The sequence below is a fragment of the Streptomyces sp. NPDC054932 genome, assembly GCF_053610205.1.
In genome coordinates this window covers 1-54,405 of sequence record NZ_JBSGXU010000023.1, presented here as the reverse complement: position 1 = coordinate 54,405, position 54,405 = coordinate 1, and the positions used below count along the sequence as shown (strand labels likewise).

Genomic DNA, 54,405 nt, shown 5'->3' with positions numbered 1-54,405 from the left:
GGGGGGGGGCGGGGCGTTGGGGGGGGGGTTTGTTCTTGGGGTTCCCGGGGGGGGGGGCGGGGGCGCCCGGGGGGGGGTGGGGGGGGGGGCCCGGGGCGGCTCGGGGTGGGTCAGGGGGCCGGGGGCGGGTCAGGCGGACGGTTCGGAGTCGGGGATCCAGTGGCCGTGGATGCCGGCGGGAACCCTGCGGGGCAGCTCGACGGCGGCCACGGTGCTCAGGTCGCTCGCGTCCAGGACGAGCAGCTCCGAGGCGTCGGCCCTGAGGTCGCTGACGATGGTGAGCAGGTAGCCGTCGTCCTCGGCGGTCCCGCCCTCGGCGGGTGCGAAGACGGCTTCACCGGGCATCCGGCCCTCGCCGTGGGCGAGCAGCGTCTCCCGGCCGGTCCTCGTGTCGAACTTGACGGTGTGGTAGCCCGACAGGCCCGCGCCGGGGAAGCCGATGGCATAGCTGTAGCGGTAGTCCGAACCGGTGTGGGCGTCGTTGATCGACGGGAACTCGGTGGCCAGGTCGTTCAGGGACTCGGTGGTGACCTTGCCCGTGGCCGGGTCGATGATCCACCGGTGGAGGGTCGAGCCGGCGTCGGGGCTGGTGCCGTAACCGGGAGCGCCGACCCACCACTTCCACGAGGTCTCCCACGCGGAACGGTCGAAGCGCGGTGCTTCGAGGACGATCCGGCCCTGCGCGTCCGTGTAGGCGTTGGCCACGTGCAGCAGCGCCGCCTGGTCGGCCACCTCGAACCAGGTGGCCCGGCCCCCGGCCCGCGGCATCACACCGATGCGCAGTGGCACGTCGTCGTGCCAGCGGTAGGGGATGCCGGAGTGCTCGGCGTGGTCGAAGACCACCGGCGAGTTGATGAAGACGACGTGTTCGCGGGTGATGGCGAAGTCGTGCATGAGGGAGGGGCCGGAACCCTCGACGATCTGCGACCTGACGATGGCGCCCGAGGCGTCGGCCACGTAGTAGGTCAGGTACGGCGGGAAGGGGCCGTAGCCGAAGAAGTGCAGCTCGCCGGTAACAGGGTCCTCCTTGGGGTGGGCGGTCATCGCACCGGTCAGCCTGCCGCCGAAGTCGTGGACGCCGATCGTCTCGAGGTCGGCGCTGACCTCCCAGGGCAGGTTGGCCTCCTGCAGGGCCAGGTAGCGGCCCCCGTGGAAGATGATGTTGGTGGCGGCGGCGCTGACCTCGAGCTCGGTCCCGGTGAACGGCACGCCGTCCAGGAAGGGGGTGCGCACCCAGCGGTTGCGGTACCACTCGGCCCGCCCGCCCGAGAGACGGACGCCGTGGATCATGCCCTCGCCGCGGAACCAGTGGGTGGGGGTGATGCCCGGCTTGGGGTTGTGGCCGTTGCGGAAGTAGCGGCCGTTCAGCTCCGGCGGGAGGGTGCCGCGCACCTTCAGCTCGCGGCCGGTGATCTCGTCGGTGACGGGGGCGAAGTGTCCGCTGATGTAGGGCTTTTCGAGGGTCATGGTCATGCCTTTCGCGTCGGCAGGGTCGAGAGGGCCGAGATGAGGAGGGTCAGGGCGGCGCAGGCCAGGAAGGACGCGCCGAAGGAGGGGAGCAGGGTCAGGAAGGACAGGCCGATGGCGCCGCCGATCTGCCGGGTGGCGTTGACCAGCCCGCCGGCCAGGCCGTTGTCGGCGGCCGGGACGCCCGTGGAGGACATCGCGGTGAGCCGGACGAACGCCACCCCCAGCCCGGTGCCGATGAGGAGCGTCGGGCCGAGCAGGTCCACGGCGAAGGTGCCGTCGGCCGGTGTCCGGGACAGCCAGGCCAGTCCCGCCGCGAGGACCAGCAGACCCGCCGGGAGCACGTGGCGGCCGGAGAGCCTGCCGGTGGCCCACGACGAGAGGGTGATCATGAGGGCGAGCGGGAGCTGGGTCAGCCCGGCCTCCAGCGGCGTGTAGCCGAGGGTGCGCTGCTGATAGAGGGGCAGGAAGTAGAACAGGCCGAGCCAGACCGCGCCCAGCAGGGCCATCAGCAGGCCGGGCACCGCCACCACGCTCATCCGCGCCGGCAGCAGGGGGTCGGCGGCGCGGCGCTGGAGCACCGCGAACAGGGCGAGCAGCGCCAGCCCGATCACGGCGAGCACCCAGGGCCCCGACAGGCCGTAGGTGAGCGCGACCAGCCCCGCCGTCACCGTCACCGCGCCCGGCGCGTCCAGGCTTCCGCCGCGCGGCCGGTCGGCCCCGACCAGCAGCCGGGTGGCCACCAGGACGGCCACGGCGAGGGGCACCATCACGACGAACACCGCACGCCAGCCGTACTGGTCGGTGAGCAGACCGCTCAGCAGCACACCGGCCGCCCCGCCGGCACCGGAGACGGCGCCCCACACGCCGAGCGCGGTGCCGCGCCGCCGGCCGTCGGGATACAGCGTCAGTACGAGGGCCAGCGCCGTGGGCGCCAGCAGTGCGGCGCCGATTCCCTGCACCGCCCTGCAGGCGATCAGCACGGCCGCCGTGGGAGCCAGTGCCGCTCCCAGGGAGGCGAGGGCGAACAGGCCGGTGCCGAGCAGGAACACGCGGCGAAGACCGTGGACGTCACCGGCGCGCCCGCCCGGCAGCAGCAGCGCGCCGAAGACCAGTACGTAGGCGTTGACCGTCCATGCCTGGCCGGTGTCCGACAGATCGAGCCCGGCCCGGATCCCGGGCAGGGCGACGTTCACGATCGAGGCGCTCAGTACGACCAGGAACTGGGCCGTGGCCAGGACCGCCAGCGGTATCCAGCCGGTGGTGGTCCGTTGCGGTGCGGTGCGGTTCATGGCTCGACCCTCGCAGCGGGCGCCCGCCGCTCGCGTCGGTGGTCATCACCTAGTCGGTGGTCATCGCCTAGGTTGATCGGGCAGCCGGGGGTCTTCACGGATTCCCCTCAGGCGTACGAGCGCATAGGTTGTCGATCATGCCCGGGACGAACACGGATGTGCTGATCGGCCGTCAGGACGACATACGCAGGCTCGACGCCCTGCTCGGAGCGGCACGCGAGGGCCGGGGCGGCGCCCTGGTCCTGCGCGGTGAGCCCGGCATGGGCAAGAGCGCGCTGCTGCGGCATCTGGACGGGGCCGCGACCGGATTCCTCGTCATGCGGGCGTCCGGCGCGGAGTTCGAGATGGAGCTGCCGTTCGCCGCGCTGCACCAGTTGCTCGCGCCCGTCACCGGCCGGCTGACGACGCTGCCCGCGCCGCACCGCAAGGCGCTGGAGATCGCCTTCGGCCTCGACACCGGCACACCCGATCCGTTCCTGGTCGGCGTCGCCTCGCTGGGCCTCCTTGCGGAGAACGTGGGCGAACGCCCGCTCCTGTGCGTCGTCGACGACGCACAGTGGCTGGACCGGGCGTCGGCCAAGGCGCTGGCCTTCCTGGCCCGCCGGATCTCGGCCGAGCCGATCGCCCTCGTGTTCGCGGCGCGCGAGCCGGGCCACCTGCCCGAGCTGGACGAGCTGCCCTCCCATCTCCTGCAGGGGCTCGGCGAGTCGGATGCCCGCGCGCTGCTGGCCGCGGCGGTCCGCGCCCCCTTGGACGAGCGGGTGCGCGACCGCATCCTGGCCGAGGCGCGCGGCAACCCCCTCGCACTGGTGGAGCTTCCCAGGACCGCCGGACTCGCCGGGATGGCGGGCGGATTCGCCCAGCCCGACTCGGTACCCGGCGTGATCGAGCAGAGCTTCCGCTCCCGGCTCGATCTCCTGGCGCCGGCGGCCCGGCTGTTGGTGACCGTCGCCGCCGCCGACCCGATCGGCGACCCCGGGCTGCTGTGGAGTGCGGCCGAACTCCTCGGCATCGACGCCGCTGCCGCCGCGGAGTCCGTCCCGCTGGTCGACTTCGGCAATCGGATCCGATTCAGTCACCCCCTCGCCCGCTCGGCCGCCTACCGGGCCGCGTCGCCCGAGGAGCGGCGCAGGGCGCACGAGGCCCTCGCCGCGGCGACCGACCCGGTCACCGACCCCGACCGGCGGGCCTGGCACCGCGCCCAGGCCAGTGCCGGCCCGGACGAGGAGGTGGCCGCCGCACTCGAGGACTCCGCCACCCGCGCCCAGGAACGGGGCGGTGTCGCGGCGGCGGCCGCCTTCCTCGAACGCTCGGCCGCGCTCACCACCAGCCCGGTCCGCCGCGCCGAGCGGGTCCTCGCCGCGGTCCAGGCCAAGCTCTCGGTCGGCGACTTCGACACGGCGGCCGAGCTTCTCACCACCGTCCCGACCGACGATCCGGGCCAGGCCGCCCGGGCCGATCTGCTCCGCGGCAGGCTGTCGTTCGTCCGCCGCCGGGGGGACGAGGGCCCCACGGCGCACCTCCTGCGCGCCGCGGCCCGGCTGGCCGCCACCGACCCGGCCTGGTCACGGGAGTGCTGTCTGGACGCCGTCGAGATGGGCCTGCTGCTCGGCGGCCTCGACCAGGTGGTGGAGGCCATCAGGAAGAACCCGCCGTCGGGCGGGCCGGATTCCGGCGCGGCGGTCGTCCTGAGAGGCCTGATCAGCCTGGTCGGCGAAGGGCACCGGGCAGCGGGGGAGATTCTCGGCCCGGTCGTCGCAGACGCCGACGCCGAGGTGTGGACCCGGCGGCCGTCACTGGGCTTCATGGTGGCCACCGAGCTGTGGAACTTCGACGCCATGTACGCCATCGCCACCCGTGCCGTCGCGGCCGGCCGCGAGTCGGGCTCCTTCCACGCGCTGCCCATCGGACTGGCCATGCAGGCCACCGCGTCCGTGCACCGGGGCGACTTCGGAGCCGCGATGGAGCTGATCTCCGAGGAGGAGGCGATCGCCGACGCCACGGGCGCGGCACCGCTGGTCTACCCGCGCCTCCACCTGGCCGCGATGCGCGGACGGCGCCGGGGCGCCGTCGAACTGTTCGCGTCGCTGGACCACCGGATGAGCCTCAGCGTGGCGTGGGCGACGGCCGTGCTCAGCAACGGCCTGGCCGACTACCCGGCCGCGCTGAGGGCGGCGAAGCAGGCGGTCGAGTACGGCGCCGTCGGTACTGCGGGCCTCGCCCTGCCCGAGCTGGTCGAGGCGGCCGTGCGGTGCGGCGAGACCGAGGTCGCCGCCGCGGCCCTCGCGACCCTCAAGGAGCGCACGCAGGCGGGCGGACAGGCATGGGGTCTCGGCGTCGAGGCCTGCGCGCGGGCCCTGGTGACCGCGGACGAGGCCGCCTACCGGGAGGCCGTCGACCTGCTCGACGACAGCGCACTGGTGGTCTACCGCGCCCGGGCGCACCTGCTGTACGGCGAGTGGCTGCGCCGCCAGGGCCGGCGGCGCGACGCCCGGTCCGCGCTGCGGTCGGCGCACGAGGCGCTGTCCGACCTCGGTCTGGAGGCGTTCGCCGAGCGCGCCGCCGACGAGTTGCGCGCCACGGGCGAACAGGCCCGCAGCCGCACGTCGACGGCGTCGGACCAGCTGACGATGCAGGAGGTGCACATCGCACGCCTGGTCGCCGACGGCGCCACCTCCAAGGAGGTGGCGGCGAAGCTGTTCCTCAGCCCGCGGACGGTCGACGCGCACCTGCGCAACATCTTCCGCAAGCTCGGGCTCACTTCACGCCGGCAACTGCGTGACCTGCCCGGCATCCGTTAGCCGCATGGTGGTGGCCGCGGCCTCGTGTCCGTTCATCGACTCGACGGGGCCGGGCCAGTTCAGCCCGTACTTGGCCCGGTAGGCGCCGGAGACGCGCCGGACGAGCCCGAGGTCCTCCACCGGCCGCAGGGTGACGGCCACCCTGACCCCGGCCGCCTCCACCTGTGTGTCCGCGTGCCGCAGGACCCGCCGGTACCAGGCACTGCGCCGCCCGAAGGCCGAGCGGAGGTACGCCTCCCCGTCGAGCACCACCACCCAGACGGTCCTGGCCGACCACCGGCCGTCTCCGTGCCGTACCCACAAAACGATCTCCGTATGGTCCATGGCCGTGTTCATGGACCCACCTTCACCGTGCCGGCACTGCGTACGCGTCGGTGGTCATCACCTAGATAGGCGGGCTTCACCGACGCGAGGGCGGCGCTCCCGCGACGAGGCTGAGTGCCATGACGAACACCGACATGAACCGCACGACGGCCACCGCGACCACGACCACGACCACGATCGACACCGGCGTCCTTGAAGCGCCCCGGGCAGCGGCAGAGCACGACAGCGGCCCGCAGAAGACCAAGGGCACGAAGAAGAGGAGCAGGGCCCGGCGACGCGTCGCCAAGGCACTGGCGTACTCCGCCCTCGTCCTCACCGGGCTCCTGGTCCTGGCCGAGCCGTGGCTGCTGATCCCGATCATCGCCCTGGTCCTCGCGATCTCCCTGTGGGACTGACCCGGGAGTGGACCGGTGCGGACAGGACTGGACAGTCATCGCCCGCGCCCCGCATGGAATGTGGACACCGACCGGCAAGAGGCTGTGCGCCATGAACCCTGGACGTACGAACCGCCAGGTCGGCGGCGCGACCGACCGAGCCTGCGCCACCTGATCCGGGAACCCGACGCCCCCGACCCGCCCCCAGAACCGACAGGACACCGCATGCAGACCATCGACAAGACCACCACCACCCGCACGCCGGCCGACGCGGGCACCGCCCCGGCCCGTCCGACGGGCGAGGTCGACAACCGTGCGGCCTACGCCGGCTTCGGCCTCGCCTACGTACTGGGCCACGGCGCGGCCGCGGCCTCCCACGGCGACACCCCCCTGCTCGGCCTGCCCGGCTGGCTCCCCATGACGCTCCTCGGGACCGGGCTCGTCACCGGCATCGTCCTGGCCACCACGGCCGCACTGCGGGCCCAGCGCGGAGCCGGTGCGTCCGTGGTCCTCTCCGGCAAAATGCTCGGCGTCGCCTGGATCACCGCCTTCACCGCGCTGGGCCTCGCCATCACCGGCCTGACATCCGTCCTCGGCACACCGGAACTCCAGTCCGTCCTGTGGCCCGCCGGATCCGGGATCATCGTCGGTCTGCTCTACCTCGCCGAAGGGGCCGTGCGCCGCAACGCGCTGCACTACGGCCTCGGAGTCTGGCTCGCCCTGACCTCCGCCGCGTCGCTCTGGCTCGACGCCCCGGGCCTCTACTGGGTCCTCGCCGTGGCAGGAGGCGGCGCGTACGCCCTCGCCACCGTCCTCGAACGCCCCCGCCTGCACTCCCTCGCTCAGGCGCCCACGTGCAAGTGAGCGGCCCAGATCGACGGTCGGTCCGGGAACGCGGCCCGCAGGCGCAGCGCCGCCTCGTGCGCCCCGAACGGGACCCTGCGCAGATCCGGTCCCGATGCGGCCCCGGCCGACGGATGGTAGGCACAGGCGGTGACGACGGGGGCCGCGGCGTCGCCGAGGGGCCAGAGGCTTCCGACGACCTGCGGGTATCCGGCCAGGAGGAAGGCCGACGCCAGATGGATCGACTCGTCGGCCAGGTCGTTGCCGCCGCGAGCGGTGTTGCAGGCCGCCAGGAAGGCCAGTCCTGCCCCTTCGATGCTGAGGGCCACGATGTCCGTCACGGCCAGCGGCTGAGCCCTGTGCAGGAGGAGCGCCCCGGAGGAGGGGGCATCGGGGTCGCTGACCCCGTGGCACGCGAAGTGCATCCAGCCGTGGCTCTTGAGCGCCTCGACCACGTTGTCCGGTGTCGCGTCCGCACCTCGTAACACGTCCACCCCGGTGAAGCCGTGGGTGAGGATCTCGACTTCCCTGTCCACTCCCGGGAGGGTTCCGACCCACGGCACGCCCGTGTCGGGGAGTGCGACGACCGCGCCCTTCATCGAGGTGCCGGCGCGGGAGAGACGGTGCTGTGCCTCCCGCAGCCCTCTCATGGTCGGTGTGTAGGACGACACCACACGGTCCAGGACCGTGCGGGCACCGGGTGTGCCCCGCTCCTCGTGGTACCCGGCGGCGTGCAGCGGAAGGAAGCTCAGCAATCCCGTGGGCGACCACCACAGGCGTCGGGGTTCTGTGGGAGCACCCGGTTGGAGTTCGGCCACCGCGTCCAGCACCGGTCCGGCGATACCGTCCCACAGTCGGCGCAGCACTCCGTCGATCAGCCGCTCCCCGCGCTGCGCGTCCTCGCCGGACGCGTCCTGTGTCGCGAGAGCGAGCGCCGCCTCGAACTCGGCGTAGAGCCGTTCGACTTCACCGCCTGTCGCATGCGGTAGCGGGACGACCCTCTCGAGTCCCGACGCGGTGCAGAGGAAGGCGTCCGAACGGTAGGGGCTGATGTTCACGGTCACCACCGGCCCCCGGGCGGCCGTGGCGCGGAGATCCGCGGCCGAGAGCCGGGGGAAGTCGGCCAGGCCGTCAAGGGTCCGGATCTCCGCGGTGACGTCCTCCAGCCGGGCCGTGAGCCGGACGGTGTGTGCCTCGTTGTCCGGCTCGGAGGACTCGTCCAGTGCTCTGCGGACGGCTTCGAGCCGGTCTGCGAGGCGCGGTGACCTGCGGCGGACCTCGGCGATGTCACCCCGGGTGTCGAGGACTTGGGCTGCGAGGACGGATCTTCCCTGCTCCAGGAGGTTGAAGGCGCGCTCGGGCGCTCCGGCGTTCAACGCGCAGGCGGCGGCGTCGGAGCAGACACCGGGAAGACCGGCCAGGAGCCGCTCCTGGTCCTTGCGCCGAAGCCGCCGGGGGACCGTGTGCGACAGCGTGTTGACGGCCTCGCCGAAGGCCGCGTCGGCGGCCGTCCAGTCGGCGGCATCGGCGTAGTGGGTGCCCAGAACCGTCGCGACGCTGTAGCGCAGCGCGGGTGGAGCGCTGGGGGTCGCCCGCACTTCTTCCAGCACCCGCTCGCTCTCCCGCATGAGCGCGGGATCCCCGGCCTCCCGGGACGCCCGCCACAGCCGGCCGCCGAGCTGGGCCAGGAAGTGCGGGCGGAAGCCGGCTCGTGCGCGCCACGCCGCGCGCAGGTGCTCCAGCGCCTCGGTGCGTGCCGCCTCGTCCGCTTCGGGGTCGGTCTTCGGCCGCGCCTCGTACTTCGTCCACAGGGCGAGGCCGACGGTGTACTCGTAGCCCGGACGGTCCGGATGATCGGGGTGGGACGCGGCCAGGGCCGCCCGGCTGAGGTCGAGGACTTCGTCGACGTCGCCCCCGACGCTGCCGAGGACCCTCGCCGCGAGCTGCAACCCCTGGGCGAGTCCCGGGTGGTCCGCGGGGCTGCGCCCCAGGGTCTCGCGCATGCGCACGAGGACGTCGTGGAGCGCGGCGGACACCGAGGGGTCCTCCCGCCCTTCCTCGGTGTCCGCGTACTGGTCGAGTGCCGCGAGCAGCCCTCCCAGGCGTTCCGTGAAGTCCGGGTGGGTCGTCGGGATCAGTGCCACCGCGCGCCGGTGGGCCTCCACGGCCCTGCCCGCGTCGCCGGCGTCGCGGAGGAACATCGATCGGTAGATGAGAGTGGCCCCGAGGTTGTTCAGGTACAGGGAGAGGTCCAGGTGGTTCGGATCCGTCCGGGATATCGCCTCGCGGTGCAGGGCGATCGCCTCGTCCAGGACGGCCAGATCCGGGGTCGCGCCGAACCGGTGGGTGAGCGCACTGCCGAGGTTCGAGTACACCATGCCCGGGTTCGGGGCATCGGCGGGCAGGGCTTCGATCGCCTCGCGCCACTGACGGATCGCCTCGTCCAGCAGGTCCTGGTCCCCGTCCTGTTTGTGAGCGGCGAGCAGCGAACTTCCCAGATTGGACTTCCTGATCACCAGGTTGGGGTCGTCCGCCGGGGTGACGCGCACCGCCGCGCGCCCGTGGCCGATCGCCTTGGCGGCGTCCGGCGCCGCCCCCGAGAGCATGAAGCGCGACCGGTAGGCGTTTCCCAGAACGGACCGGTAGCGCCCGAGGAACTCGTCGTCGGCGGCCACGCAGGCCATGCAGCGCTCGCCGGCGGCGATGGCCTCCTCCAGGGCACCGACGTCGCCCAGGCGCAGGTAGAGCGCTCCGGCCGCCTGGCAGAAGGTGCCGAGCACGGCCGCACGCACGTCGTCGGGATATCCGCCGGTGTCAAAGGATTCCTGGCCCAGTGCCTGCCGGAAGCGCTGCACGGACTTGGTCAGGGCGTCCACGTCGTTCGTCAGGAGGTGGAGCTGCCAGAGAGCTTCGGCGAGTTCGGCCACCTCCATCGCGTGGCCCGGCTCCGCCGGGTCGCCTTCGTCGGTGAACCGGGTGAGCAGCTCCACGCTCCTGACCAGCAACTCGTCGTCCCGGCTTTCCGCCGCACGCCGGAGTACCTGGTGGACCATGCGCCGGCGCGACGTCCGGGGATCTTCCGACGAGGCTTCGTCCCACGCGCGCCGCAGGGCCGGGGGCACCTTCGCCGGCGAGCTCCGGTAGACCGGGGTCAGGACCGTCACTGCTGCCTGGAGGGTCGCGTGCTCGCCGGTCAGCTCGCCGAGGCAGTAGAGCGCCCAGCCGAGCACCTGCAGCTCTTCGAGCACTTCGTCCGGCTGCCCGCCCCCGGCGAAGTGACGCTGCAGAGCGTCATGGAGGTCCGACCGCGCCATGACCGTCGGGTCTGAGAGCAGGAACTCCGGCTCGCGGGTGTCCAGATATGCCTGCACCTGCCGGTGCAGGAAGTCCTTCGCCGCGTGGCCCGTCACTCGCTGCCGGCCAGGGTGATGCCGTCCTCCGGCGGTGTGTCGGTGTGCGAGATGCGCCACCCGGTTCCGTCGTGGGTCACGACGAGCCAGCCGGTCCACGGCCAGCGCAGCTTCAGATTCCCGATCTCCTGAAGGTCCCCCAGTTCCATGGAAGTGGGCAGGTGCACGATCACCCGGCTCTCGGGGTCGATGATCGTGACGACGCCTTCGTCGCGTCGGCCGTCCTCGGCCTGCGCGCGCTGTGCGGGGGAGAGCAATGCCCGGATCTTCGCGTAGGTCTCCTCACCCGCCTTGGTCACTATGGCCTGGAAGAAGGGGATGAGCGCCGAGGCGGCCAGCAGTCCACCGAGGAGCTCCGGGAGGTTGCGGCGACCGCTCTGCTGTACGGGGGCAGGTCCGTCCCACCACTGACGCCGAGCCTGGTCTTCAACTGAGGTCATGAGCAGCATTATTGACGACTCATCATTCATATCAAGCCGTTTCGGGGTGAAAGCCGCAGGGCGTACGAAGCTCGGCAGGTACCGGGGTGCCGCGCGCGTCCGCGCCCCCCCCCGCACTCCCGGCGACGGCCACGCGTGCAGCGGCGAGGACGGGCGTGGTGCGCCGGCCCGGATCTGCGCGCAGGAGCAGACCTGCCCACCGCCGCCCGACGGCGGGGCGGAGGCGGGGGCGGGAGCGGCCACGCGGCAGCCCCCGGGGGGCGCCCCCGGCCCGCCGCGCCCCTGCGGGTGGGACTCGCCGGGCCCGGGGGAGTGGGCGACGTACAACTGCGCAGGGATACTGAACGTAGGCCGACCGCTCAACCATCGGTTCTCCGATCACCCTGGGTAGTCGGTGCGGGGATACCCGCTGGGCGTTCCGTTCGGCAGGTCGAAGGGTGGCAGCGATGCACGCACCGGCGCCGGGGTTGGGTGAGGGGCCCGAGGACCCGTTCGCGCTGAACAACTCGGCCTCGGCGGTACTGGACCACCACGGCAGGGTCGTGGGCTGGAGCGAGCGCGCACAGGAGCACCTCGGCTACCCGCCCGAGGAGGTGCTGGGCCGGACGGCGACCGAATTCCTCGTCGACGACCGCGACCGTGAGACGGTCCTGGACGCGGTGGCCGCGTGCGAGCGCGACCGGGGCTGGTCCGGCGTCCTGCCCGTCCTGCACCGCAGCGGGCGACGGGTGGAGCTGGGCTTCCGCGCCCGCGCCGTCATCCGCGCAGGCTCGGCCCGCGAGTGGTTCCTCGTCGTCGCCCCGGCGGAGGAAGTGCTCCAGTGGGAGACGGACCGGTCGGTCCTGGACGGTCTCTTCCGGCGCTCCCCGATCGGTCTGTCCGTCCACGCCCCCGACCTGAGCATCCTGCGGATCAACCGGGCGCTGGCCCGGTTCACGCAGCTCCCCGCGGTGGAGGTCCGGGGCCGGGGCATCGGAGAGTTCCTCATCGGCCCGGACGTGGAGACCATCGAGACCCGCCTGCGACGGGTGCTGGAGACGGGCGCCCCGCTGATCTTCACCGAGCAGCCCTGCCGCCTGAGGAGCGACCCCGGCCACGAGCGGGTGGTGTCGGTCTCGGCGTTCCGGATGGAGGACCCCTCCGCCGGGATCCTCGGAGTCACCCAACTGGTGGAGGACGTCACCGACCGCTACCGGGCCCGGCGGCGGCTCGCCCTGCTCAACCGGGCGAGCACCCGCATCGGGACCACGCTGGACCTCGGCCGGACCACCCGGGAACTGGCCGACGTCGCCGTCCCCGACCTCGCCGACGCCGTCTCGGTGGATCTGCTGGAGCCGGTGGCCCGCGGTGAGGAGACCGCCGAGGGGGTGAGCGGACCGGTCCGCAGGATGGCCGTCCACTCGGTCGTGGACGAGGCACTGCAGGTGATGTACTCCGCCGGAGAGGTCTTCCACTTCGACCCCCGTACCCCGCAGGCCAGATGCCTCGCGGAGCAGCAGCCCATCCTCGAAGCCGTGCTCACGAGCAGCCCCACCTGGTACTTCCAGGACCCGGAGCGCACGCGGCGCGCCCTCGGCCTGGGCGCCCACTCACTGATCGTCGTACCGCTGACGGCCCGCGGTCTGCTCCTCGGCCTGCTCAGCCTGTGGCGGGCCGAGCGGCCCGAACCGTTCGAGGAGGACGACCTCACGCTCGCCGAGGAATTCGCCGCGCGCGCCGCCCTCTGCATCGACAACGCCCGCCGCTACACCCAGCAGCACCAGGCTGCGGTGACCCTGCAGCGCAGTCTGCTGCCGCGGGAGGTGCCCGAGTACAGCGCGGTCGAGGTCGCGCACCGTTACCGGCCGGCCGAACCCGCCACCGGCGTCGGCGGCGACTGGTTCGACGTCATCCCCCTCTCCGGAGCCCGCGTCGCCCTCGTCGTCGGCGACGTCGTCGGCCACGGCCTGCACGCCGCGGCCACCATGGGCCGACTGCGCACGGCCGTACACACCCTGGCCAGCCTCGACTACGCCCCGGACGACGTCCTCTCCCACCTGGACGACCTGGTCGACCGCCTGGCACATGAGCAGGAGCCTGCCGACGGACGCTCGCAGGGCCCGCAGATCGTCGGCGCGACGTGCCTCTACGCGGTCTACGACCCGACCTCCCGGCGCTGCACCCTGGCCCGGGCGGGCCACCTGCCCCCCGCCGTGGTGACCTGCGACGGCACGGTGAGCCTGCCCGACCTTCCGGAGGGGCCGCCGCTGGGACTGGGCGGACTCCCGTTCGAGTCCGTCGAACTGGAACTCGCCGAGGGAAGCCTGCTGGCGCTGTACACGGACGGCCTGGTCGTCGCCCGCGGCCACGACCTCGACGAGGGACTCGACCGGCTGCGCGAAGCCCTGTCCCTGCCCGGCCGCTCGCTGGAGGAGACCTGCAAGGCGGTACAGGACGCCCTGCTGCCCGACCACCCGCGCGACGACGTCGCACTGCTCCTCGCCCGCACCCGTGTGCTGGCGCCGGAACAGGTCGCCTCCTGGGAACTGCCCGCAGAGCCGGCCTCCGCCGCCCGGGCACGGGAGCTGACGGAGACCACCCTGACCGGGTGGGGCCTGGAGGAGATGGCCTTCACCGCCGAACTGGTCGTCAGCGAACTGGTCACCAACGCCTACCGGTACGGCGGCGGCACGCCGCTGACCCTGCGGCTCATCCGTGACCGCAGCCTGATCTGCGAGGTCTCCGACAGCAGCAGCACGGCCCCGCACCTGCGGCGGGCGCGCACCACCGATGAGGGCGGGCGCGGTCTCTTCCTGGTGGCCCAGCTCACCGAACGGTGGGGCACCCGCTACACCCGGGACGGCAAGACCGTCTGGACGGAGTTCCCCCTGGCCACAGCGGCCGAGGGATCACCAGGGGACCTGCCGGTAGTCCTTGAGGAGGATGCCGTGGACGGGTGAGCCGGCCTGTCCCTCCACGATGGGGTGGTAGACGCGGGCGGCGCCGTCGACGATGTCCAGCGGCGGGCGCCAGCCCGTGGCGGCGTGCCGCTCCCGGGCGGGCAGGGGCTTCTCGTCGGTCACCCAGCCGGTGTCGACACTGCAGGTGTGGATGCCGCGGGTGGCCAGATCGGCGGCACTGGTGCGGGTGAGCATGTTCAGGGCGGCCTTCGCCATGTTGGTGTGCGGGTGGTCGCTGGTCTTCCTGCGCACGGTGAACCGGCCCTCGACCGCCGACACGTTGATGAGGTAGCGGTGGGGGTGCGGGGAGGCATCGAGCAGGGGCAGCAGGCGGTCGGCGAGCAGGAAGGGCGCGACGGCGTTGACCAGCTGGACCTCCAGCAGCTCCGTCGGGTCGATCTGCCCCAGACGCAGCGTCCAGGAGTTGTCCGCGGCGGTCTCTGGCAGCAGGCCCGCCTCGTCGACGGCCTCCTGCGGCAGCGGAACGGCCGCCGCGACGTCGGCCGTGTGCGCGGCGCCGGTGAGGGCGAGGGGCGCCCCGAGCCCCGGGACGAGTTCCGCCGTCCACGGCGGGGGCGTGGTGCGCGGGCCGGGTACGGAGAACCCCGGAGCGGTCCAGACCGGTGGCGCGCCGAGCGACGCGGGGGCCGGGGCGGCTTCCGCGGCGGACAGCGCCGTGTACGCCAGAGGAGAGCGGCGCAGGGTTTGCGCCGCGTTGTTGATCAGCACGTCCAGGGGCAGCCCCCGGGAGAGCATGTGGTCGGTGAAGGCGAGGACCTGCCGGGGATCGCGCAGGTCCAGGGCGGCGATCCGCAGCCGGTGCCACCAGTCGGCGGCGCCGGGGGCGGCCGCGAACCGGCGCACCGTGTCCGCGGGGAAGCGGCTGGTCACGGTGAGCTCGGCGCCGTCCCGAAGGAGCATCAGCGCGACCTGGTGGCCGATCTTGACGCGTCCACCGGTCAGCAGCGCACGCCGGCCGGTGAGATCGGTGCGGGCCGTGCGGCGGGCCAGGTTCTCGTCGGCGCAACCGGGGCACAGCCGGTGGTAGAAGGCATGGACCTGCCGGTAGTGGTTCTTGCAGACGTAGCAGCGCTGGGGGCGGTTCAGCAGGCGTGACCCCCCGTCACCGTCCGGCGTACGGTCCGGCAGCTGTCGCGCCGCGGACGAACCGGGCCGGAGGGACACGTACTCGCGGACCGTCAGTCCTCGTACGGGCGGGGTGCGGGCGGACAGAGGGGCGTCCATCACGCGGTCGCCGGCGCCCATCGTGGTGGCGGCGAGCAGCTTCGCATCGGCGGCGGCCCGCTCCGCGCGTCCCGCGGAACGGCGTCGCAGCCGGCCGTCACGGACGAGTCCGCCGGCAGCCTGTTCCAGCAGGCGGCGCTGAGCATCGTCCACGGGCAGCTGCCGTGCACGGTCCAGCAGGTCCAGGCAGATCCGTATGTGCTCACTGTCCATGGGGTGCCTCACGTGTGATGGGTCGTTCGCGGCGCTCTCCCTCCGCCCGGTCGCGTGCATCGCACGTGGAGGACCGGACCATGCGGAATGGAGGGCGGCCGGGCACCGGTGGGGCGAGGAGGGCGCGCTCACGCCGGACGCGCCGCACGTCGATCCGTCCGCCGGCGGTGATCAGAATAGGCCGTCGGCGAGAAAGTGAGGGTGTCCTTTTTCCGGCCCGGCAGGGCCCGGTGTCCACCCGGCTACGCACGGACCTCCAGGACCTCGGCGACGGGGCGGCGGGGTGTGGCGGGTGCCGGTCGCCCGTAACCGAGGCGCAGGACCATCTGGACGTGGCCCATGGCCTCGGCCGGATCGCGGACCGTCCACCGCAACTCCCGCCACTCCAGGGGCTGGGAGGTCATCGAGGTCGCGAGGCCGTCGGCCGTGGCCTGGAGAAGGACACGCTCCAGCGCCTGGCCGGCCCGGAGCCAGTCGACCCGCGTGTCCGCCGGGCTGCCGAGCAGCGCGAGCTGCGGTCGCTTCTCGAACACGGCCCAGCCGCGGCCCGCCACGGGCCGGCCCCGGCCGAAGTCCCGTACGGGAGAAGGGCCTGCGGCACTGCGCGGGCCGAACGCGGCGGCGGGGATCCCGTCGGGACGGGGACCGGCCGCGGCCCGGGCGGGGGAGGTCCAGGCGGACGTCTCGGCCCGGACCAGCGGATCGTCGTCCTCCCGGTGCTCTGCGTCCCGTACCAGGTCGAGCACGGTCTCCATGTGCCAGTCGCCCGGAACGGTCAGCCGGCAGCCCTCCAGCCGGGCGGCGCTCCGCAGGCCGTCCAGGAGGGCGTCCGGCACGGGCTCGTCATCGAACGGGAAACGGTTGGTGTGCCGGCGCCGGAGCGCGGAGTGCAGGGCTGCCAACTCGTGGTCCTCGCCGGAGGGTCCGCCGACGGCAGCCGTTGCCAGCAGCCACGGCTGCAGGTCGTCGGGCAGCAAGTGCACGCGGGCCCGCAGTCCGTGCCGAACCGCGGACACCCGCAGGTTGAACAGGGCCGCCGCGCAACCGAGGTGGAGGGCCCGGTGGTCCGGATCGGTGCGTGTCATGGCGCGTTCCGGATCGCCGTGCAGCTCGATGACGTCGTCACCCGGGCGGTACACGAACCTCCAGGGCTGGGCGTTGTGCATGGACGGGGCGGTGACGGCGTCGCCCACCAGCCGGGCGACGATCTCGGGGGTGAGGTGTGGTGCGGTCATGGAACTGGTCCTGTCTGGGGCCTCAGCCGTGTGCCACGGCTTGAGGGGACGGGGGTGTCCTCGGTCCGGGCCGTGCCCCCACCATCCGCCGGTACCCGGGGTCGGTCGAGGGCCGAACGGTCCCGTCCGGGGGCCGGACGGGCCATGACGACCGGACGCAACGGGCCACGCGCGGGCGATGGGGACCTTTGGCCCCGGTCGCGGTCCCGGGCGGCCCTCTCCCCGGGGCTGTCTCCGGTGCCAGCCTGAGGGGTGTCCCTCATCGGAATCTCGGTCGGGAGGAATCGTGGAAGGTACATTCCGCACCCCGGACACAAGCTCCGTCGTCGTGGGCGTGGACGGCTCGGAATCGGCCCGCGCTGCCGCCCTGTGGGCAGCGGGGGAGGCCGTACGCCGCGACCGCCCGCTGCACATCGTCCACGGCAGCGACACCGACGGCAGGACCCTCTACCTGTCGGCGGAGACCATCGAACGGGTCCGTGCCGACGGGCGCCGACTCCTGGAGGACACCGCGAAGGCCGTGACGGACGAGTACCCCGGTCTGCGCGTGAGCACGGAGTTCAGCCGGGCGGACGCCGTCCGCAGCCTCCACCGGGCCGGCGCCCTGCACGGCACGATCGTGGTGGGCAACCGTGGCCTGGGCGGATTCGGCTCCCTCCTGCTCGGCTCGGTCGGCCTGGACGTCGCGGCGGCCGCCACGACCCCCGTCATCGTCGTCCGCGGCATCGAAGGGGCGCAGGAGACCGGCGCCGTCCTCGCGGCCGTCCGTGACGAGCACGACCTCGGACACGCCCGGTACGCCGCGCGCGAGGCCGAACTGCGCAAGGGATCCCTCCGGCTCCTGCACGTGTGGAACGTGATGGAGTCCGTCGGCGAGGTGGTCAGCATGCTCGACGGCGTCGACGAGATCGCAAGTGCGCACGCCGACGCCCTGCAGGCCGTCACGGACGCGGTGTGCGAGGAGTTCCCCGATCTCGAAGTGCGGGCCGACGCCGAGAAGAGCATCTCCGTCGCCGGCATCCTGGTCGAGGCCTCCCGGGACGCCGACCTGCTCGTCATGGGCGGCCGCCGTCCCACCAGTCCCTTCGGACTCGCCCGCAACCTGGGCCGGGCCACGCACAGCGTGCTGCACCACGCACACTGCCCCGTCCTCCTCCTCCCCCGGACCGGTACCGGCGACGCCGCCGCCTCGTGACCGGCCACCGCGACCGCAGCGTCGTCGTCCGCCCCTGACGGGACTGCCTTGCAGGCAGATGGCCCTCCCGGCCCCTACTCCGCGGCCGGGAGCGGGCGGCGGCCGGGCGGGGTCAGCGCGTGACTTGCGATCACCGCGGCCTGGACGCGCCGCTCCACCCCGAGCTTGATGAACAGCCGCGAGATGATGTTTTTGACGGTCTTCTCCGCGAGGTACAGCCGCGCGCCGATCTCCCGGTTGGTGAGACCCTCACTGACCATGAGGAGGATCTCCTTCTCCCGGTCCGTGAAGCCGGGAAGTCCCGGGACCCGCTCCTCCTTCGGCACGTCGCCGCGCATGCGGGCCATCAACCGCGTGGTGGCCCCGGGGTCGAGCATCGACTGGCCGGCGGCCACCGTCCGTACCGCGGTCACCAGATCGGTGCCGCTGATCTGCTTCAGCACGTACCCGGAGGCACCCGCCATCACGGCGTCCAGCAGCGCCTCCTCGTCGTCGAACGACGTGAGCATCAGGCAGGCCAGCCCGGGCATCCGCGAGCGCAACTCCCGGCACACGCTCACCCCGTCGCCGTCCTGCAGCCGTACGTCCAGGACCGCGACCCGGGGGCGCAGCGCGGGGATGCGGATCAGTGCCTGTTCCGCCGTGCCCGCCTCACCGACCACGGTGAGGTCGGGCTCGGCGTCCAGCAGGTCGTGCACCCCCCGGCGGACGACTTCGTGGTCGTCGAGCAGGAAGACGCTGATGGGCTCCGTCGCGGGGGAGGGGGCACCGCTGCCGGCCATGACGCAACTCCTTCTCCTCGGTCCGTCCCGGACGCACGAACACCGGCATCCTGCCTGCCGTACGGCCCGGCGGACAGGGCCGATCGGCCCCCTCTGCGCGGCGGCGCCACCCGCCAGGTACCGGCCGGGCTCCGGGAAAGGGACCTTCGGCCCTTTCCGGAGGGCCTGCCGGGCCTTCCCGGGTGCACGCGGCCCCCGATGAACTGGCGGGTGCACGGGGAACGGCGCGACTCCACGGAGCCGCACGCAGCGCGGAGGACGCCATGACGACCACCTTGATCGACCTGAAGACCGTGGCCCGGGACGACCGCTGTCTGAGAATCGCCCTGGCCGGTGAGCTCGACTTCTACACGGCCGGGCAAGTGGGGCCGCGCCTGAGCGAACTCGCCGGATCCGGCCACCGGAACATCGTCCTGGACCTGTGCGGCCTCTCCTTCTGCGACAGCACGGGCATCGACCTCCTCACCCGTCTCAACCGGAACTGTCATGCGGCGGGCACGCGCCTCCTCCTGTGCGACGTGCCGCCCCTGGTGGTGAAGTCCATGCGGGTGCTCGCTGCCGACCGCGACCTGAGCTTCGTCGTCTCGTGATCGCGGAGCCGTCGGGATCCGGAGCCCGGAAGGGGACCGTTCGGCCCTGGCCCCACCGGTGGACCGAGAGGGAGGGTGGGAGATCGGAAGCGGCAAGGACCGAGCGGGGCAGGACGAAGGTACGCATCATGGATCAGGCAGGCATACGGCGACCGGCCGGTCGGGCGGGTGGCACGACGGCGGCCCGGCACATGCGGGAACTGGACAGGGCCGAGGCCCTGGAACTCCTCGCCACGGTGTCCCTGGGACGCATCGTCTTCACCCAGCACGCGCTGCCCGCCGTCCGGCCGGTGAACCATTTCGTCGACGGCGAGGACATCATCATCCGGACCGACGAAGGCGGGGCCCTGGGCGCTCTGGCGGCACCCGCCGACGTCCCCGGGGTGGTGGTGGCCTACGAAGCGGATGCCATCGATCCGAACACGCACCTCGGCTGGAGCGTCGTCGTCACCGGCTACGCGCGACGGGTGGCCGATGCCGACGACGCCGAGCGGTACGCGGACCTGTTGCGCCCCTGGGTGGCCCAGCCGATGACCGGCACCCTGCGGATCCGCCCGGACCTCGTCACCGGATTCCGGCTGGAGGCGGTACCGCCGAGGTCCGCGCCGGCGGCCTGAAGCCGACCGCGGCCCGCTCCTCAGCCGGCGCTGCGGAGCGGCGCCCGCCACACGAGCCGGCTGCCCCCCTCCTCGGGGGCCTCGACGGTGAACGACCCGCCGACACCTCGGGCCCGCTCGTCGAGATTGCGCAGACCGCTCCTGCGCCCCTGGGCCGCGATGCCCGTGCCGTTGTCCGAGACGGTCAGCACGATCTCGCCGCTCCCCGCCCTGAGGCTCACACCCACACGGGTGGCTCGTGCGTGCCGAGCGGCGTTGCTGAGGAGCTCGCCCAGTGCGGCCATCACGTGGTCGGCGATCTGCGCGGGTACGTCCGTGTCGAGCAGTCCCTCCATGCTCAGGCGCGGCGGATGGCCGAGGGTGGTGGCCGCGTCGCCGACGGCGCGGGCTGCGCGGGCGCGCAGACCGGGTTCGCTCTCGCGGTCCCTGGTGCGGAGCCCGAAGATCGTCGATCGGATGATCTTGATGGTTTCGTCCAGGTCGTCGACCGCCCGGCCCACCCGTTCGGCGGCTCCTTCGTGCTCCACCAGCCGGGCGGCGCTCTGCAGGGTCATTCCGGTGGCGAAGAGCCGCTGGATCGCCAGGTCGTGCAGGTCGCGGGCGATCCGGTCGCGCTCCTCCAGCAGGGCTATCTGCTCGGCGTCCCGGCGCCGCTCCGCCAGCTCCAGGGCGAGCGCCGCCTGCCCCGCGAAGGCGACGAGCGGCTCCAGCTCGCCCTCGCCGAACACCGGATCTCCCGCCGGGCGTGCGAGCAGCAGGACGCCCCGGCTCTCCCCGCCCGCCGTGCCCAACGGGACGGCCACGGCAGGCCCCAGCCCGCCGCGCCCCGGCATCCTGGCCTCGGCCGGGTAACGCTCTTCCTTCGCGGTCAGCACGGCCGTGACGGGTCTGCCGGCCCGGTGCGCGGCTCCGGAGAGCGTGCCGGCGAAGGGGACGACGAGGCCCTGCCGGGCGGCCCGGTCCGCGCCCGCCGCGAACTCCACGACCAGGCCGTCGACGCCGGCCACCGGCATGGAGATGTCCGCGAGCCGGGCGGCGGTGATCTCCTGGGCCCGGCGGGCGATGAGCTCCAGCACCGCCGGGCGCGAACTGCCGGACAGCAGGCTCTCGGTGATCTCGGCATTGGCCTTGAGCCATCGCTGCTGGCGCTGCGAGTCCTCGTAGAGCCGCGCATTGTCGATCGCCACGCCCGCCGCCACCGAGAGGGTGGAGATCACGGCCTCGTCCTCGGTGTCGAAGTCGACCCCGCCCCGCTTGTCGGTCAGGTAGAGGTTGCCGAACACCTCGTCGCGGACCCGGATCGGCACGCCCAGGAACGTGCGCATGGGCGGGTGATGGGCCGGAAAGCCGTAGGACGAGGAGTGCGCGCCGAGATCGGTCAGGCGCAGGGGCTCCGGGTGGTGGATGACCTCCCCGAGCAGGCCGTGGCCCGCCGGCAGCGGACCGATGCCGGAGATCTCCTCATCGGTGAGCCCGACGGTCAGGAACTGGGCGAGCGTACGGCCGTCGGGGCCGATCACCCCCAGCGCCCCGTACTCGGCGTCCACGAGCAGCGCGGCCGCCTCCACGATCCTCCGCAGAACCTGCGCGAGATCCAGCTCCCGCCCCACCGACACCACGGCCTCCAGGAGGCTGTGCACCCGGTCGCGGGTGCCGCGCACGGCGTCGATGCGTACCTGGAGTTCGTCCAGCAGCTCGTCCAGCCGCATCCTCGGCACCTGCGTCAACGGATCCCCCACACCCACGCGTTTCCCCTCCGTACACCGACCGACGGTCCGATCCGCGGCCAGCGTATCGACACGCCCGTGCCCGCAGGACGTCGTTGCGCGCGGAAGCCGGCCGTGACTGACTTGATCGAAGCGACCGGACACGACGGGACGGCGAGGAGACGGTCATGGGACTCGGCAGGGCGGCCTACGAGAAGGAACTGCTGCGGCTCCAGACGGAGCTGATCAAGCTCCAGGAATGGGTGCGGGCGGAGGGCGCGCGACTGGTCGTCGTCTTCGAGGGCCGCGACGCCGCGGGCAAGGGAGGGACGATCAAACGCGTCGCCGAACACCTCAACCCCCGCGTGGCACGCATCGCGGCCCTGCCGAAGCCGACGGAACGGGAGCGCACCCAGTGGTACTTCCAGCGCTACGTGGAGCACCTGCCCGCCGCCGGAGAGATCGTCCTCCTCGACCGCAGCTGGTACAACCGCGCCGGAGTGGAGCACGTCATGGGCTTCTGCACGCCCGCCGAGCACCAGCGCTTCCTGCGCCAGTGTCCGGTCTTCGAGCGCATGCTGGTGGAGGACGGGATCCTGCTCCGCAAGTACTGGTTCTCCGTCAGCGACGCAGTGCAGGAGGAACGCTTCCGCCGCCGCACACAGGACCCGTTGCGGAGGTGGAAGCTCTCCCCGATGGACCTGGAATCCCTCACGCGCTGGGAGGCGTACTCCCGGGCCAAGGACGAGATGCTCGTCCACACGGACACGGCGGACTCCCCGTGGTATGTGGTCGAGAGCGACGACAAGCGCAGCGCGAGACTCAACATGATCGCCCACCTGCTGTCCTCGGTGCCCTACGAGGACGTGGTCCTGCCCCCGCTCGCCCTGCCGCACCGGCCCCCGTCGACCGGTTACGTGCGCCCGCCCAAGGACCTCCAGAACGCCGTACCCGACCACGCGGCCACGTTCCGGAAGGCCTGATGCGGCCGGTCGCTCCGCATGCGCGCCGACGTGCCACCCGGTAGCGTCGGAAACGAGCGTTCCGCCCCCAACCGCTGCGGCCCGGCCAGGCCCGGCAGGCTCGCCGCCGATGTCGGCAGAGGAACGAAGTCCATGCCAAAGCACAGCATCCGCGCGGTGACCGCCGTGGCCGCTCCGGCCTGTCCGACGGCATTCGGTCCCGCGCCCGGCGGCTTCGCGGCAGTGGCCTCCCGGTCCGCCGGGCCCGGCCCGGCAGCCGCGTCCCGGTTCGTCCCCGGCCCCTGTCCGAAATCCGACGTGCTGAACGCGGGGCGCAAGACCTTCCCCGGCTGGCCGGACACGGTCCTGGGCCAAGTGCCGCAACTGCCCTTCCAGTACCCGGTGTGCCGGACCTGGAACGTCCCGGACCGCGCGGCCGTCCAGCGGGTGGCCACGGTCGGCCCGGTACCGGCGCTCGTCGTCTCCGGCACGTTCGACGCGAAGACCGGGGCCGGCCGGGCGCGGGACGTGGTCCGCGACCTGTCCGGCTCGACCGCCGTGCAGATCCCCGGAATCGGCCACTGGGTGGTCCCGCAGTCGCCGTGCGCGCAACGCGTGCCGACCTCGTTCCTCGCCCTTCCGACCGCACCCGACACCGCTTGCGTGGACGGCCTGGAGCCCAAACCGTTCACGATCATCCCCCGATGACCGGGAGGGCAGATGACTTTCGCCCGCGTGCCCCGTCGCCCCCGTACCGCACGACGACTCCCGGCCACGGCGGCCGGCCTCGCGACCGGCCTCCTCGTCGCCGGCCTGCTCGCAGCGCCCGCCCAGTCGCAGTCCCGCACCGGTACCGGCACCGACCCCACCCCCGCAGCGCCGATCGGCACGGTCGCCCGGACGGTGGGCGACGCCACCTACGAACCGGGCCCCTGCCCGAAGACACCGGAACCGATCGAGGCGCTCGAAGGGGCCCGCTGCGGAACGCTCACCGTGCCCGAGAACCGCGCCGAACCGAGCGGTCGAACGATCGAACTCGGGGTCGCGATCGTGCCCGCCGCGTCCGACAAGCCGAAACCCGACCCCATCGTGTGGCTCGCGGGCGGCCCCGGGGACGACGCCGTCGGCGAGGCGAAGATGGCGATCGACGGCGGCCTGAACCGCGACCGTGACGTGATCTTCATGTCCCAGCGCGGTACCTACTCGGCCGACCCGAACGTCCTCTGCCCCAACATCGACGAGTTCAACGCACGCTCCGTCGGTCTCGTCTACGACGCTCCGTCCACCGAGCGCCTGCACGTCGAGGCCACGAAGGCATGCCGCGACAAGCTGGCGGACAGCGGGGTCGACCTCAGCGCCTACAACGACACCGAGAGCGCCGCCGACTACGAGGACCTGCGCACCGCGCTGGGCATCGAGAAGTGGAACCTGTACGGCATCTCCTACGGCACCCACCTGGCGCTGGCCTACATGCGCCTGCACCCCGAGGGACTCCGCTCGGTGGGCATCGACGGCATACTGCCGCCGTCCAGGTCCGGGTCGGCCGCGACCTGGAGCAGCGCCCGGCAGGGCTTCGACGGCCTGTTCAAGGCCTGCGCGGAGCAGCCGGCCTGCAACAAGCGCTATCCGAACCTGTCGGCCACCTTCGAGCGGCTCGTCCGTGAGCTCGAAGCCAATCCGGTCACCACCACCGTCACCCTGCCGGGCAGCGACAAGCCGGTGAAGGTCGTGCTGGACGGCGGCGCCCTGGTGAACTGGATGACCTCCGCCACCCATGTGGCGCCCCAGGTGCCCGCCGCCCTCGACGAGCTGGCGCACGGCAAGCCGCAGCGGATCGCCCAGCAGTGGGCGAGCGGCAAGCTCAGCCCCCAGGCGATCGGAAGGGTCGCGCACGGGCTCGTCTACGGCGTCTTCTGCAGCGAGTGGACGCCGTACGAGAGCCAGGAGGAGGCACTCCGGGCCGGACAGGAGACGTTCCCGTCCTTCCCCCGCTCGGTGCAGGCCCAGGCGCCGCAGCTCACCTTCCTCCGTCCGGACTGCGACGTCTGGAACGTCCCCGCGGCGCCGCGCTCGATCCGGGACGTCACGCGCAGTGACATTCCCACCCTCGCCCTGTCGGGCGGCTTCGACTCCCAGACCGGGGCGGACAACGGGCCGTACGTCGCCCGCACGCTGAGCCGGGCCAAGGTCGTCACGGTCCCCTACGAGCCGCACGTGGTGTTCGCGACGTCGAAGTGCGCCCAGGAGATCACCGTCTCGTTCTTCGACGACCCGGCCGCGCCGAAGACCGAATGCCTGAAGTCCCTTCAGCCGCCCGAGTTCGAGATCGCGCCCTGAAACCCCTCACCGCCGGCTCTCGCACCGCGTGCACCGCCGCCTACGCGGGCTGCTCCCCGACCCGGGTGCTCGAGCACCGCACGGCAAGGATGGCGATGTCGTCGTCGAGGTTTCCGCCGCTGTAGTGGAGCAGGGCCTGGTGAAGCCGGTCGAGCAGTTCGCGCGGCGGGGTCGGGCTCTGCTCCCGCATCCACTCCGGCAGCGGGAAGAAGTCGCCGTCGCGGTCCCTGGTCTCCGTGACACCGTCCGTGTAGAGCAGCAGCTGGTCGCCCGGAGCGAAGACGAGGGTGTCGACGCAGTAGTGGTCGCCGATGAGCGAGGCGAGGTTGAGGGGCGGAGAGGGGGCGGTGGGCTCCACGACGAGCATCTTGCCGTGGCGCACGAGCAGGGGAGGGGGATGCCCGCAGTTGAGAATCCGGACGAGGCCACCGCCGTGCGGGACCTCGGCGAGAATGGCCGTCGCGAAGCGTTCCGGCAGGTCCAGACCGGGGAACGCGGCGCTGTGGCGGGAGATGCTGGCCTCCAGGCGCTGGACGACGCCCCTCAGGTCGGGCTCGTCGTACACGGCCTCCCTGAAGCTGTTGATCACCGCTGACGCCGCCCCCACCGCGGACAGGCCCTTGCCCCGCACGTCGCCGATGAGCAGCCGGACCCCGAACGGCGTGGCGACCGCCTCGTAGAAGTCCCCGCCGATCCGGGCCTGCTCCTGGGCAGCCAGATACAGCGACTCGATCTCGACGTCGTCGATGCGGCGCGGCAGCGGGCGCAGGAGCACCTTCTGGGCCGCGTCGGCGACGAGCCGGACGTGCAGGAGCGTCTTCTCGCGCTGGAGCCGTACATGGCTCGCGTAGGCGGCCGCCAGGGTGACCGCGGTGATCGCGGCCGCCGTGTAGGGCGTGCCCAGGTCGGTGTAGGCGAAGCTCAGACCGATCATCACCATCAGGCAGAAGGTGCCCAGCAGGATCGTGGGGATGACGGGCCACATCGCGGCCGCGAGGGCGGGTGCGGCGGGCAGGAGGCGGCTGAAGGCGATCTCCCTCGGCGTGGAGAACGCCAGGGCGGTGATCAGGACGGTGACGATCACCGGCGACAGCAGGGCTGCGTCCCACCGGCGTCCGTGGAGAGGGCGACGGCGCCCCGACCGTCTTGGCCTGATCACAGAAAGCATCATATCGGGGCAAAAAGATCTGAGGGTTGTGGCGGGCCCCGCCGCTCACTCTCAGTAGTCGCGGCCGGAGCCGCAGGTGCCCTGCCGGAACGTCGTTCCGGCAGGGCACCGCCGTGCGCGCGGGCTACCGCTTCTGGTAGTCCCGGCGGAGGGCGTCGAGGATGTGGGCGGCCTCCTCGAGGTCGGCTTTGCGGCAGCGCGCAGCGGCTGTCCTCAGGCGCGCGATCGCCTCCTGGAAGCGGGCGAGGCCGTTGCCCTCGATCAGGGCCGCGATCCGGACCGCTTCGGCCCGCGGGACCTCACCGTGCTCACCGCCCTCCCCGTGGGCGGCGATGGACGCCTCGGCCTCGGCGAGGGCCTGCTCGAACCGTTCGGCCTCCGCCAGGACGCGGGCGCGGCGGTAGTGCACGGTGCCGCGGCCGTACCAGGGGGCGAAGTCCTCGGCGTCCTCGGGCACGGCGGCGCAGACCGCGTCGGCCCGGGTGAGGTGCTCCAGGGCCGCGTCCAAGCCGTCGGCCTCCCGGGCGAGCATGATGAGACGGGCGAACTCGCACATCATGTGGATGATCAGAGACGGGTTCGGGGCGTCGGCGTGGGCGGCGACGGCGCGCTCGTACGCCGTCGCGGCCGCGTCCCAGCGGTCGGCCATCGCCAGCGCGGTGGCCGCTTCCGCCGCCACCAGGGTGAGGACCTGTCCGTCGTCCTCCCACGCGGCGACGATGTCCGCGAGCTGCAGGAACTCCTCGGCCGCCGGCAGGTACTCCCCGAGCTCCCGCAGGCCGCGCGCCAGGGTCAGGCGCGCTTGCGCGAGGGCTCGTTCGTCGCCCGCGGCCGCGTTCTCACCGGACAGCACGGATTCCAGGACGGCCACCGCGTCGGCCTGCCGACCGCTGCGCGCCAGGACGTCGGCGAGCTGCATCCGTACGTCGGTGGCCTCGTCGTGGGAGCCGTCCTGATCGAAGCGCGCGGCCGCCTCCGAGAAGTGGCGGACGGCGCCGTTCACGTCGTCCAGGTGGGAGGCCGCGTGGCCGAGCAGGGCGTACGTGGGAGCCACCGCGAAGTCCGTGTCGTCGTACCGGGCCGCATCGGCGAGGGCCTGGTGCAGGAGTTCCACCGCCCGGGCCGGCTCGCCCCTGCCGAGCATCAGCTGGGCGAGGAGAGCGCGCGGGCGAGACCCGCGCCAGGGCCGTCCGGAGGCGTCCACGGCCGCCAGAGCCGCCAGCAGGCCGTCCTCGGCGCGCGCGGTGTCACCGCTGCGGGCCGCCAGGTCGGCGGTGAACTGCAGCGCGTTGGCCACATGGTGGGGTACGGACAGGCGCTCCGCCTCCGTCCGCAGCGTCCCGGCACGTTCCGCGAACCGCTCCGCGGCGGGCCCGACGGCCTCCGGCAGCTCCCGTACCGCCTCCTGGTAGGCGGCGAACGCCGCGGAGTACAGCACGGTCAGGTACTCCAACTCGCGCTCCGCATGCCCCTCGGCGTCCCGTCCCTGCGTCCACGGGGCCTGCGTCGTCAGGAGCGCCGCCTCGGCCAGGGTCCCGTCGAGGGCGGAGCGGATCGCGTCCCGGTCGGCTTCGTCGGAGGTGCTCCGCCACGCCAGGCTCCGGCTGCGTGCGGAGAGGGCGTGCCAGGGCATGCCCAGGCCCTCGTACAGCTCGCCGGCCCGCTCCAGCTCGGCGGCGCTCTCCGCCTCGAGGTCCTTCCTCGCGAGGCGGTACGCGCGCTGGTCGGCGATCTCCGCCCGGAGGAGTTCCTCGGGGCCGAGTGCGTCGTCGTGCGCGGCGCTGCCGTCGGCCAGGCGCTCCTCGACGCGGCTCCAGAGCCGGTGCTCCCCGGGGTGCCCGGCGGCGGCCAGGCGGCGTGCCTCGCGCACCAGGGTCACGAAGTCCTGGGGGATCTCCGTCCCGGCGGGGGCCGCGCCGGCGGGGGCCTCACCGGGGGCCTCACCGGGGGCGGCCTGCGCCGCGGAGGGCCGGGTGAGGGAGGTGCGCAGTCCGAGCGGCAGCGGCTCGGTGAGCAGCGGGCGCTGCGCGAGGCGTGCTTGGCGCCGGTCCCCCACGGCGGTGGTGGCGTTGCGCGTGTCGAACGCGGCGGTGAGCCGGTCCGCCTCGGCGCGGACGTGGGCGAGGAGGTCGCCGGCGGTCCAGTTGCGTCCGGGCGGGCCGGCGACGGCCGTGTCGGCGTGCCCGTCCTCGGTCAGGCGGGCGAGCAGCACCTCGGCGCCGGTGAGGAAGCCGAGCCGGGCCAGAGGGGCACCGGTCGCCTCGAACAACGAGCGGTTCTCGGCGAGGATCTCCAGCCCCCGTCCCTCGTTGCGGGAGAGACCGCAGAATTCCAGGTGGAAGCCGACCTCGTCCTGCATGCCGGTGTTGCCCCGCACCCGGCGGTAGCCGGTCAGGTGGTGGGAACGGGCCTCGTCGGCGCGGCCGGCACGCAGCAGGGGAAGGAGGGCGCGCGCCTGGCTCATCTGCGGTTCCTCGCTGCAGCCCATGGACCCGCCGAGGACCGGCTGCCAGGTCTCCAGCGCCCCGGCGTCGTCACCCGCGGCCACCGCGTGCTCGGCGAAGTGCCGGATCTCGCAGGCCTCGCAGTCGCTCAGCTCGGTGCGGGGGCGAGTGGCCCAGAGGTCGTAGGCACCGGCAAGCTCCTCGCCCGTGTGGCGCGCGAGGTGGTAGCCCATCGCCGCGACGGGCTGCATGCCGTGGTCGGCAGCGGTGTAGCGGGTGCGCATCTGGTCGATCCACCCCCGGACGGCGGCCAGCGGCACTTCGGGCACCTGCAGCAGGGAGGTCGTCACCCACTTGAAGCGCCAGAAGACCTGGTGGGCCTCCCACTGGCTGAAGGATGCGGGGGAGGTGTCCCAGAGCTTGAGGACACGGGCGAAGACCACGGGCGACTTGCGGTGCTCGCCGGTGAACTCGTACGCCGCCATCAGCTCCAGCAGAGCGGTGACGAGGACATCGGGCTCGTCGAAGACCTCGGCGGCCAGGACGAGTTCCTCGGCGGTGACGGTGCGCTGCAGGCCGTGGGGGCGCTCGTTGTTCTCGCGGAGGGCTTCGACCACGGCCTCGGGGGTGTCCAGCATCTACAGTTCCTTCCGGGGCTCGGAGCCGGGTGCCGCCGTGCCGGTGTGGTGCATGGCGTGGGTGAGCAGGCCGATGAAGGCCCGGTTGAGCAGGGCGCTCTCGCTCGCCCGCAGGGGACGGCGGCTCAGGAGCAGGGCCTGGCCGTAGAGCGCTTCCGCGGTCGTGACGGCGAGTCCGCGCTCGTCGATCGTGATCGCCTGGCGGACCAGCGGGTTGAGGTGGTTCAGCACCAGCTGGGCACGCGGGGTCTCGTGGCGCAGCGAGCCGAGGATGTCGGCCCACAGGCCGTCGCTGTCGGCGGCGAGGTTCGACCTGGTCCGCTCGTGGCGCGCCTCCCGGTTGTCGAGCAACAGCGCGGGGGCGGAGACGGGCTGGAAGTCGCGCAGGACGACGTCGCAGTCGTGGACGCCGATCGTCTCGCGGGCGACGGCGAGGAAGGCGGCCGCACGCAGTTCGGCGGACGGGTCGACGGCGTCGAGGTGGGCGGTGACGGTGGCCGGGTCGAGGTCGGTGACGGTCGTGCCGGGCCGGATCTCCGGCAGGCGGTGCACGAGGTCGCGGTCGTAGGTGTAGCCGCCGTTGATGACGCCCAGCCCGGCGGCCGAGGCGATGGGGGCGACCTGGCGGAACTCCTCGACGCTGCGGGTGACCAGCAGGGTCGGGTGCGTCCGCGCGAACTCCTCCAGCGTGACGTTGCCGTCGGTGGTCTCGAACGGAAGCCACGGCAGGACGATGCGCAGCAGCTCGTCGTCGTAGCGGGCGAGGGCCTTGACGGCGAGGTGATGGGTGTCGATGAACCGGTGCAGCAGGGAGGGGTCGCTGGCGGCGAGCCCGGTGAGCCAGTCGCGGATCCGGTCGCCGAGGGCGTCCCGTACGGCGGACAGGGTTCCGTCCTCGTACAGGGCCTCCCGGGAGGCGGTCGGCCGCAGGCTGGTCGTGTCGACGACACAGCGTACGAAGAACGCCCACTCCGGGAGCAGTTCGGGAGCCTGGTCCGTCAGGAGCATGCCCTTGAGGTGCACGCGATGGCCGGCGCGCTGAGCCGGGCTCACGGCCGTGGGCAGGACGTAGGCGACGCCGCGCAGCCCGGCGGCCGGCAGGTCGAGCTCGATGGAGTCGAGTGGAGTGAAGTCGAACAGGCTCCGGCAGTAGGCGGTCATCGCCTCGCGCCGCGCCAGCGGGGAGCGATGGGTCTGCTCCCACGGGGGCGCTTCGTTGACCTGGTGGGTCTCCCCGCGGGGTCCGACGACGGTGACCTCGTGGCGCAGCAGTCCGCCGTAGTGGCGGGCCAGGGAGACGACCTGCTGCGGGGCGGTCCACTCGGCGGTCTCGGCGCGCGGGGTCAGGCGGACGGTGGTGCCCGGCTCGGGCACGGCCGAAGCGGGCAGGGTCCGGATGGTGTAGCGGCCGTCGGAGTGGCCCCGCCATTCGACGGCGGGCGCCGCCGGGTCGGCCGCGGAGCGGCTGAGCACGGTGATCTCGTCGGCGACAACGAAGCAGGCGAGCAGTCCGATGCCGAACTGGCCGATGAAGTCGCCGCGGGCGGCGTCGAGGCCGGAGCCGTCCAGGGATCCGTCGGAGGTCCGCTTGGAGCTGCGGCCGATGGTGGCGAGGAACCGGTGGACGTCGGCCTCGGTGAGACCGATGCCGGTGTCCGTGACGGTGAGGGTGTCGCCGGTGCGCACCGTGATGGTGGCGGGCGAGCCGGGAGCGACGGCCTGCCGGGCGGTGATCGCGTCGACGGCGTTCTGCAGCAGCTCACGCAGGTAGACGCGGGGGCTGGAGTAGAGATGGTGGGACAGCAGGTCGACCAAGCCGCGCAGGTCGACCTGGAAGGTATGTGCAGCCTCTGAGTTGGGCACCTGGCGGAGCCTTTCGGTGGGCGCGCGGGCGTCGGGGGGCGGCGCAGGCGGGCGGGTGTGAGCGGAAGGAGGGCGGGTGCGGGCGCGGCGGGCCGGGGGCGGCGCGCCCGATCGGTGGCCCGGGTGCGCGGAGCGTGCGGAAGCGGCCCGTCGGACGGCGGGTTCTCCGGCTCCGCGCTCCGGCCGGGCCAGGTAGCCGGACTCGCGGGCGGGGTCAGCGCCCGGCCGCGGAGCGCTGCCGTCGGTAGGCGGCGGCGGGGTTGGAGCCGTTCAGGTAGTACCAGGGGAACTTCGTGACGCGGCCCTCGGTGGCACGGAAGCACTCCCGTGCGCCGTCACGGTCCCCGGCCAGCGAGAACGCCATGGCGAAGGCGTTGAGGACCTGGATCCAGTCCCGTCGGCGGGCGAAGTCCGGGTGCCGGAACGAGTGCTCGGCGGCTTCCCGCAAGGAGGCCGTGACCTCGGGGCGGCGCATGTAGGCGTCGTCCGGACCGGAGTCGAGGGAGAGCCAGTGTTCGAGGTGCGCGATGGCCACCAGCTGGCCGAGCTGCGTGCCGGCGGGAGCACCGAGCGCGGACGACCGGGCGAAGGCGTGCATCTCCTCGTGCGACCCGCCCCATTTTTCGCACACCTGCTGCAACTGCTGCTGGTGCGCCCCCAGATGCTGCGGGTCACGGCGCACCGTGGCCTCGAAGCGGCGTCGCGCGACATCCTGCCCGACCTCCAGGCCGCGGCCGGTGACCTGGAGTCCGTACCAGGGCGAGGTCCACTGCGGCTCGCGCTCCGCCGCCTCGTACAGCCGCTGCTCGGCAGTGCGCAGGCGCGCGTGGAAGACCTCGAACTGCTTGCGCGAGACGTCCTTCGCCCGGGCGCCGGTCCGGGCGTCCCAGCCCCAGCTGATGTGGCGGATGCCCGCCACGAGGCGGGGCAGGGCGCTCTCCGGCTCCGCTTCGAGGACTCCGTCGATCCAGCGCTCCACCCCCGAGGTGTCGCCGACGGCCCACAGCAGCTTGGTCCGGTCGTCACTCTCCGGACGTGCTTCGAGCACGTCACGCACGGCGTTCCAGTCCGCGGCGGCGGCAGCCTCACGCACGCGCCGGACGTCGGGATCGCCCGAGTCCTCCTCCACGCGAGCAACGGGCCTGCCGGCCCATTTCCCCAGCGTGTCTCCCCATTGACGGAGCAATGTCATGCCCCCCACCCCTTGATGCGTTCGAACGGGGAGAGCGTTGATCACCTCCCGTGAAGGTAGTGACTATCACGCCCGACCGACAATCGCACACCCGTTTCCCGGTGCGGGCCCGCGAAGGGGGAAAGCCCAGGTCACCGAGGGGGGCGGCGCGGGGGATCGCGGACGGGGACTCCGCAGCGGGTCTGTCTTCTCCACTGTTCTACTGCGCGCGGCGGAAGTCGTAGTAGCTCTCGCCCGCGACGAGGACCGAGGTGAAGGAGACCGGCAGGCCCTGTCCGTCGCGCGGTACTTCCTGGGAGGTCCGGCGGGTGAGGCCCAGCGAGACGCCCGGCACGACGACGTCCTCCGGGTCCTCGGCGTCCACGGTCCACCCGCGCCCGCGCAGCTCCGCGAGGACGGCGCTGGCGGGGGTCGTGAAGACGTCGTGCCCGCCCAGGAGGACACGCGTGGCGCTCTGCCGACCCTCACCGGGCCACCACATCTCCACGGCCGTCGCGTGGTCCTGTGCGTCGAAGAAGACCGTGTAGCCGACCCCGTCGAAGTCGCCCATGAGCCGACGGGCCCGCCTGGCGGTGGGGCCGATCACCCGCGGCTCGCCCCAGGGCCGGACGGCGGTCAGGGCCTCCTCGTACGGACTTCCCAGGTGTACGGGCCCGGCAGCGGTCGGCGGTGCCAGGAGCAGATCCATGTCGTTTCTCCGATTGTCCATGTGAGCACTTCGTGGTCCTGCCGGATTCGGTGCGCCGCGTACCGTCGGCGGTGCGCGATCCCCGAAGCCGGGCTGCGGCACGGTTCAGGCGATGAGCAGGCGGAGGCCGAGATCTGCCGCGTCGAGGTCGGCGAGGTCGCCGTTGCGCTCGGCCCACCGGCCGGATTCGAGGTCGTCGCCAAGGCTTCGTACCGCCCGCTCCTCGGCCTCCGGCCCGACCCTCGTCCACACCGACATCGCACGTCGCACCCGATTCTCCAGATACGCCCCCGGCCGGCGCCAGTACGCCTCGAACAGGCCGTCGGCGCAGTCCCACGGGACGGGCACCGGCTCGGCGCGGGCGCCGATCGCATCGGCCATGCCGGCGAGCGAGGGAAAGCCCGCGAGGACGTCGGCGAACTCGGGCAGGTAGTCGCGGGTCAGCCAGAACCGGTCCTGCCAGCCGGGCTCGTCGGTGTCGAACGTGAGCACCACCACGCGGCGGGCCACGCGCCGCATCTCGCGCAGTCCCGCCATCGGGTCACCCCAGTGGTGAACGGTGGAGACGGCCATCGCGACGTCGAAGGAGCGGTCCTCGAACGGCAGGCGCTCCGCGGCGGCCGCCACGCACGGCGCCGAGCCGGCAGGCCGCTGTGCCCGCATGACCGCCGATGGCTCCACCGCGGTCACGTCGCGGTCGGTGGGCTCGTAGGAGCCGGTGCCGGCCCCGACGTTCAGCACCGTCTGCGCGTCCCCGAGCGCCTCCCGGATCTGCGCGGCGATCCGCGGTTCGGTGCTCCGTGTCGCCGTGTAGGCGCCGCCGATCGCGTCGTACAACCGTGCGCCGAGCATTTCCATTTGCTCCTCCGGTGTCACCTTCAGTCCCTTCGCCCGCGTCTCCAGCTCCCTGTCGATGGCCGCCATCATGGCGTCGGCGCGATCACGCCGCTCCAGCAGCAGACCGCGCAGTCGGCGCAGGTGCGCGACCGCGTCGGTGGAGGGGTCGCCGACCAGCTCCGCGACCTCCCGCAGCCCGAAACCCAGTCGCCGATAGGCCAGCACCTCCCGCAATCGCTCAACGTCGCCCGCCGAATAGGCCCGGTACCCGGCCGGGGTCCGTGCCGATGGCCGAACGAGTCCGATCCCGTCGTAGTGATGCAGCGTGCGGACGCTCACGCCGGCCAGCTCGGCCACGCGTCCCACGGTCCAGTGATTCTCCACGGCACCGACTGTGCAGCCTGACGCCACGTGAGGGTCAAGACGGTTCCCCAGGGTGAGCGCACGGCAGACCCTTCGCGGCCCTCCCGCCCGAAGGGAGCATGCACGAGAGCGGGTTGATCCCGGCGGATAGAGTCGATTGCGTTTGTGCGATCACTGAAGCCCCGGTCCGGGGCGCTGAGGAGCCGTCGGTGCGCCACCTCGATTCCATGCATTCCGCGCGGCTCGCCGCCTACGGGAGCGTGGCGATCCGCCTGTCCCTGCTGAGCGACAGGCGGCTCGGTGATGTCGTGGCGTCCGCCTCCGCGGCCGGGTCCGGCATCGGCGGCAGGTCCGCGGAACTGGACTTCGACGGGACGCGGATCTTCGTCAAGAGAGTGCCGTTGACGGACGTCGAGACCCGGCCGGAGAACGTCCGGTCGACGGCGAACCTCTTCGGCCTGCCGATGTTCTACCAGTACGGAGTGGGCTCGGCCGGATTCGGCGCCTGGCGGGAACTGGCTGTCCACACCATGACCACCCACTGGGTCCTGGGGAGGGAATACGAAGGCTTTCCGCTGATGTACCACTGGCGCGTCCTGCCGGACTCCCCTCCCGAGGACTTCATGGACGAGTTCGGGGGCATCGACGGAGCGGTGGCGCACTGGGAGGACTCGCCGGCCGTACGCGAGCGGCTCGAGGCCATCGGCCGGTCCTCCTGGAGCCTGGTGCTCTTCCTGGAGCACGTGCCGCAGACACTCGGTACGTGGCTGTACGAGCATCGGGAGAGCACAGCGCCGCCCGGCGGCGGCTTTCCCCACTCGTGGGTGGAGGATGCCCTGGCGCAGGGTACGGCGTTCATGAGCTCGCGCGGGCTCGTGCACTTCGATGCCCACTTCCGCAACCTCCTGACCGACGGCCGGCTGATCTACTTCGCGGACTTCGGGCTGGCCCTCAGCTCGGGTTTCGAGCTCTCGGCGGCCGAGGAGCGGTTCCTCTCGGAGCATCTCGCCTACGACCGCCACTACACCGCGAGCCATCTGATCCGCCATCACCTCGTCGACCGCTTCCGGGGCGGGACGGACCCGGACGCGTTCCTTCGGGAGTGGATCGCAGGCCGAAGGCCCGACGGCGTTCCGCCCGAGATCGCGGCGATCTTCGAACGACATGCACGGGCCGCTGTCGTTCTGGACGGGTTCCACCATCGGCTGCTCTCCGGGAGCAAGCGGACGCCGTTTCCCGCCGCCGAGCTCGACCGGGCCACCGGAGCCTGAGGATCGGTTTCACGTGCTCGGCACTCAGAACCCGTCGCCCCGTCCGAAGGTGGCGTTGTACGCGCGCGGGACTGCGTGCCGGCCGTGGTCCCCGTCGGCGCAGGTGTTCTCCTGCCGCGGAGGTTCCGCGGCAGGAGAACCGGAAGGGCACCCGTCAGGTGCGGTACGCGTAGTAGTTCGCGTTCGGGTAGGACGCGATGATGCTCGCGAGCGACTTACGGTACGTGTTGGTGGAGTGGTACGTCAGGTACGGCATCCCGGCACTGCTGCGGTAGGTCACCATCATGGAGTGGTCCTTGGACCCGTCCCGGTTGAAGTCCACCTGGAGGATGTCTCCCACGTCCGCCTGGTAGACGTTGGCCAGGTTGGCGGCCCGCTGGTTGGACAGCGTGAACCAGGCCCACTCGTTCACGCCGATCCAGGAGTCGGACTGGCGCTTGCCGTCGTACCACCAGTTCCGGTAGTCCGACGTGGAGCCCGGAACGGGCTTCCAGCCGCCCGCCTTCAACGCCTGGCTGATGAAGTTGGTGCAGTCACCCCCCGCCCCGTTGTACTTCCGGTACGCCGGGTTGTAGTTGCTCCAGTACTTCTCCGCGTACTTCGCCATCGCGGCGTAGTTGTAGGCTCCACCCGTCTTCGCCTTGGGCTTCGGAGTCGCGGGGTACTTCGTGGATGCGGGAGTGCCGTCCGGGTACTGGTTCCCGTCGTCCTTGACGACGTTCGTCTTAGCCGCCACGGGCTCGTTGACCGCGACGGGGCCGTTGTCCTGGGACGTGATCGAGGTCAGCTCCCAGGTACCTCCCCGCTTGCTGGTGAAGGTCAGTTGGTAGCGCGTCCCGATGTCGGTCGTCGCCGGCTCGTCCCCGCGGAGCTTCTTGTACGTGAGCGTGGTCTGCTCCGTGACCTGGACGACGGCCTTGCCGCCGGTGACCGTGGCCCGGTCCACGACGACGCGGGTGTCGGCGTTCGTGTAGGCCTCACCGAGCTCCGCCAGTCGCGTCTTGCGGGAGCGCAGCGACTCGAGGGCGGCGTCCTCGTCCTTCTTCAGCTGGGCCGACATGCGGGCCTTCTGGCCGCCCTGGCCGGAGCCGTGACGCCCCGTCTGATCCTCGACCAGGGCCTGCGTGCGCTGGGAGAGCACGTCGTCGGCCAGGCGGGCGAAGGTGTCGGCGGTGGCGCGGTCGGCGTCGCGGGGTCCGGAAGCCGCGGTCGCGGAGTACGCGAGCATGCTTCCGGACACCAGGGCCACGGTCAGGGCCGCGATGGCGGCGGGCCTGAACCTCTTAGGTATCACTCTGTTTCCCCTTATCGCCCGGTTCACACGAACCGGGGACGGAATCTTCGCACAACTACACGACTGTTTCGTCACGTTCCGCTTCGGCGACGGCTGCCTGACCGGAGTAGCCCCATGCGTCGCCGACTTGCCTCCGTTTGATCACCGGTGGTCGTCCCCGGGATGCAGTGAGTGATCCCGCCCACCACCGGTCCCTGCCTCACAGCAAGTGCATTTAGGGTGTGCGGGAAAGCACAGCAGAGGGGGGCATTCGGAGTGGGCGGGAAGGATATGGCTGGTAGGGGGCTATCTCAGGATGCGCGGGCGGCCTCGGAGGGCAGCGGCGGAGCCGTCCCGGGCCGCCGGGGAAGGTCGGGGTCGCGAGCCAAGCCCCGGGCGCGTTCCACCCGGCTCGACGCACTCGCGTCGGCCTTCGCCGCGGCGCGAACGCAACTACGGCGCCTGCGCCCCGAGTTCCCGCGGCCGGGCCGCACCGGCTGGCGCCGGTGGATGCCCTCGTGGCGCCATTGGCTGGGCATCTGCGTGTGCGCGTTCCTGGGTCTGGTGGGCTTCGTCTCGATCGCGTACGCAACAACCGAAATACCCGACGACCTCAACTCGTTCGCCAAGCAGCAGGACAACGTCTACTACTGGGCCGACGGCTCCACGATGGCCCGGACCGGCTGGGTCAGCCGCCAGGAGATGCCGCTGGACAAGGTGCCCGCCAAGGTTCAGGGAGCCGTGCTCGCGGCCGAGAACTCGAGCTTCTACTCGGACCCCGGAGTCTCGCCGTCCGGAGTTCTGCGCGCGGTGGGCGCCGCAGCGACGGGGGGAGAGACCCAGGGCGGGTCCACCATCACGCAGCAGTACGTGAAGAACGCCTACCTGAACCAGGACCGCACCCTCTCCCGGAAATTCACCGAGCTCATGCTCGCCCTGAAGATGGACAATCAGAAGAGCAAGGACCAGATCCTTGAGGACTACCTCAACACCAGCTGGTTCGGGCGCGGTACCTACGGCATCCAGCGTGCGTCGCAGGCCTACTACGGCAAGGACGTCTCGCAGCTCAATCCCAGCGAGGGCGCCTTCCTGGCCTCCCTCCTCAAGGGTGCGGCCCTCTACGACCCCACTCTCGGCAAGGAGAACCACGAGCGGGCCGTCGAACGCTGGAAGTGGATCCTGGACCGCATGGTCGAGACCGGCCGGCTCTCGCGCGCCGAGCGCGCCACCTACACGACGTTCCCCGAGCCCTCGGCCTCGTCGCTCGTCGGCATACCCGGCGCGCAGACCGGCTACCTGGTCGAGATGGCCAAGGCCTACGCGGTCAAGTCCGGCCACATCGAGGAGTCCGAGTTCGACCTCGGCGGCTACCAGATCTACACGACCTTCGACCGGGAACGGATGACCGCGCTGACCGCCGCCGTCCAGGAGGCCAAGAAGGGCTTCGACGCCGAACGGCGTCCCGACACCGACAAGCACGCCAAGATCGGCGCGGCGAGCATCGCCCCCGACGGGCGGCTGCTCGCCGTGTACGGAGGCCCCGACTACCTGAAGCAGGGCTTCAACGAGTCGAACGCGACGACGATCCCGGTCGGTACGGCCTTCACGCCCATCGCCTACGCCGCCGCGCTCGACGAAGGGGTGCTGCGCACGCGCGGCAAGGACCGTACGCCGGTTTCCCCCTCCAGCACCTACGACGGCAACGACCAGGTCACCGTGCAGACACCCGAGGGACCGTACTGGGACCGCAGCGGCAAGGTGGTGAAGGGGCGCAACGACGGAGGCCGCAACTGGGGCCCGGTGACCCTGCGCCAGGCCGTGGCCAACTCCGTCAACACCCCCATGCTCCAGCTCGGCCTCGACGTCGGCCTCGACCGGGTGGAGGCCTTCGCCCAGCGCTCGGGGCTGCTCCAATCGAGCCTCGGCCCACGGATCCCCACATTCGCCCTCGGGGAGAACTCGACGCCCAGCGCGATCCGGATGGCCGGCGCCTACCAGACCTTCGCCGCCGGCGGCATGCACACCGACCCGTATTCGGTGCGCTCGGTCACCCGCAACGGCACCGCCGTGCCGATCGACGCACCGAAGCCGACCCGGGCCATGACGGACAAGACCGCTCGCGCGGTGACGGACGCCCTGCAGGACGCCGTCACGGAGGGGTCGGCGAAGACGGTGGGCAAGGCACACCCCGGTACGGCGGGCAAGACCGGGACGACCGCCGCGAACACGGCGGGCTGGTTCGTGGCCAGCACCGAGGCCGAGTCCACGGCGGTCGTCGTCTACCGGATGTCGCTCACCGACCTGGTTCCGCTGCCGCTCACGGGGCTGGGGGGCGACGCCCCGGCCACGCTCGGCAGCGAGCGGGCGGTGCGCCTGTGGGGTGACTACATCAAGGCGGTGAAGTAGGCCGGGCTGCCGGGCGGCACGCCGCCCGGCACGGCTACTTGACCAGTTGGGTCCAGTCCGGTGCCTGCGCGGGATCGAGCGAGCGCAGTCGGGCCAGGACCTGGGGGTCCTGGGCGTCGAGCCAGTCGGCCAGTTCCCGGAACGACACGCAGCGGACGTCCTGGCGCGGGCAGACGTCCTTCATCACGTCCTCGACGGCCTTCATGTAGATGCCGCCGTTCCAGTCCTCGAAGTGGTTGCCGATGAACATGGGCGCCCGGCTGCCGTTGTAGACCCGGTTGAAGCCGTTCATGTACGAGCCCCGGGTCTGCGCCTGCCAAGCGGGGAACTTCGCCGGGTCGCCCTGAGTGCTGTCACCCGACTGGTTGAAGAGGAAGTTGAAGTCCATGGAGAGGACCTGCACCTCCTTCCCCTGCAGCGGCATGAGCTGCAGGGGGAAGTTCCATATGTCGTCCTGCTTGGTCGGCCACAGTTGGAAGTCTCCCGAGGAACTCGCGTCGTAGCGCCAGCCGTACGGCTTGATCGCGGTCAGGAGGTTCTTCTGGCCCTCCAGACAGGGCGCACGGCCGCCGACCACCTCCCGGTCCGGGTCGAAGGGCAGGGGTGCTTCCTTGGTGAAACCGGTGTTCGTCTTCCAGTTCTTGATGAACGAGTACGTCTGGTCTATCTCGCTCTTCCATTCGGCGGGGCTCCACTCCCCGCCGCCCTTGGGCCCGCAGAAGTGCCCGTTGAAGTGCGAGCCGATCTCGTTGCCGTCGGTCCAGGCACCGCGCAGCTGCCCCAGCGTGCTCTTCACGTGCGGGACGGTCGGGTACGAGATCGCGGCCGAGCCCGGGCTGTGCTGCGGCGGGCGGTAGAGCGTCTTCTTGCTCTCCGGCAGCAGGTAGATGCCCGTGAGGAAGAAGGTCATGTGGGCCTTGTTCTGCTTGGCCACCTGACGGAAGTGGGAGAAGAGGTGGTCGTCGCCCTCCAGCGCGCCGTCCCAGGAGAACACCACGAACTGCGGTGGCTTCTCACCGGGCTTCAGCCGCTCGGGCTTGAGCTGTCCCGGCTGCGGTCCGGTGTAGGAGGTGGAGCCGTCTCCGAGCACCTTGACCTTGCCGTCCCAGGCCTCTTCCGGGACCTTGGCGGCGGCGGCCTCGTCCGCCACGGCATCCGGGGCCGTGGGCTTCGCGTCGCGCTGGGCGGTGTCCGAGGAGTCGCCCAGCGTGAAGGCGTACGCGGTTGCGGCGGCCCCGCCCAGGGCGATCACGGCCATGCCGATGCCCAGGCGTCTGCGGTTCTGTGCCTTCCTGTGCATCTTGCGGGTCTTCCGGGACTCCGTCCGGACGTCCGGAGCGGTGTCGGTGTCGGCCATCTCAGTTGTTCCCCCTGATCACCGCAGACGGGCCGCGTGCTGATGGTTCGTATGAATATAGAACTTGTCGGCACTCCTCCCGCACTCCGGATCCCTGTGCGTCAATTCACAGCCACTTTTGGCCCGGCACCGGGAACCGGCGTGTCGGCACCTCCGTCAAGGGCGTGGGGAGGCATCGCCTCCGGTGGAGAGCGGTGGCTGTCCATGACGTCCCGCCACATGTGCGGCCGACCTGCGGACTTCGACGGTGTGGCGCCAGGAATGGGGTCAAGACGTGCAGCAGGCTGGTCGGCTCAGGCGAGGAGTTCGGTGAGCACGGCCATCTCGGTGGGCGGATCGACAACCGGCTGAATGAGGAGTTCGTCGACGCCGGCCTGTTCCAGGGTGGTGATACGGGCGAGGAGGTCTTCGCGGGTGCCGACCAGGGCCAGGGTGTTCATCAGCGAGGGCAGGACCAGGTCCCGGTCCTGCGGTGCGATGCGTCCGAGGTAGTCGGGGTAGAGCTTGATGTGCCGGTCCGGCGCCGTGGCGGTGGTGCCCCGCCGGTCGAGGAGCCGCCGCACCGCCTCGCGTTCCTCGGGGCGGAGCTGCTCGGCGAGGGCGGGTGTGTCGGCGGCCGTGTCGGCGGCGAAGGCCAGCAGCGACAGGACGAGATGGCCCGTCGCGTCCCGGGCCGCGTCGCCGTGGGGGTCCTCGTTCTCGTCGAGCAGGTGGAGCGAGGTGACCACGTAGGAGTCCGCCCGGGCGCCCGTGTGGGAATCGGGGCCCTGGGCTGCGTGGCGGCGGGTGTCGTGCAGCGCGTGCCAGGCGGTGGGGTCCAGCAGGCCGAAGGAGATGAGGCCGGTGCCGCGGCGGCCGGCGACGGCGGCGGCTTTCGGTCCGAGCAGCGCGGCCACGACGAACTCGATCGGGTCGGCGGTGTTCACGTGCGCCCCGGCGTGCAGGAACCGGATGTCGCGGACCCGGTCACCTTCGCGGTACTCCGTCGAACGTCCGGCGCACAGGTCCTGCAGTACACGGGTGAAGTTCTCCAGCCCGGCCGCCGTGGTCGGACGCATGCCCAGGGTGCGCCGGGAGGTGTTTCCGGTGCCGACTCCGCAGATGATCCGGCCCGGTGCCAGGGCGTTGAGGCTGGCGAGCCCGCTCGCGGCGGCAGGGGCCGAGCGCAGCGCCGGTGAGGTCACGCCGATGCCGAGCCTGATGCGGCTGGTGGCCTTCGCACACAGGCTCAGGGCGACGAAGGGGTCGCCGTGGACCATCGGGCTGTCGTTGACCCAGAAGCTGTGCAGGCCCAACTCCTCGGCCCGCACGGCGAGGTCCTCCACACCGGGCTGCGCGGCGACCACGACACCTGCACGCATCAGGGCCTCCAAGGCGTGAGGACCGAAGTCGACCTGCTCAGCATGGCAGGTCCCGGCGCCCGTGGCGTCCGAAGCCGGCGCTGTCGTGCGCCGACGGGAACCAGCTCCCGGGCCCACACGGTCGTGGCCGTGGTCGTTCTCCCGAGGAAGGAGGTCACACGACCTCCGGTCCACCCGTCAAACCGCTGAACGACCGTGCGTCGGCAACGGCTGCTCCGCCGGCGTCGTTGTTGAAGTAGGCGAAGACGTCCGCGTCCCGGGGCCAGGTGTCCGCGATCCGCTTCGCCCAGCTCCGCAGGGCCGCAGGGCCGTACCGGGGCGCGGGCCGGGAACGGCCCTCGTGGAAACGTACGTAACCCCAGTCGGCCGTCCGCCACAGCGGTGTCACGGGCCGCGACCGGCGGTCGGCCCAGCACAGGGCCGCGCCGCGGCCGACGAGCACGGAGCGTACGTCCGCCGTCCACCACGACTCGTGCCGTGGTTCGACGGCGATGCGAGTGCCGGTGGGAAAGGACGCGAGGCAGGCGTCGAGCGCGGGAGGGTCGGCGCGCAGCGTGGGCGGGAGCTGGAGCAGGACCGGACCCAGCCGGTCGCCCAGGGGAGCGGCGTGCTCCATGAGCCGTCGGACCGGCTCCTGCGGGTCACGGAGGCGTTTGACGTGTGTCAGGAACCGACTGGCCTTGACGGCCATGACGAAGCCGGGTGGGGTCCGTGCGCGCCACTGGGCAAACGTCTCCGGCGACGGCAGCCGATAGAAGGCGTTGTTGAGCTCCACGGTGGGGAAATGCCGTGTGTACTCCTCCAGCCAGAGCCGCTGGGGCCGGTCCGATGGGTAGAGAACGCCCGACCAGTCCCGATACTGCCATCCCGAGGTGCCGACGAAAACGGCCATGTGGTTCGCCTGCCCTCTCGCGCGCTGCGCACACCGCCAAGGCACGAGGGGGAGCAATGCCTTCGCGGGGCGTTGCCGGGTTTCTCCTTCCAGGACCGGGCAGGTGCCTTGTGGAGCCACGGCGGAAGGAGGAGGTATGGGCATACCCGTCCTCGATCGGTCCCTGCCCCGCAGCGGGCAGCCCACGGCGTCGGCTCGCGATGCGACCCGTGCCTTTCTTCACCACGCGGCCCGCGTTCGGCCGCCCACCCGGCCCGGGAATGACGACGCCGTGCTCCTGGTCGTCGGGGAGCTGGTCGCCAACGTCATTCGCCACACCCAGGGGCCCGCATCGCTCCATCTCGAACTGAACGGTGATCACATCGACATCTGCGTCACCGACGCCAGCCCCGACCCGCCCAGGCCGGGCCCGCCCCACATCGACGGAACCGGCGGCTGGGGATGGCAACTGATCGATCACCTCACCACCGACGTGCACATCGAGCCCACCCCCGACGGTGGCAAGACCATCTGCGCCCGCGCCCCGTGGTAGCGGCGCCGGAGGCCGGCGTCGACCGTTGCGGTGGGCGGCGGGTCAGGTGCGGAGGCGGCCGTTGGTGCCGTCGTGGCTGTCGGCCTGTTCGTCGTCGAACCAGTGGCCGCCGGCCGCGAGGTAACGGAAGGAATGGGCGCTGTTGCTGGGGAGCGTGACGGTTGCGGCGCGGGTTCCGTCCCCGCGGGGAGTCAGGGGGTGGGCGGCGGGATTCCAGTGGTTGAAGTCTCCGACGACGCTGACGGGCCCGTCCGGCGTGTTGTCCGGGAGGGTGAAGGTGACCTGGGTACGGCCCTTGAGCTGCTTGCGTTCGAGCACTGAAAGACTCCAGCCGCGAAGAAGGGGGAATCGGTTCGTGCATCCTCTCGCTGCGGTGCGTGTGCACGCTGGTACGGGGCCGTGGGCCGGGCGCAGGTCACCCGGGTGGCCGCGAGCCGCGAGCCACCGGCCGCCGGGCCCCACGGCGCGGGGCGGGGGCCGTGGCAGGCCGTTGCCTGCAGCTGACCGGCAGTCCCGCTCTCCACCCGTCTCGGCCGGACCCGGGGCCGGTCGAGTGGTCTGCAGGGGAAACGGGACGGATGCGCGAGCGTGCGCGGGCATACGTAGTCCTGGTCGGCGCGGTTCCCCCGAGTCCAAGCCCATGGGCGCCGCCCGCACGTCGACCGGCGTCGAGGGCTGACGCATCCGGACCGCGCCGACTCCGGCATCGGCGGTGCGGTGCGGCCCCTGGGGCGGCGAGGAGGAGCGTCCGCTTAAGGCGCGCTCCGACGGGCAGGGGCCTCATATGTCGATCGCCCGTTCGGGCCGGTCCGCCCGTCGTCGGCCGAAGTCGTACAGGAGTGTAGTGATGGCGTACGTGACCAGGTGCTCCACGGAAAGCGAGGTCCCGGGCGGGTGCCCCCGAGGTGCCGTACGTGTGGTGGGTGCCCCGTGTGCGGGTTGAGCGGGGAGATGCGCTTCGACGGTAGACGGCCGGACCTCGCCGCGATCGAACGCATGGCCGATGTCCTGGAGTCGCGGGGACCGGACGGCCGCGGGGCGTGGTCGCAGGGCGCTGTGGCGCTCGGGCACCGGCGCCTGAAGATCATCGATCTTTCCGAGCGCGGTGCCCAGCCCATGACCGATGCGCAGCTGGGTCTTACCGCGGTCTTCAACGGTTGCGTCTACAACCACCGTGAGCTGCGTGAACGCCTGGAAGGGCTCGGGCATCGCTTCTTCTCCCGCTCCGACACCGAGGTGGTCGTCAAGGCGTACGCCGAGTGGGGCTGGGAGTGCGTCGAGGCTCTCATCGGCATGTTCGCCTTCGCCGTGGTCGAGCACCACACCGGCCGTGTCGTACTGGGCCGTGACCGGCTGGGCATCAAGCCCCTGTACGTCACCCAGGACACCGACCGGCTCCGCTTCGCCTCCTCCCTGCCCGCCCTGCTGGAGGGCGGGGGAGTCGACACGTCCCTCGACCCGGTGGCGCTGCACCAGTACCTGAGCTGGCACGGTACGGTCCCGGCGCCCCGCACCGTACTGGCCGGCGTACGGAAGATCCCGCCGGCCACCGTTCGCGTCGTGGAGCGGGACGGCACGCACCGTGACCACTGCTACTGGCAGCCGTCGTACACCCGGCACTCCGAGCTCGGCGAGGACCCGGCGCTCTGGCAGGAGGCGGTGCACGACGCGCTGCGCACGGCGGTCCGGCGGCGCACGGTCGCGGACGTCCCCGTGGGCGTGCTCCTGTCGGGCGGGCTGGACTCCAGCCTGATCGTGGCGCTGCTCGCCGAGGCGGGGCAGGAGGACCTCGCGACCTTCGCGATGGGCTTCGAGACGGAGAACGGCGAGGACGGAGACGAATTCCGGTTTTCGGACCTGATCGCGCGACGGTTCTCGACCGACCACCATCAATTCATGATCCCGTCCGACCGGCTTCCGCCGGCGCTGGAAGCCGCGATCGGCGCCATGAGCGAGCCGATGGTCAGCCACGACTCCGTCGCGTTCCACATGCTGTCGGAACAGGTCTCCAAGGAGGTGAAGGTCGTGCTCTGCGGCCAGGGCGCGGACGAGGTGTTCGCCGGCTACCACTGGTACCCGCGGATCGCCTCGGCAGCCCGGCCGGCTGCGGACGAGGCGTATGCGGACGCGTACTTCGACCGGACGCACGCCGATCTCACCGCCATGCTGCACCCCGCCCTCACCGCCGACCACGACGCCTCGATGGGGTTCGTCCGGGCGCACATGGCCGCACCGGGGGCCGCGACCGCTCTCGACGCGGCCCTCCGCATGGACGTCCACGCGCTCATGCCCGACGACCCGGTCAAGCGGGTGGACAACATGACGATGGCCTGGGGCCTGGAGGCGAGGGTGCCCTTCCTGGACCACGAGCTCGTCGAGCTGGCCGCCGCCTGTCCTCCGCAGCTCAAGGTCGCGCAGGGTGGCAAGGCCGTGCTCAAGGACATCGGACGCAAGATCCTGCCCCTTGAAGTCGTCGACCGCCCGAAGGGCTACTTCCCGGTGCCTGCGGTCCGGCACATGGCCGAACCCGTGCTGGCTCGCGTACGGGCCGCCCTCACGGCCCCGGAAGCACGCCGACGCGGCATCTTCGACCAGCGCCTGGTCCACGAGCTTCTTGAGGCGCCCAACCGCCATCGCACCAAACGCGGGGCCAACACCCTGTGGCAGGTCGCGTCGTTGGAAATCTGGCTGCAGACGCACGGTATCCACTGAGCGAACCACTGAGCGGTCGGCACTTGGAAGCGGAAGCCCGGGAGAGGCGGCCCATGCCCCAGGAGCACACGAACTCCCTGAAGCACGTGCACGCAGCACCCCGCGGGACTGCCGGTCCCCCCGGCGCCGGAGCGCCCCCGGCGGACCCGGTGCCGGCCCCCGCGCCGGTTCGGATGCCCGGCCATCGCGGCGTCGACCCGCCGACCCTCCTGGCCGCCCACGGATGCTGGTACCCCTCGGCCGACCCGACGGGCGAGCACGTGGCGTTCATCTGCGACCGGGCCGGGGTCCCCCAGCTGTGGAGCGGGCCCGCCCGGGGGGCGGAGGTGCACGTGCTGGACGGCGACCCCGACCCGGTGACCGAGGTTTCCTGGTCGCCGGACGGGCGGTGGATCGCCTACACCTCGGCGCCGGGGGGCGGCGAGCACACCCGGGTTCTGGTGGTGCGCCCGGACGGAACCGGACGTCAGGTACTCGCGGGCGCCGAACCGGGCAGCTCGGCTCACCTCGGGTGCTGGACGCGTGACGGCGCCGCCCTCGCCGTCACGGTCGCCCAGCCCTCCCCGGCGGGCTCGGAGCACGCCGGACCGGGACATCTGCCGCCGGACGCGGAGGGCGCGCCGCCGGCTGACGGAAGGACACCGGGCTCGGCATGGTCCGAGCGCGGCGGCCCGGCCACCCTGCTCGAAGGAGGGGCCGCGCAACAGCTGGTCCGGCGGGGCCCCGCGCCGTCCGTGCTCGGAGCGGTCCCTGCGGTGGCGGGCGGTGCGTCGGCCGCCGGCCTCGGCCCGGCCCGGAGCGGCGGGCTGGCCGCCTACCTTGTGGACCCCGACGGAGCCACCGGACCTGTTCTGCTGTTCGGCGAGGAGGGAGCAGCCTCTCTCCGGGTCTGCGACATGAGTGCGGACGGCCGCTTCGCGCTCGTCCGACGTGGTCCGCGCGGCCGACGGGAGGCCCTCGTACTCGACACCGCTGCGGGCCGCACCACCTTCGCGCTGCACGTCGCCGACGGGGACCCCTGGATCGGCCGGTTCTCCGCCGACGCGAGGACACTGTGGCTGCGCAGCGACGCGGAGCGGGAGTTCGCGGCCCTCCTGCGGGTACGGCTGGACGAGGAGGGCCGGTCCCAAGGCCTGTCCGTAGCCGCGGAGCGGGAAAAGTCCGCCCTCGATCTGCTGACCGTGCCCGGCCACGGCCGGTGGGCCGTCCTTGCCTGGAACGCCCACGGCGCGACCGAGTTGGAAAGCGTGGCACTCCACCTCCGCCGTACGGACGGCGACATCGGACCGCGACACCATCCGGTCCTGCCCCACGAGGTGGTGACTCGCATCGCGCCCTTGGAACGCGGCGGGCTGTTCGCCGCCCTGTCGGGATCCCGGCGCAGGCCCGGCATCTGGGAACTGGACGAGGCCCTCGTCCCCGCGCGCACCGGCTGGTCGGCGCGGGACGAGGACGCGGTCCCGCCCGGGCGGCCCCCCGTACGCCCGATGCCCCTGCGCTGCGAGGCCCGGGACGGGCTCGTCCTCGGCGGCTGGTACTACCGTGCGCCGGAGCAGGACCCGGGCCGCCCGGCCCCGTGCGTGATCCATCTCCACGGCGGACCGGAGGAACAGGAACGGCCCGTCTTCAATCCGCTCTACCACGAGCTCCTCGGCAGGGGACTGGACGTGTTCGCCCCGGACGTCCGCGGCTCGTCCGGCTGGGGCCGGTCCTTCGTGGACGCCGACCTCGGCGCCGGCCGGTTCGCAGCGATCGACGACGTCGCCGACTGCGCCGCGCACGTGGTCTCGCTCGGGTACGCCGACCCGCTGAGGCTCGGGGTGATGGGCCGCTCGTACGGCGGCTACCTCACCATGGCCTCCCTCGTGTGGCATCCCGACCTCTTCCGCGCCGGGGTCGCCGTCTGCGGGATGTCGGACTTCGCCACCTTCTTCGCCGGTACGGAGCCGTGGATCGCCCAGTCCGCGGCCGCCAAGTACGGCCATCCCGAACACGACCGGGAACTGCTGCGCGCCCTGTCCCCGATGAGCCGCATCGATCAACTGCGAGCCCCCGTACTGGCCGTGCACGGGGAGCACGACACCAACGTGCCGCCGACGGAGTCGGAGCAGTTCGTCCGCGCGGCACGCGACCGCGGCGTGTCGGCGCGGCAGCTGACGTTGCGCAACGAGGGCCACGAATTCCTGCGGGCGGACAATCGGCGGCTCTACCGGCGCGCTGCCGCGGACTGGCTGGAACAGCATCTCGGCCCGACCCCGTGATCAGGCCGCCAGGAACGAAGCACACGGCCGAGGTGCTTCTGACGGCCCTGACCGACCTGGCTGCGCATGCCGCGGAGCGGGGTCGGGGCGGCCGTGTCTCCATGAGTGGCGCCGGGGTGGAAAGCCGCCAGGTATGACACCTCTGCCGAGCCGAGACCGAAGCCGCGACCGTGAGGGGGACAGCACCCTTACGTCCACCTCACCGCGCGACGGAGCGACCGGCTCGCGTATCGAAGGCTGATCGCCCTGGCCGGCTGATGCTGCAGTCGGCCGAGGATCCAGCGGTAGAGCTGGATCAGGACCACTTCGAACAGCCTGTCCGCCAGTACCCGACTCCCGCACCGAACGTCCAGCATGTGGGGTTCGTCCGACGACCCCCGTACCCCGTACCGCCGTCCTGCTCGGCTTCGCGCTCAAGCTGGTCGAACCGCCGAGGCGCCCTCACCGGCGGTTCGGGCCTCGAGGTCGACTTCGAAGGGGTGCCGGGTACCGGGTGCTGCCCGGTACCCGGCAGCTGCCACCCCCTCCACGCCCCTGTGTGCGGGACCGTCGGCTCACTCCGGGAGAGGTCGGAGTGGACAGCGTCCGGTTCCCAGGGCGGCGGCCGTACGCCCGGCTCGGTCCAGGCCGCCAGGGCCTCGCCGTCGACACAGACGATGCCGCACGTGGCGGCGTACTCCAGCGCAGGCGCGGTGAAGTGGCCGGTGGTGACGACGATCGCCACGTCGGCGTCGTGGACGGCGAAGCACGTCCCGCCGAAACGCTGCAAGTCCTGCGAGCCGACCCGGTTGTCCTCGGCGTAGTGCTTGCACTGCACGATGACGCGCAGCCCGTCCGGGGTCGTGGCGATCACGTCGGCGCCCAGGTCGCCCGCGCCGCCCACTACTTCCACCGGGGTGCAGCCGTCGCGTACGCAGAGAGCGGCGACGGTGTGCTCGAAGCCGTCGGCATCGGCCGCGCCATGGTCCAGCGCATCGGCTCCCACATCCGGCGGATCCGTCGCGGGCCGCACGCCCATTGCGGAGCGCACGCCAGTCGCGGAGCGCCCGCCCGGGTCGGACGCTGCCGAGGAGCGACGCCCGACGGGGGACACGCTCCATCGGGCGAACGCCACGCCGATCAGCAGCACCACCGCCGTGGCCATCGGCAGGACCGGCATCCGCGTCCCGGCCGCCGAGGCGGCCTTGACGAAGACGGCCAGTCCGCCCACGGCTGTACCGACGAGCCCCACGGCGAGCACCAGATCGCGCCCGAGGGTCGCGCCGCGCCGCGCGACCCCGCTCCTGCTTTCCCTCGATGCCATGGGGTCAGCGCCCACGGCCCCGGCCGCGGACCGCCCACCCGTGGCCGATGCCGGCGACGTGGAGCGCGAGCGCGGCGAGGCCGATCAGCATGAAGTTGGTGGAGCTGAACACTTCGTCGGTGCTGATGGTGGCGGCGTTGATGAGGAAGGCGATGAAGAACAGCACTGCGGCGGTGATGCCGAGCATGTCCATGCCCCTTTCGGTCGGTGACGGCCGTGTTCCCCGTGCGGGCCGGATCATGAGTGGCTGCCCCAGCAGGGTTTCGCTGCGCGGTACGGGAGCAACTGGTCGCCTGGCTCGCGGAGAAGCCCCCTGGAATGCTTGGCGGGCGGCCGTCGGGACACAAGCGGGGTGTGCTGAAGACACTTGCCCTGATCCTGCCCGGCGCCGCGGCGGCGCTCGCCGCGGTCGCCGCCGTCCTCCTCTCACCCTGGTGGTGGGCCGTGGCCGTGCCGTTGCTGCTGCTCGTCCTGGTGGCCTCGTACGACCTCCTGCAACGCCGCCATTCCGTCCTGCGGAACTACCCCCTGCTCGGTCACCTCCGGTTCGCTCTGGAGGCGCTGCGGCCGGAGATACAGCAGTACTTCATCGAGCGGAACATCGACGGCAGCCCCTTCGACCGCGACACCCGCAGCATCGTCTACGAGCGGGCCAAGGGCACCGACGCAGAGGAGCCCTTCGGCACCGAGCGGGACCTCCTCCGGCCCGGCAGCGAATACCTCACCCCGTCCATGGCCCCGCACCCGGTACCAGCCGATCCGCCGCGGATCCGGGTCGGCGGCCCCGACTGCACCCAGCCGTACGACATGTCGCTGCTCAACGTCTCGGCGATGAGCTTCGGCTCCCTGTCCGCCAACGCCGTCCTCGCCCTCAACACCGGTGCGCAGCTCGGCGGTTTCGCCCACGACACCGGCGAAGGCGGCGTGTCCGAGTACCACCGGCGACCCGGCGGGGACCTCGTGTGGGAGATCGGCACCGGATACTTCGGGTGCCGTACCGACGACGGGGGCTTCGACGAGCGGCAGTTCGCCGAGAGGGCCGCACACCCGCAGGTCAAGTGCGTGTCGCTGAAGATCAGTCAGGGTGCCAAGCCGGGCATCGGCGGCGTCCTGCCCGGTGCCAAGGTGAACGCGGAGATCGCGCAGGTGCGCGGTGTGCCGCAGGGGGAGACCGTCGTCTCGCCGCCGTTCCACCGCGTGTACTCCACCCCGCGCGAGCTGGTGCGCTTCCTGGCCCGCATGCGGGAGCTCGCCGGCGGCAAACCCGTGGGGTTCAAGCTGTGCGTCGGCTCGCGCCGCGAGTTCCTCGCCGTGTGCAGGGCCATGCGGCAGACGGACGTCACCCCCGACTTCATCGTCGTCGACGGGGCGGAGGGCGGCACGGGCGCGGCACCCCTGGAGTTCGCCGACCACGTCGGCCTGCCTCTCGGCGACGGCCTGATGACCGTCCACAACGCCCTCGTCGGCTCCGGGCTGCGCGACCGCATCCGCATCGGAGCCTCCGGCAAGGTCGCCACCGGCAGCGACATCGTCAAACGCCTGGTCCAGGGCGCCGACTACACCAACTCGGCCCGCGCCATGATGTTCGCGATCGGCTGCATCCAGGCCCAGCGCTGCCACACCAACACCTGCCCCGTCGGGGTCGCCACCCAGGACGAGCGGCGCGCCCGCGCCCTGGACGTCGGTGACAAGGCGCAGCGCGTACGGCGCTACCAGGAGGCCACCGTCAAGAGCGCGCTGCAGATCATGGCGGCCATGGGTGTCGACGACGCGCGCGGGCTGCGCCCCCACATGCTGCTCCAGCGGGTGGACCCGCACACCGTCCGCTCGTACGCCGAACTCCACACCTGGCTCGCCCCCGGGGAACTGCTCGCATCACCGCCCGAAAGCTGGGCAGCCGACTGGAAGGAGGCCGACCCCGACCGCTTCACCCACTCCATTCGCCGAACCGGCCGCTGAACCGGCAAACGAAGGGCAGTCCCGTGGCACGCACCGTCGCCCACGTCATCGTCGACGCACTCGAGGAACTCGGCGTCCAGCACGTCTTCGGCGTCGTCGGAGACGCCTTGAACCCGCTGACCGACGCCATCCGCACCTCCGCCGGCCTGAACTGGATCGGTTGCCGGCACGAGGAGGCCGCAGCCTTCGCCGCCTCGGCGCAGTCCCAGCTGTCGGGGACCCTCGGAGTGTGCATGGGCACGGTCGGACCCGGCTCCGTGCACCTGCTCAACGGCCTCTACGACGCCGCCAAGAGCCGCACGCCCGTCCTGGCCATCTGCGGCCAGGTCCCCCTCGCCGAGATCGGCAGCGACTACTTCCAGGAAGTCGACAACGACCTGCTCTTCCGGGACGTCGCCGTCCACCGGGCCACCGTCACCACCCCGGACCAGATGCCGCGCCTGCTCGAATCGGCCGTACGCGCCGCCGTGACCCAGGGCGGAGTGGCCGTCCTGACCGTCCCCGGCGACCTGGGTGATCAGGAGCTGAGCGACGACAGGCCCACGCGGTTCGGCCTCGACCGCGCCGTCACCCGGCCCGACGACCCGGCCCTCGCCCGGGCCGCCGAGCTGCTGAACGCCGCGTCCCGGGTGACCCTCCTCGTCGGCCAGGGAGCCCGCGAGGCCCGTACCGAGGTCCTGCGGACCGCCGAACTGCTGGCGGCGCCCATGGTGCTCACGCTGAAGGCGAAGGAGGGCTTCGAGGACGACAACACCTTCCAGGTGGGCCAGACCGGTCTCATCGGCAACCCCGCCGCCGCCCACGCGCTCGACAGCGGGGACGTGCTCTTCATGCTGGGGACCGACTTCCCCTACCGGGAGTGGTACCCGAAGGACGCCAAGGTGATCCAGGTCGACTCCCGCGAGGACCACCTGGGACGCCGCACCCCGGTGGACGTGGGCCTGGCCGGCGACGTCGGCGCCACGCTGCGGGCCCTGCTGCCGCTGCTGAAGGCGGTCCCGGACCGTGCACACCTCGACGACGCCCGGGAGCGATACCTCCGCTGGCAGGAGGGACAGCAGCGGCTGGCCGACCCCGCACACGAGCACCGCTGGACCGGGAAGCTGCGGGCCGCCCTGGACAACCGCGAGCACGCCATCCGCCCGGAGGCGCTGGCCGCGGCGGTGGACGCCTGCGCCGACGCCGACGCCGTCTTCACCTCCGACACCGGCATGGCCACCGTCTGGCTCTCCCGCTTCGTCACCATGCGCGGCCACCGCCGACTGATCGGCTCGTACAACCTCGGCTCGATGGCCAACGCCATGCCCCAGGCGCTCGGTGCCCAGCTGTGGGCACCCGACCGGCAGGTCGTCGCGCTCTGCGGGGACGGCGGGCTGAGCATGCTGCTCGGCGACCTCATGACCATCAAGACGTACCGGCTGCCGGTGAAGCTCGTCGTCTTCGACAACCGCCGCCTGGGCATGGTCAAGCTGGAACAGGAGCAGGCGGGCCTGCCCGAATTCGGCACGGAACTCGACAACCCCGATTTCGCCGCGGTCGCCACCGCCCTCGGCCTGACGGGGATCCGGGTCACCGACCCGGCCGAGCTGCACGAGGGCGTACGCCGCGCCTTCGAGACACCGGGGCCGGTCCTGCTGGACGTGCTCACGAACCCGGAGGAAGTGGCCGTGCCCGGCAAACCGACCGTGGCCCAGGGCTGGGGTTTCGCCGTGGCCAAGGCCAAGGAGCTCCTGCCGGGCCGTGAGGGCTGACGGCCGCCGCAGGACGCTGGCGCTCGGGCCCGGCAGGTCCCTGGTTCAGTCCGCCGTCCGGCCGTCGACGGGGATGTTCAGTCCGTCGGCGAGGGCGGTGAGGGTAGCCCCCAAGGGGAGTGCGACGCGGGTGGCGGCGTGCCGGTCGCCCCGGGTCGGGTCCCTGTTGACGATCAGTACGGGTTTTCCCGCCTGGGCTGCCTGACGGACGAACCGGAGCCCGGACATCACCGTCAGCGAGGACCCCAGGACCAGGAGCGAGGTCGCCGCATCGACCAGTTCGCGGCAGCGCTCGACCCGGTTCGGGGGAACGGTTTCGCCGAAGAACACCACGTCGGGTTTGAGGATGCCGCCGCATTCCGAGCAGGGCATGACGGTGAAGCCTCCGACCTGTTCGTCGGTGAGGTCGGCGTCACCGTCCGGATTCAGCCGGGCGGTCCCGGGATCGAAGCCGGCATTGGCCTCTTCCAGCCGCCGGGCGAGTTCCCGGCGTGCGCCGGAGGCGCCGCAGGAAAGGCATACGACCCGGTTCAGACTTCCATGGAGTTCCACCACGTCCTTGCTGCCGGCGGCCTGGTGCAGGCCGTCGACGTTCTGGGTGATCACCGCCGAGAGCAGGCCGTGCCGCCCGAACGCGGTCACGGCCCGGTGCCCGGCGTTGGGCCGGGCGCGGCCGAAGGTGCGCCAGCCCAGGTGACTGCGTGCCCAGTAGCGGCGCCGGGCCTGCGTGCTCGTGGTGAATTCCTGGTAGGTCATCGGGGTGTGCCGGCGCAGGCTTCCGTCCTCGCCCCGGTAGTCGGGGATGCCCGACTCCGTGGAAAGGCCCGCCCCGCTGAGCACCAGCACGCCGCCGGTCCTCAGCGCGTCGGCGACCGGCTCCGGATCCGTGCTGCCCGGCCGCGGGTCCTCGGTGGGGGTCCAGCTGAGAGTGGGGCGCGTACGCATGCAGCCAGGGTACGGAAGCCGCCCGGCCCCGGCACAGGACCGCCCCCTCGTGCGGCCACGTACGGGATCCGCCGCGCTCCGCTTCAAGGCCGCCGGCCGGGGAAGGCGCGAAGGGACCGAGTCGAACGCCGGGCGCGAGCCGTCCCGGCATCCACCGGTCTGCTCCGCCGCGGCGGCGGCGGTCTACTGGGGTGACCGACACCCCGGTGAAGGGAGTGCGGCCCCGGCAACACTGATCACCAGCCGCAAGCCCGACGACCTCGATGCCTTCTGCACCACGCTCGTGAAGGAGTTCACCCTCGCGGCGCAGGCGTGAGCGGGGTTGCGGTGTCGCCGACCCCGCCAGGGATGTTCGTCCCCTGCGGACACCTCTGTCGGCTCGCGCGCGAGCTCCGGGGCCGGGGGTCCCCACCGCAC

General features: G+C 72.1%; 41 protein-coding genes. 18 read left to right on the top strand and 23 right to left on the bottom strand.

The window, feature by feature from the left end:
- Nucleotides 1-129: 129 nt before the first annotated feature.
- Both ACWGE1_RS09615 and ACWGE1_RS09610 read right to left on the bottom strand, forming a co-directional pair.
- On the bottom strand, nucleotides 130-1,467 hold the full coding sequence (locus tag ACWGE1_RS09615; protein WP_453419965.1) for a carotenoid oxygenase family protein: 1,338 nt from the start codon (nucleotides 1,465-1,467) through the stop codon (nucleotides 130-132).
- A gap of 2 nt (nucleotides 1,468-1,469) precedes the next feature.
- On the bottom strand, nucleotides 1,470-2,759 hold the full coding sequence (locus ACWGE1_RS09610) for an MFS transporter (protein WP_453419964.1): 1,290 nt from the start codon (nucleotides 2,757-2,759) through the stop codon (nucleotides 1,470-1,472).
- Between the two features lie 137 nt (nucleotides 2,760-2,896).
- Between ACWGE1_RS09610 and ACWGE1_RS09605 the strand changes: the two genes are divergently transcribed.
- The gene (locus ACWGE1_RS09605) at nucleotides 2,897-5,560 is read left to right on the top strand and encodes a helix-turn-helix transcriptional regulator (protein ID WP_453419963.1); all 2,664 of its coding nucleotides are present in this window, start codon (nucleotides 2,897-2,899) and stop codon (nucleotides 5,558-5,560) included.
- On the opposite strand, the gene ACWGE1_RS09600 is transcribed toward ACWGE1_RS09605, so the two are convergent.
- Nucleotides 5,522-5,896 carry a DUF2255 family protein gene (locus tag ACWGE1_RS09600; protein WP_453419962.1) on the bottom strand — a complete coding sequence of 125 codons (375 nt, stop codon included), beginning with the start codon at nucleotides 5,894-5,896 and terminating at the stop codon, nucleotides 5,522-5,524. The genes ACWGE1_RS09605 and ACWGE1_RS09600 overlap by 39 nt on opposite strands.
- A gap of 107 nt (nucleotides 5,897-6,003) precedes the next feature.
- Between ACWGE1_RS09600 and ACWGE1_RS09595 the strand changes: the two genes are divergently transcribed.
- Both ACWGE1_RS09595 and ACWGE1_RS09590 read left to right on the top strand, forming a co-directional pair.
- Nucleotides 6,004-6,279, top strand: a complete 276-nt coding sequence (locus tag ACWGE1_RS09595) for a hypothetical protein (RefSeq protein WP_453419961.1) — start codon at nucleotides 6,004-6,006, stop codon at nucleotides 6,277-6,279.
- 204 nt (nucleotides 6,280-6,483) lie between these two features.
- Nucleotides 6,484-7,122, top strand: coding sequence for an ABC transporter permease (locus ACWGE1_RS09590; RefSeq protein ID WP_453419960.1), 639 nt, complete (start codon nucleotides 6,484-6,486; stop codon nucleotides 7,120-7,122).
- On the opposite strand, the gene ACWGE1_RS09585 is transcribed toward ACWGE1_RS09590, so the two are convergent.
- Together ACWGE1_RS09585 and ACWGE1_RS09580 are read right to left on the bottom strand one after the other, a co-directional pair.
- Nucleotides 7,101-10,511 carry a CHAT domain-containing protein gene (locus ACWGE1_RS09585; protein ID WP_453419959.1) on the bottom strand — a complete coding sequence of 1,137 codons (3,411 nt, stop codon included), beginning with the start codon at nucleotides 10,509-10,511 and terminating at the stop codon, nucleotides 7,101-7,103. The genes ACWGE1_RS09590 and ACWGE1_RS09585 overlap by 22 nt on opposite strands.
- Complete coding sequence (locus ACWGE1_RS09580) at nucleotides 10,508-10,951, bottom strand: hypothetical protein (protein ID WP_453419958.1); 444 nt, start codon at nucleotides 10,949-10,951, stop codon at nucleotides 10,508-10,510. The genes ACWGE1_RS09585 and ACWGE1_RS09580 overlap by 4 nt, the downstream gene beginning before the upstream one ends.
- 446 nt (nucleotides 10,952-11,397) lie before the next feature.
- Between ACWGE1_RS09580 and ACWGE1_RS09575 the strand changes: the two genes are divergently transcribed.
- Nucleotides 11,398-13,890, top strand: coding sequence for a SpoIIE family protein phosphatase (locus ACWGE1_RS09575; RefSeq protein WP_453419957.1), 2,493 nt, complete (start codon nucleotides 11,398-11,400; stop codon nucleotides 13,888-13,890).
- Here the strand turns inward: ACWGE1_RS09575 and ACWGE1_RS09570 are convergent.
- Together ACWGE1_RS09570 and ACWGE1_RS09565 are read right to left on the bottom strand one after the other, a co-directional pair.
- Nucleotides 13,840-15,348, bottom strand: coding sequence for an SDR family NAD(P)-dependent oxidoreductase (locus tag ACWGE1_RS09570; RefSeq protein WP_453419956.1), 1,509 nt, complete (start codon nucleotides 15,346-15,348; stop codon nucleotides 13,840-13,842). The two genes, ACWGE1_RS09575 and ACWGE1_RS09570, sit on opposite strands and share 51 nt — an antisense overlap.
- A 242-nt stretch (nucleotides 15,349-15,590) precedes the next feature.
- A complete protein-coding gene (locus tag ACWGE1_RS09565) occupies nucleotides 15,591-16,583 on the bottom strand; it encodes an Acg family FMN-binding oxidoreductase (RefSeq protein WP_453419955.1) in 993 nt (330 codons plus the stop codon).
- Nucleotides 16,584-16,869: 286 nt separating this feature from the next.
- On the opposite strand from ACWGE1_RS09565, the gene ACWGE1_RS09560 reads away from it, so the two are divergent.
- Nucleotides 16,870-17,778, top strand: coding sequence for a universal stress protein (locus tag ACWGE1_RS09560; protein ID WP_453419954.1), 909 nt, complete (start codon nucleotides 16,870-16,872; stop codon nucleotides 17,776-17,778).
- Nucleotides 17,779-17,852: 74 nt separating this feature from the next.
- On the opposite strand, the gene ACWGE1_RS09555 is transcribed toward ACWGE1_RS09560, so the two are convergent.
- Nucleotides 17,853-18,560 carry a response regulator gene (locus tag ACWGE1_RS09555; protein WP_453419953.1) on the bottom strand — a complete coding sequence of 236 codons (708 nt, stop codon included), beginning with the start codon at nucleotides 18,558-18,560 and terminating at the stop codon, nucleotides 17,853-17,855.
- 263 nt (nucleotides 18,561-18,823) lie between these two features.
- Here ACWGE1_RS09555 and ACWGE1_RS09550 point away from each other — a divergent pair, with 263 nt between their 5' ends.
- Both ACWGE1_RS09550 and ACWGE1_RS09545 read left to right on the top strand, forming a co-directional pair.
- Complete coding sequence (locus ACWGE1_RS09550; protein WP_453419952.1) at nucleotides 18,824-19,150, top strand: STAS domain-containing protein; 327 nt, start codon at nucleotides 18,824-18,826, stop codon at nucleotides 19,148-19,150.
- A 128-nt stretch (nucleotides 19,151-19,278) separates the two neighbouring features.
- Nucleotides 19,279-19,767: a pyridoxamine 5'-phosphate oxidase family protein gene (locus ACWGE1_RS09545; RefSeq protein ID WP_453419951.1), complete on the top strand. Its 489-nt coding sequence runs from the start codon at nucleotides 19,279-19,281 to the stop codon at nucleotides 19,765-19,767.
- 20 nt (nucleotides 19,768-19,787) lie between these two features.
- Here the strand turns inward: ACWGE1_RS09545 and ACWGE1_RS09540 are convergent, their stop codons facing one another.
- Nucleotides 19,788-21,476, bottom strand: coding sequence for a GAF domain-containing protein (locus tag ACWGE1_RS09540; protein ID WP_453419950.1), 1,689 nt, complete (start codon nucleotides 21,474-21,476; stop codon nucleotides 19,788-19,790).
- 185 nt (nucleotides 21,477-21,661) lie between these two features.
- On the opposite strand from ACWGE1_RS09540, the gene ppk2 reads away from it, so the two are divergent.
- The 3 genes from ppk2 to ACWGE1_RS09525 all read left to right on the top strand — a co-directional run bounded on the left by ppk2 (nucleotide 21,662) and on the right by ACWGE1_RS09525 (nucleotide 24,772).
- Complete coding sequence (ppk2, locus tag ACWGE1_RS09535) at nucleotides 21,662-22,456, top strand: polyphosphate kinase 2 (RefSeq protein WP_453419949.1); 795 nt, start codon at nucleotides 21,662-21,664, stop codon at nucleotides 22,454-22,456.
- 132 nt (nucleotides 22,457-22,588) lie between these two features.
- Complete coding sequence (locus ACWGE1_RS09530) at nucleotides 22,589-23,143, top strand: alpha/beta hydrolase (protein WP_453419948.1); 555 nt, start codon at nucleotides 22,589-22,591, stop codon at nucleotides 23,141-23,143.
- Between the two features lie 12 nt (nucleotides 23,144-23,155).
- Entirely contained in the window at nucleotides 23,156-24,772 is a 1,617-nt protein-coding gene (locus ACWGE1_RS09525; RefSeq protein WP_453419947.1) for an alpha/beta fold hydrolase, read from the top strand.
- Nucleotides 24,773-24,812: 40 nt separating this feature from the next.
- Here ACWGE1_RS09525 and ACWGE1_RS09520 read toward each other — a convergent pair whose 3' ends face one another.
- The 6 genes from ACWGE1_RS09520 to ACWGE1_RS09495 form a co-directional block, all read right to left on the bottom strand.
- Nucleotides 24,813-25,943 (bottom strand): PP2C family protein-serine/threonine phosphatase, encoded by a 1,131-nt coding sequence (locus ACWGE1_RS09520; protein WP_453419946.1) that lies wholly within the window; start codon nucleotides 25,941-25,943, stop codon nucleotides 24,813-24,815.
- A 121-nt stretch (nucleotides 25,944-26,064) separates the two neighbouring features.
- Entirely contained in the window at nucleotides 26,065-29,022 is a 2,958-nt protein-coding gene (locus ACWGE1_RS09515; RefSeq protein WP_453419945.1) for a hypothetical protein, read from the bottom strand.
- Nucleotides 29,023-30,885 carry an HSP90 family protein gene (locus ACWGE1_RS09510; protein ID WP_453419944.1) on the bottom strand — a complete coding sequence of 621 codons (1,863 nt, stop codon included), beginning with the start codon at nucleotides 30,883-30,885 and terminating at the stop codon, nucleotides 29,023-29,025.
- 214 nt (nucleotides 30,886-31,099) lie between these two features.
- On the bottom strand, nucleotides 31,100-32,077 hold the full coding sequence (locus ACWGE1_RS09505; RefSeq protein WP_453419943.1) for a hypothetical protein: 978 nt from the start codon (nucleotides 32,075-32,077) through the stop codon (nucleotides 31,100-31,102).
- A gap of 199 nt (nucleotides 32,078-32,276) precedes the next feature.
- On the bottom strand, nucleotides 32,277-32,765 hold the full coding sequence (locus tag ACWGE1_RS09500) for a hypothetical protein (RefSeq protein WP_453419942.1): 489 nt from the start codon (nucleotides 32,763-32,765) through the stop codon (nucleotides 32,277-32,279).
- A 105-nt stretch (nucleotides 32,766-32,870) separates the two neighbouring features.
- Nucleotides 32,871-33,968 carry a MerR family transcriptional regulator gene (locus ACWGE1_RS09495; protein WP_453419981.1) on the bottom strand — a complete coding sequence of 366 codons (1,098 nt, stop codon included), beginning with the start codon at nucleotides 33,966-33,968 and terminating at the stop codon, nucleotides 32,871-32,873.
- Nucleotides 33,969-34,192: 224 nt separating this feature from the next.
- Between ACWGE1_RS09495 and ACWGE1_RS09490 the strand changes: the two genes are divergently transcribed.
- Nucleotides 34,193-35,236 (top strand): protein kinase family protein, encoded by a 1,044-nt coding sequence (locus tag ACWGE1_RS09490; protein WP_453419980.1) that lies wholly within the window; start codon nucleotides 34,193-34,195, stop codon nucleotides 35,234-35,236.
- Nucleotides 35,237-35,390: 154 nt separating this feature from the next.
- On the opposite strand, the gene ACWGE1_RS09485 is transcribed toward ACWGE1_RS09490, so the two are convergent.
- Nucleotides 35,391-36,530 (bottom strand): amidase domain-containing protein, encoded by a 1,140-nt coding sequence (locus ACWGE1_RS09485; RefSeq protein WP_453419941.1) that lies wholly within the window; start codon nucleotides 36,528-36,530, stop codon nucleotides 35,391-35,393.
- 489 nt (nucleotides 36,531-37,019) lie between these two features.
- Here ACWGE1_RS09485 and ACWGE1_RS09480 point away from each other — a divergent pair, with 489 nt between their 5' ends.
- Nucleotides 37,020-38,915: a transglycosylase domain-containing protein gene (locus ACWGE1_RS09480; RefSeq protein WP_453419940.1), complete on the top strand. Its 1,896-nt coding sequence runs from the start codon at nucleotides 37,020-37,022 to the stop codon at nucleotides 38,913-38,915.
- A gap of 34 nt (nucleotides 38,916-38,949) precedes the next feature.
- Here the strand turns inward: ACWGE1_RS09480 and ACWGE1_RS09475 are convergent, their stop codons facing one another.
- The 3 genes from ACWGE1_RS09475 to ACWGE1_RS09465 form a co-directional block, all read right to left on the bottom strand.
- On the bottom strand, nucleotides 38,950-40,272 hold the full coding sequence (locus ACWGE1_RS09475; protein WP_453419939.1) for a hypothetical protein: 1,323 nt from the start codon (nucleotides 40,270-40,272) through the stop codon (nucleotides 38,950-38,952).
- Between the two features lie 293 nt (nucleotides 40,273-40,565).
- Entirely contained in the window at nucleotides 40,566-41,633 is a 1,068-nt protein-coding gene (locus ACWGE1_RS09470; protein WP_453419938.1) for an LLM class flavin-dependent oxidoreductase, read from the bottom strand.
- A gap of 154 nt (nucleotides 41,634-41,787) precedes the next feature.
- A complete protein-coding gene (locus tag ACWGE1_RS09465) occupies nucleotides 41,788-42,525 on the bottom strand; it encodes a DUF72 domain-containing protein (protein ID WP_453419937.1) in 738 nt (245 codons plus the stop codon).
- 136 nt (nucleotides 42,526-42,661) lie between these two features.
- Between ACWGE1_RS09465 and ACWGE1_RS09460 the strand changes: the two genes are divergently transcribed.
- A complete protein-coding gene (locus tag ACWGE1_RS09460) occupies nucleotides 42,662-43,057 on the top strand; it encodes an ATP-binding protein (RefSeq protein WP_453419936.1) in 396 nt (131 codons plus the stop codon).
- 42 nt (nucleotides 43,058-43,099) lie between these two features.
- On the opposite strand, the gene ACWGE1_RS09455 is transcribed toward ACWGE1_RS09460, so the two are convergent.
- Nucleotides 43,100-43,375, bottom strand: coding sequence for an isoamylase early set domain-containing protein (locus ACWGE1_RS09455; RefSeq protein WP_453419935.1), 276 nt, complete (start codon nucleotides 43,373-43,375; stop codon nucleotides 43,100-43,102).
- Between the two features lie 612 nt (nucleotides 43,376-43,987).
- On the opposite strand from ACWGE1_RS09455, the gene ACWGE1_RS09450 reads away from it, so the two are divergent.
- Nucleotides 43,988-45,769 carry an N-acetylglutaminylglutamine amidotransferase gene (locus ACWGE1_RS09450; protein WP_453419934.1) on the top strand — a complete coding sequence of 594 codons (1,782 nt, stop codon included), beginning with the start codon at nucleotides 43,988-43,990 and terminating at the stop codon, nucleotides 45,767-45,769.
- Between the two features lie 173 nt (nucleotides 45,770-45,942).
- Complete coding sequence (locus tag ACWGE1_RS09445) at nucleotides 45,943-48,030, top strand: prolyl oligopeptidase family serine peptidase (RefSeq protein WP_453419933.1); 2,088 nt, start codon at nucleotides 45,943-45,945, stop codon at nucleotides 48,028-48,030.
- 295 nt (nucleotides 48,031-48,325) lie between these two features.
- Here the strand turns inward: ACWGE1_RS09445 and ACWGE1_RS09440 are convergent, their stop codons facing one another.
- Together ACWGE1_RS09440 and ACWGE1_RS09435 are read right to left on the bottom strand one after the other, a co-directional pair.
- Nucleotides 48,326-49,333, bottom strand: a complete 1,008-nt coding sequence (locus ACWGE1_RS09440) for a restriction endonuclease (protein WP_453419932.1) — start codon at nucleotides 49,331-49,333, stop codon at nucleotides 48,326-48,328.
- Between the two features lie 4 nt (nucleotides 49,334-49,337).
- Nucleotides 49,338-49,520 (bottom strand): hypothetical protein, encoded by a 183-nt coding sequence (locus ACWGE1_RS09435; protein WP_453419931.1) that lies wholly within the window; start codon nucleotides 49,518-49,520, stop codon nucleotides 49,338-49,340.
- 131 nt (nucleotides 49,521-49,651) lie between these two features.
- Here ACWGE1_RS09435 and ACWGE1_RS09430 point away from each other — a divergent pair, with 131 nt between their 5' ends.
- Together ACWGE1_RS09430 and ACWGE1_RS09425 are read left to right on the top strand one after the other, a co-directional pair.
- Entirely contained in the window at nucleotides 49,652-51,292 is a 1,641-nt protein-coding gene (locus ACWGE1_RS09430) for an FMN-binding glutamate synthase family protein (protein ID WP_453419979.1), read from the top strand.
- 23 nt (nucleotides 51,293-51,315) lie between these two features.
- On the top strand, nucleotides 51,316-53,043 hold the full coding sequence (locus tag ACWGE1_RS09425) for a thiamine pyrophosphate-dependent enzyme (protein WP_453419930.1): 1,728 nt from the start codon (nucleotides 51,316-51,318) through the stop codon (nucleotides 53,041-53,043).
- A gap of 45 nt (nucleotides 53,044-53,088) precedes the next feature.
- Here ACWGE1_RS09425 and ACWGE1_RS09420 read toward each other — a convergent pair whose 3' ends face one another.
- Nucleotides 53,089-53,988: an NAD-dependent protein deacetylase gene (locus ACWGE1_RS09420; protein WP_453419929.1), complete on the bottom strand. Its 900-nt coding sequence runs from the start codon at nucleotides 53,986-53,988 to the stop codon at nucleotides 53,089-53,091.
- Nucleotides 53,989-54,037: 49 nt separating this feature from the next.
- Between ACWGE1_RS09420 and ACWGE1_RS09415 the strand changes: the two genes are divergently transcribed.
- The gene (locus tag ACWGE1_RS09415; RefSeq protein WP_453419928.1) at nucleotides 54,038-54,304 is read left to right on the top strand and encodes a hypothetical protein; all 267 of its coding nucleotides are present in this window, start codon (nucleotides 54,038-54,040) and stop codon (nucleotides 54,302-54,304) included.
- The last annotated feature ends 101 nt before the right edge of the window (nucleotides 54,305-54,405 follow it).

Coding starts and splice junctions, on each gene's coding strand:
- ACWGE1_RS09615 (WP_453419965.1), bottom strand. CDS start 1,467: ATGACCCTCGAAAAGCCCTACATCAGCGGACACTTCGCCCCCGTCACC.
- ACWGE1_RS09610 (WP_453419964.1), bottom strand. CDS start 2,759: ATGAACCGCACCGCACCGCAACGGACCACCACCGGCTGGATACCGCTG.
- ACWGE1_RS09605 (WP_453419963.1), top strand. CDS start 2,897: ATGCCCGGGACGAACACGGATGTGCTGATCGGCCGTCAGGACGACATA.
- ACWGE1_RS09600 (WP_453419962.1), bottom strand. CDS start 5,896: ATGAACACGGCCATGGACCATACGGAGATCGTTTTGTGGGTACGGCAC.
- ACWGE1_RS09595 (WP_453419961.1), top strand. CDS start 6,004: ATGACGAACACCGACATGAACCGCACGACGGCCACCGCGACCACGACC.
- ACWGE1_RS09590 (WP_453419960.1), top strand. CDS start 6,484: ATGCAGACCATCGACAAGACCACCACCACCCGCACGCCGGCCGACGCG.
- ACWGE1_RS09580 (WP_453419958.1), bottom strand. CDS start 10,951: ATGACCTCAGTTGAAGACCAGGCTCGGCGTCAGTGGTGGGACGGACCT.
- ACWGE1_RS09575 (WP_453419957.1), top strand. CDS start 11,398: ATGCACGCACCGGCGCCGGGGTTGGGTGAGGGGCCCGAGGACCCGTTC.
- ACWGE1_RS09570 (WP_453419956.1), bottom strand. CDS start 15,348: ATGGACAGTGAGCACATACGGATCTGCCTGGACCTGCTGGACCGTGCA.
- ACWGE1_RS09565 (WP_453419955.1), bottom strand. CDS start 16,583: ATGACCGCACCACACCTCACCCCCGAGATCGTCGCCCGGCTGGTGGGC.
- ACWGE1_RS09555 (WP_453419953.1), bottom strand. CDS start 18,560: ATGGCCGGCAGCGGTGCCCCCTCCCCCGCGACGGAGCCCATCAGCGTC.
- ACWGE1_RS09550 (WP_453419952.1), top strand. CDS start 18,824: ATGACGACCACCTTGATCGACCTGAAGACCGTGGCCCGGGACGACCGC.
- ACWGE1_RS09545 (WP_453419951.1), top strand. CDS start 19,279: ATGGATCAGGCAGGCATACGGCGACCGGCCGGTCGGGCGGGTGGCACG.
- ACWGE1_RS09540 (WP_453419950.1), bottom strand. CDS start 21,476: ATGCGGCTGGACGAGCTGCTGGACGAACTCCAGGTACGCATCGACGCC.
- ppk2 (WP_453419949.1), top strand. CDS start 21,662: ATGGGACTCGGCAGGGCGGCCTACGAGAAGGAACTGCTGCGGCTCCAG.
- ACWGE1_RS09530 (WP_453419948.1), top strand. CDS start 22,589: ATGCCAAAGCACAGCATCCGCGCGGTGACCGCCGTGGCCGCTCCGGCC.
- ACWGE1_RS09525 (WP_453419947.1), top strand. CDS start 23,156: ATGACTTTCGCCCGCGTGCCCCGTCGCCCCCGTACCGCACGACGACTC.
- ACWGE1_RS09520 (WP_453419946.1), bottom strand. CDS start 25,943: ATGATGCTTTCTGTGATCAGGCCAAGACGGTCGGGGCGCCGTCGCCCT.
- ACWGE1_RS09515 (WP_453419945.1), bottom strand. CDS start 29,022: ATGCTGGACACCCCCGAGGCCGTGGTCGAAGCCCTCCGCGAGAACAAC.
- ACWGE1_RS09505 (WP_453419943.1), bottom strand. CDS start 32,077: ATGACATTGCTCCGTCAATGGGGAGACACGCTGGGGAAATGGGCCGGC.
- ACWGE1_RS09500 (WP_453419942.1), bottom strand. CDS start 32,765: ATGGATCTGCTCCTGGCACCGCCGACCGCTGCCGGGCCCGTACACCTG.
- ACWGE1_RS09490 (WP_453419980.1), top strand. CDS start 34,193: ATGCATTCCGCGCGGCTCGCCGCCTACGGGAGCGTGGCGATCCGCCTG.
- ACWGE1_RS09480 (WP_453419940.1), top strand. CDS start 37,020: ATGCCCTCGTGGCGCCATTGGCTGGGCATCTGCGTGTGCGCGTTCCTG.
- ACWGE1_RS09475 (WP_453419939.1), bottom strand. CDS start 40,272: ATGGCCGACACCGACACCGCTCCGGACGTCCGGACGGAGTCCCGGAAG.
- ACWGE1_RS09470 (WP_453419938.1), bottom strand. CDS start 41,633: ATGCGTGCAGGTGTCGTGGTCGCCGCGCAGCCCGGTGTGGAGGACCTC.
- ACWGE1_RS09465 (WP_453419937.1), bottom strand. CDS start 42,525: ATGGCCGTTTTCGTCGGCACCTCGGGATGGCAGTATCGGGACTGGTCG.
- ACWGE1_RS09460 (WP_453419936.1), top strand. CDS start 42,662: ATGGGCATACCCGTCCTCGATCGGTCCCTGCCCCGCAGCGGGCAGCCC.
- ACWGE1_RS09445 (WP_453419933.1), top strand. CDS start 45,943: ATGCCCGGCCATCGCGGCGTCGACCCGCCGACCCTCCTGGCCGCCCAC.
- ACWGE1_RS09440 (WP_453419932.1), bottom strand. CDS start 49,333: ATGGCATCGAGGGAAAGCAGGAGCGGGGTCGCGCGGCGCGGCGCGACC.
- ACWGE1_RS09435 (WP_453419931.1), bottom strand. CDS start 49,520: ATGCTCGGCATCACCGCCGCAGTGCTGTTCTTCATCGCCTTCCTCATC.
- ACWGE1_RS09430 (WP_453419979.1), top strand. CDS start 49,652: ATGCTTGGCGGGCGGCCGTCGGGACACAAGCGGGGTGTGCTGAAGACA.
- ACWGE1_RS09420 (WP_453419929.1), bottom strand. CDS start 53,988: ATGCGTACGCGCCCCACTCTCAGCTGGACCCCCACCGAGGACCCGCGG.